The organism is Actinoplanes sp. NPDC019969, assembly GCF_055562375.1.
This window is the reverse complement of record NZ_JBVHFK010000022.1, coordinates 1-56,004: the sequence shown is the minus strand read 5'-3', so window position 1 is coordinate 56,004 and position 56,004 is coordinate 1. Positions and strand designations below refer to the sequence as shown.

Here is a 56,004-nt window from a genome sequence, read left to right as displayed (position 1 = left end):
GCCGCCGTTGGCGGTGGCGATCGCCTGCAGCTTGTCGAGGTGTTTCTTGGCGTGCGCGCCGGTGACCTGCTTGACCAGGATCTTGGCGAACACGTCGTCGGGCGCGACGGTGTGGGCGCCGGCCGGCGCCGGCTGGGCGGCGACGACGGCGAGCGCCGCCGCGGCCGCGACGATGCCGGCGGCCTTTCGATGACGGTTGATGCGCATGGTTCCCCCCGGGCGTGATGAGACAGTGACTCCCGTGAAACGCGGTGCTGGACGAATGTAACCGCGCCGGGAACTCCGGGGATGGCCCGATCGGGTCCGATGAGGACACGTCGGCAGGCGGATGGAGAACAGTCCGACAAACCGCGGCGGCACGGGACGTCCCGTGCCGCCGCGGTTTCTTCAGGGGGCAGATCAGCAGAGGCCGACCTTGGTGTACGCGCTCGAGCACCGCTCGTCGCAGCTGGCGAGCCGCTGGCAGCTGCGGCAGCGGTAGACGTCGTCGGTGTTGCAGTAGCAGAAGCCCCAGAACTGCGTCGGGGTGCAGGCCGCTGCGGCCTCGACCTCGGGTACGAAGCGGGCGAGCAGGCGGTCGGCGAGCGTGCTGATTCGGCGCATGGTTCTCCTCGTGTCGGGTGGCGATCACGCACCGCACTGGTTGCGGCCAGCCGAACCTAGGACGGGCCGCTACAGGCGGCGTACGCACCGGATACATCGCCGCGGCTGTAGGTCCGCTGTATCCGTGGACCCTACGGTCGGACTCCTCGAAGGGAGGCTCGTCGTGGACTGGTCGGTGGCGTGCCGGGCATTGCTGGTGGTGACGTTCGTCGTGGCGGCGGCCGGGAAACTGCGGCCGGCCGGGTTCCGGGAGTTCCGGCTGTCGCTGTCGCGCGGCCTGCCGGTCCCGGAGTCGCTGGCCGGGCCGCTGGCCGTGGCCGTGGTGGGGGCGGAGGTGACGGTGGCGGCGGCGGTCGCGGCGCCGGTCACCGCCCGGTGGGGGTTCGGGCTGGCGGCGCTGCTGCTGGTCGCGTTCACCGGGGCGCTCGTGGTGATGCGGCGCCGCGGCTCGACCGAGCCGTGCCGCTGTTTCGGCGCGACGCCGGCGCCGCCGGGCCGGGCCGCCGTGGTCCGCAACGTGCTGCTGCTCGCGACCGCGCTGCTCGGTCTCGCCGGGACGCCGGTGGACCGGTCCGGCCCGGTGGTCGTGCTGGCCGTCGCGGCGGGCGCGGTGGCCGCGCTGCTGCTCATCAACCTCGACGAGATCGCACACCTGATCACGGCCTGAACAAGGAGAATCATGTCCTATCTGGCAGCCGCCGTCACCCTCACCGGTCTGCTCGGCATCGTCAACCTTCTGCTGACCTTCGGCGTGATCCGGCGGCTGCGCAAGCACTCGGAGCTGCTGGCCCGGCAGGCCGCGGACCAGCACGGCCCGGACGGTCCGCTGATGCTCGCCGCCGGGCAGGTGGCGGCCCCGTTCGAGGCGACCGCGAACGACGGCGGGGCGGTCTCCCTGGCCTCGTTCACCGGGCAGACGCTGGTCGGGTTCTTCTCCCCCGGCTGCCCGGCGTGCGAGGAGCGGATGCCGTCGTTCCTGGCGTACGCGAACGACCTGGCCGACCCGTCCCGGGTCCTGGCCGTGGTGGTCGGGAAACCGGACCGGGCGGGGCCGCTGGTGGCCGAGCTGTCGCCGGTCGCGCGGGTGGTGCAGGAGGCGTCGGACGGCGCGGTGGCGGACGCGTTCGCGATCCGCGGGTTCCCGTCGTTCCTGCTGGTCGACCCGGACGGCACGGTGGCGGCGAGCAGTCTGGTGATGACCGAGCTGCCGGTTCCCGCCGCGGCATGAGGCTGACGCTGCGGGCCCTGCGCTACGTCTGGCGGGTCTCCCCGGCCCGGCTGCTGGCCCGGATCGTGCTGGTGGTGGCGGCCGGGCTGATCCCGGTGGCGCTGGCCTGGCTGACCCGGACGGTGCTGGACCGGATCGCCGACCCGGCGGCGCCGCTGCTGGGCCCGGCGCTCACGCTTGCCTTCGCCGGGGTGGCGGCGGCCATGTTGCCGCAGCTCAACGGGTACGTCGACGCCCAGATCGGCCGGTCCGTCACGCTGTCGGCCAAGGACCGGCTGTTCGGGGCGATCGGCCGGCTGGCGGGGCTGGCGAAGTTCGAGGACGCCGTCTTCCACGACCGGCTGCGGATGGCGGCCCACGGCACCGGCGGTCCGGCCGATCTGGTGAGCAGTGGTCTCGGCGCCGGGCAGGGCGTGCTGACGATCGCCGGTTTCCTGGGCACCCTGGCGATGCTCAATCCGTGGATGGCGCTGGTGGTGGTCGCCGGGTCCGCGCCGACCCTGTGGGCGGAGCTGAACCTGAGCCGCGACCGGGCCCGGGTGAGCTGGGATCTCAGCGCGGCGGGCCGCCGGGAGATCTTCTACGCGGGCCTGCTGACGAGCGTACGGGCTGTCAAGGAGGTGCGGCTCTTCGGTCTGGGCGGCCTGTTCCGGGGCCGGATGCTGACCGAGTTGCGGGCGATCGACGCCGGGCAGCGCGGCGCGGACCGGCGGGAGCTGCGGGCGCAGGCGCTGCTGGCGGTGACCGGCGCGGCGATCGCCGGCGGCGGCCTGGTCTGGGCGGTGATGGCCGCGCGGCAGGGCCGGCTCAGTGTCGGCGACGTGGCGGTGTTCGTGGCGGCGGTCGCCGGGGTGCAGGGCGCGCTGGCGTCGGTGTTCGGCGCGGCCGGGACGGGTCATCACGCGCTGCTGATGTTCGGCCACTACTGCGCGGTGCTGGACACCGGCCCGGACCTGCAGCCGTCACCGACCGGCCGGATCGCCGAGGTGCCGGAGCTGCGGCACGGCATCGAGTTCCGGAACGTCTGGTTCCGTTATCGCGAGGATCTGCCGTGGGTGCTGGCCGGCGTCGACGTGACGATCGCGGCGGGCCGGTCGACGGCGCTGGCGGGGCTGAACGGGGCCGGCAAGAGCACCCTGGTGAAGCTGCTGTGCCGGTTCTACGACCCGACCCGCGGCACGATCACCTGGGACGGCGTGGATCTGCGGGAGTTCGACCCGGCCGCGTTGCGGCAGCGGCTGTCCGTGGTCTTTCAGGACTTCATGGAGTACGAGCTGAGCGCCGCCGAGAACATCGGGGTCGGTGACCTCGCGGCCCTGGAGGACCGCGAGCGGATCACGGCGGCCGCCCGCCGGGCCGGTTGCGACCCGTTCCTCGCCGACCTGCCGCACGGGTACGACACCCTGCTGACCCGGATCTTCCTGGACGCCGCCGACCGGGACGACCCGCGGACCGGGGTGGTGCTGTCCGGCGGCCAGTGGCAGCGGGTGGCGCTGGCCCGGGCGCTCGTGCGCGACCACGGTGACCTGCTGATCCTGGATGAGCCGAGCGCCGGCCTGGACGCGGCGGCCGAATCCGAGGTGCACGAGCGGCTGCGCGAGCACCGGCGGGGCCGGACCAGCCTGCTGATCTCGCACCGGATGAGCACGATCCGCCAGGCCGACACCATCGTGGTGCTCGGCGACGGCACGGTCACCGAGCGGGGCGATCATGACGCGCTGGTGGCGGCCGGTGGCGCGTACGCGCGGCTGTTCGCGCTGCAGGCCGCCGGTTACCGCGAGGAGGTGGAGGTCGCATGACGTACTGGTGGTGGCTCACCGTCCCGGCCGTGGTGGCGGTCGCCGCGCTGGTGTGGACGCGGCGCCGGCACGCCGTGGTGCGGGTGACCGGCTCGTCGATGGCGCCGGCGTTCCGGTCCGGGGACCGGGTCCTGGTCCGGCGGGCGACGACGTCCATCAGGACGGGGGACGTCGTCGCCGTCGAGGCGCCGGAGCAGGGCACGTGGACCACCACCCCGCTCTCCGCCGGGATCACCGGCCGGCGCTGGCTGATCAAACGGGTCGCCGCGGTCGCCGGGGAGCCGGTGCCGGCGGCCGGGCTGCCCGCGCTGGCCGGGGAACGGGTCGTTCCGGACGGCTCGCTGGTGCTGCTCGGTGACGCCGGGGAGATCAGCTACGACTCGAAGCAGGTCGGCTACTTCCCGGCGGACCGGGTGCTGGGCATCGCGGTCCGGCTGGTGGACGGCCCGCCGGACGCCTCCCGGACCAGGGCGCGCACCAGGCCGTGAACGCGGTACCGCAGCGGGCCGGTCTCGGTCAGGAAACCGGCGTCCACCAGGGCGTCCAGGCGGTCGGCGCCGCCCGGGGGCGGCTCCGGCCGGGCCTGCCCGCTCAACGCCCGCAGCAGCCGCTGGTCGTCCGGCGGCAGCGCCCGGTAGGCGCTGCCGAGCCGGGCCCGGACGTCCAGGTCCCCGGCCCGCAGCGTGTCCAGGCGGGTCGACTCGTCGGCCAGCAGTCCGGCCAGCCGGGCCAGCGGCCGCCAGGGACGGCTCGCGGCCCGGACCGCGGCGATCCGGACGGCCAGCGGCAGCCGGTCGCACCATCGGACGATCTCCCGGACCGCTGCCCCCTCCGGGCCGGCCGGGCGGCCCAGGACCTCGATGAACAGGGCCGTCGCGTCCGGTTCGGGCAGGCCGGCCAGGGCCACGAACCGGGCGCCGTCCAGGGCGCAGAGCCGGTTCCGGCCGGTCACCAGGACCCCGCAGTCGGCGGCGCCGGGCAGCAGCGGGCGCACCTGGGCGGCGTCGGCGGCGTTGTCCAGCACGATCAGCATCCGGCGGCCGGCGAGCGCGCTGCGCAGCATCCCGGTACGGCTGGGCAGCGCGGCGGGGATCCGGGCGGCGGGCACGCCCAGGGCGATCAGGAACTGGGCGAGCACCTCACCGGGCGGAGCCGGGTCGGGTCCGTCGCCGTGCAGGTCGGCGTACAACTGGCCGTCGGGGTAGGCGGCCCGGACCCGGTGCGCCACGGTCACCGCGAGGGCGGTCTTGCCGGTGCCGGCCAGCCCGGACACCGCCACGATCGGGAGGGCGTCGCGCGGGGTGGTGGTGAGCGCGCCTACGGCGTACCCCGCCTCGGTCTCCCGGCCGGTGAAACCGGCCACCGCAGGCGGCGTGAGAAACGGTGTGACCAGCGCATCCGTGGCCGTGATCCGGTCCGCCGGGGCGGGTTCGGCGTCCAGCAGCGGGCTGCGCTCCAGGACGGCCCGATGCAGGCCGGTCAGGGTCCGGCCGGGTTCGATCCCGAGGTGCGTGCTCAGCTGGGCACGGGCCGTGGCGAAGGCGGCCAGCGCCCCGGACACGTCCCCGGCGTGGTAGAGCGCCGTCATGAGCTGGGCGTACGCGTGCTCCCGCAGCGGATTCTCCTCGAGGTGCCGGCGCAGCATCGGCACCGCCTCGGCGAACCGGCCGCCGCGCAGCCGGGCGTCCACGGCCTCCTCGACCGCCTGGACGCGTTCCTCCTCCAGCACCGCGGCGAACGTGCTCAGCACCGGCCCGTCGCGCAGCCCCTCCAGGGCTGAGCCGCGCCAGATCGCCAGCGCCCGGTCCAGGTGCCGGACCGCGGTGTGCGGCTGCCCGCCCGCGGCGTCGGCGCGGGCCCGGCCGACCAGCGCCCGGAAATCGTCCAGGTCGAGCCGGCAGTCCTCGGCGAGCTGCAGCCGGTAGCCGTGCGGGCGGGCCGCGATCGCGGCGCCGAGCGACCGGCGCAGCCCGGCGACGTAGGTGCGGATGTTGGCGACGGCGGACGGCGGCGGGGAGCCCGCCCACAGTTCGGTGGCCAGTTCGTCGACGGTGACGGTACGGCCGGCGTGGGTGATCAGGTAGGCCAGCACGATCCGCGGTTTGCCCGACGGCATCCGGACCGCCGCGCTCCCCCGCCGTACGTCCAAAGGTCCCAGTAGGCCGATCGACACCATCACGTCGCAGTCCCCCGCCCGTCGCTGTGTGATCGACATGGTCGGGGCGGCCGCTTACCGCACGCTTACCCGAAGATCCGTTCCCGCAGGCTGGGACAGTCCTCAGTGGATGTTGACAATGTGAAAGATGTAAAGTGATCAACTATGGCTGTCGATTTCCGCCTGCTCGGCCCGGTGCGGGTCACCGTCGACGGCGCCCCGGTCCCGATCGGCGGCCATCAGCGCACGGCCCTCCTCGCCACCCTGCTGCTGCACGCCAACCGGGTGGTCGGCACGGACCGGCTGGCCGCAGTGCTGTGGGCGGCCCGGCAGCCCCGCAACGCCCGGTCCACCCTGCAGGTGCGGGTCTCCCAGCTGCGCCGGGTGCTGGCCGAGGCGGGCGCCGGCGACGACCGCCTGGCGTACCGGACACCGGGTTATCTCCTGCGGGTCGGCCCCGGCGAGCTGGACCTGCTGCGGTTCACCGGCCTCGCCGACCGGGGCCGGGACCTGCTCGCCGCCGGCGACCACCGGCAGGCCGCCGCCCTGCTGCACGAGGCGGTCACGCTGTTCCCCGGGCGGGCGTTCGAGGACGTGACGGCCACGGCCCTGGACGCCGACCGGGACCGGCTGCACCGGCGGCGGATCGCCGTCCTCGCCGACCGCATCGACGCCGACATCCGGATCGGCCGGCACACCGCGGTCCTGGACGAGCTGGCCGCGCTGATCGAGGCGCACCCGTTCGACGAGCGGCTGCGCGGCCTCTACATGCTGGCCCTGCACCGGGCCGGCCGGCGCTCCGACGCGCTCGCCCATTTCCGGCAGGCCCGGCGGCTGTTCGCCGAGCAGGACGGCCTGGAACCGTCCGAGGAGCTGCGCCGCCTGGAGAAGGCGATCCTCACCGACGACCCCGCGCTGCACGGCCCGGCCGCCGCCACCCCCGAACCGGCCACGCCGGCGGTCGTCCCGGCGCAACTGCCGGCGCCACTGCCGCATCTCGCCGCGCGCGCCGGCGCCCTGCGACAGCTCGACGAGCTGGCGCCGGCCGGGGACGCGCCCGCCGTACCCGTGGTGGTCTCCGCGATCGGCGGCATCGCCGGAGTCGGCAAGACCGCCCTCGCCGTGCACTGGGCGCACCGGGCCCGGACCCGGTTCCCGGACGGCCAGCTCTACGTCAACCTCAAAGGCTTCGACCCGGCCGCGGCGCCGATGACCTCCTCGGACGCGCTGCGGACCCTGCTGGACGGGCTCGGTGTGCCCGCACAGCGGGTGCCGTTCACCGTCGACGCCCAGGCCAGCCTCTACCGCAGCATCCTCGCCGGGCAGCGGGTCCTCGTCCTGCTCGACAACGCCCGCGACGCCGACCAGGTGCGCCCGCTGCTGCCCGGATCGCCCGGCAGCATGGCCCTGGTGACCAGCCGCAACCAGCTGACCGGCCTGGCCGCCACCGACGGCGCCCGGCTGCTGGCGCTCGCCCCGTTCAGCCCCGCCGCATCCCGTGAGCTGCTGGCCGCACGGCTCGGGCCCGCGCGGGTCGACGCCGAACCGGCGGCGATCGACCGGATCGTGCGGCGGTGCGCCGGGCTGCCGCTGGCCCTGTCGATCGTCGCTGCCCGGGCCGCCGCCGACCCCGACCGGGACCTGACCGCCCTGGCCGCCGACCTGGCCAGCGGCGACCTGGACTCGCTGACCGCCGGGGACCTGGCCAGCGACGTCCGGGCGGTGTTCTCGGCGTCCTACCGGGTGCTGTCCGGCGACACGAAACGCCTGCTCCGGCTGCTCGGCCTGCACCCGGGGCCGGACATCACCGCCGCGGCCGCCGCCAGCCTCGCCGCGATCGAACCCGCCGCCGCCCGCGCCGGCCTGGCCGAACTGGTCCGCGCCGGATTCGCCGACGAGCACCTGCCGGGCCGGTTCAGCATGCACGACCTGCTGTGCGCCTACGCCGCCGAGATCGCCCGGCAGCACGAGCCCGAGCCGTCCCGCCGGGCCGCCGTCGCCCGCGTCACCGACCACTACCTGCATACCGCCTGCGCCGCCGCCCAGGCACTGGTCCCGCACGGCGATCCGCTGACCCCCGATCAACACCTTGCGGGGGTACGCCCGGAGCACATCCCCGACCGGAACACCGCCGTCGCGTGGTTCACCGCCGAACTCCCCGTGCTGCTGGAGATCTTCCACACCGCCGTGGCCGCCGGGCTGGACCGCCGGGTCGTCGACCTGGCGTGGGCGCTCGCCCGGTTCCTCGACCTGCGCCGCCGCTACCACGACATGGCCACCACCCAGACGCTGGCGCTCGCCGCGGCGGCCCGTCTCGGTGACGACGCCGCCCGGGCCCGCGCGCACCGCCTGATCGGCCTGGCCGCCGCCCGGGAGGCCCGGCCCGCCGACGCCCTGGAACACCTGACCGCGGCCCTCGAACTGAACCGGAGCATCGGCGACCACATCGCGCTGGGGCACACCGGCATGACCCTCGCCCAGTTGACCGCCCAGACCGGGGATCATCGCGCGGCCCTGGGGCACGCCCGGACGGCGTACGCCGCCTTCGAGACCGGCGATCATCGGTACGGGCAGGCGAACGCCCTCAACTCGATCGGCTGGTACCACGCGAAACTCGGCGCGTACGACCTGACGCTGGAGTTCTGCGCCCGGGCCGCCGACCTGGCCACGGCACTCGGCGACGCCCGGGCGATGGCGTCGGCCGCCGACAGCCTGGGGTACGCCCACCACCATCTCGGCGACCACGAACAGGCCGCACGGTGTTACCGGCAGGCGGTGGAGATCTACGCCGGAGCCGACGACCGGTACTTCGAAGCCGACACCCTGCTCCACCTGACCGACACCCTGCAGGCGATGGGCGACCTCTCCGCCGCCGTCGAGGCGGCCACCCGCGCCCGGGACCTGCTCGACGCGCTGGACCATCCCGACGCGGCCCGCGCCCGCGAGAAGCTCCTTCTCCTCGGCTGAGTCCCAGAAGCTGTCTTCGCACCCAGCGTCGCAGCTCACGGGCCCACTAAGTGATCAAGGTGCCAAGGAACCGTCCGTGTGGGCGTCATGGTGATGGTAAGGCGAACGGCTCTTGTGGAGGTGAGGACCCGGCCATCGAGAACCGACGTGCTGCCGCGCGCGGGCAGCCGATCGATTGTCCGGTGTCGTGGCAACAGGCCCGGCCCGCCCCACTCACCCGATGCCACGGTGAGCAGCAGTGTCATCGCGGCGCCGCAGGCAGCGCAGTCCATCGGGTGCGGGTCGGTCAACGCCCAGGATGCGAAGCCACCCACCTTCCATCCCGGAGCGACTGACAGATCGTCGAAGTAACTGTGACCGGTCCGTTCCTCCCACGCCTCAATCCGAGCAACCAGGTCGCCGGGGAGCAGATCGTGGTACTGGTACTCCAGGACCTGCTCCGGGTGCACGACGCACGGCGTGGGGAGGTAGTTGTCGCGGACCACCGCCGGTTGCGGCGCGGTCCCGATATACGAACGGCAGAGACAGAGCTCAGCCGACCAGAAGACGTTCTATCGGCGGAAACGGGCTGCGAGACAGCCACTCAGCCCGTTCTTCAACCCTCAAGCGGCGCTACTGCGCCGCTCGAAGTCGGTAGGGGCGGGCACGTCGAACCGATGAGGCGCCTGGTTGGCTACGAGCCATGATCGGTCGCCTCCCCGTGGACGAACAACTCGTGGCGTTGAAGTCGGCGCTGTCTCGCAACGACGTGCTGTTGGAGGTGATGAGCCGTGCGGCGTCGCTGGAGTTGCCGAGCTGGTACGTGACGGCGGGCTGCCTCTTCCAGACCGTGTGGAATGTCGTCACGAACAGGAGTCCTACCAGCGGTATCAAGGACTACGACATCTTCTATTTCGACAGCAGCGACCTGTCCTGGGATGCCGAGGACAAGGTGATCAAGACCGCGCAGCGCGCCTTCACCGGGTTGGCCGCCGACGTCGAGATCCGCAACGAAGCGCGGGTGCATCTGTGGTACGAGCAGAAGTTCGGCTCCCTTGCCCTGCATACGAGTCCACTGAGGCGGCGATCGACTCGTTCGCCGCCACGACGTGCTGTCTCGGGGTGCGTCTGGAAACGGACGGACGGTGGCGCATTTATGCGCCACACGGTCTATCCGACGTCTTCGGTATGGTCCTGCGGCCGAATCCCGTTCTAGCTCCGCGCCAGGTCTACGAGGCCAAAGCAGAACGCTGGCTTCAGCAGTGGCCTGAGCTCACCGTGCTGCCCTGGCCGTGATCCAGCGTCAGCTGCCGGCGCCCTCCGATCGATGATGTGTGCGCGATCGCATCCTGCGCCTATTGATAGTCGTTGTGGCAGTCAGTGCTGATCGAGGTTTCAGTATCGTTGACGTTGCCGAGACTCTCGGCGCTCTTTCTGCCGCTGAACGCCAGATCGCCATGACAACGTATGCGGACGGATTATTTTTAGAGAGAGCTCTCCGAATGGCACGCCGGCTCACAGTGCGCCGCAGTCGAGATCGAAATCCGAACCGCGCCTTGCCGGCACCGTCCGCGCACCACCGGGCGGCCATGGCCACGGCCCACTGTGGCCCGGGCCCGAGGGCCGGTCCAGTAGGCAGCCTGCGGATCCCCGTACAGAAGCAGCAGATCTTCGACGTCGTCAGGTCCGACCGGTGACAGCATGAGCCACCCACTTTTCACAGTGCAGTCGTATTGTGGTTAGCGGTGCAAGCCATGTGGAGGAGGAGTGAGCACGATGACAGTGTCCACAGCGGTGGTACGCGCGGCCTTCGAACATCTGCGGCAGGGCGACCTCGACGCCTGCGCCGAACACCTCACCGAGGACTTCGTCGTCAACCTGCCCGGGCTGCCCGGGCCCCTGCACGGCCGGGAGATCTGGCGGGCCGGCGTCCAGGCGATGCGCGACGGCTTCCCCGACCTGACGTTCACCATCGAGGACATCGTCGCCGACGGCGACCGGGTCGCGGTGCGCCTGCACTTCACCGGCACCCACACCGGCCCGTTCCAGAACGTGCCACCGACCCACCGCAAGGTCACCTTCACCAGCATCGACATCTACCGCGTCGCCGGCGGCAGGATCGCCGAGGAATGGGTCTCCCCGGACATGGCCGGCCTCATGCGCCAGATCTCGTGACCTACTGTCGACCACATGCCGAACACCCTCGCCGCCGGCCTCCGCGAGTTCCCGCCGGGGCCGGCATGTCACTGGAGGAACTGAGGGCAGCGACGCGGCACATGCTGTCGCTGCATCGCGGCGAGAATCCTCGCGGGAAACTGGAGGCGACCGAGTCGTGTCGCCTCGCCTTCTCGCCGTCGTGAACGCCCTCCCCCTCCAGCCGTCCTCCCGGGTGTTGGAGATCGGCTGCGGTCCCGGCGCGGCGGCCCGCCCGGTGGCGGCCCGCCTCACCACCGGTCACATCCTGGCCGTCGACCGGTCCGCGGCCGCGATCGCCCAGGCCGCGGCCCTCGCCGCCGCCACCACACCGGGCGCCCGCCTCTTCATCGACGGCGGCGACCCGCTGCGGGAGATCACCATCCCCCGCTCATGAGCCCCCGGATCTGTTCGAGCCATTCCGCGGCGAGCCGGCGCCCGTCCGGCAGCCGGTCGTCGCGGTCCCAGCGCCACGCGGTGGCGATCGCCAGGGTGAGCGTGCGGCAGTCGCGCAGCAGGCCGGGGTCGGCGCCCGGATAGTGGTCGCCGACCTCGCCGGGGGCGTGCGCGAGGTCGAACTCGATCGGTCCCCGGCAGCACGTCTCCAGGTCGATGAACAGCGGTCCGCCGCTGGTCGCCAGCACGTTGCCCGGATGCGGTTCCCCGTGCAGGAGCTGCCCGTCCCGCCCTTCGACCACCGCACGCAGGCGCCGCAACGTGCCGGCGAGGAATTCCCGGTCGCCGTCGGCGAGATCCGGCGTACGGCCACGGTCCGCCACCAGCCGCCGCGCCCGTTCCACCCGCTCCGTGACGTGCGGCGCCGGAATGTCGAGGGTCCGCATGCCGGCATGCAACCGCTGGAGCGCCCCGGCATAGTCGGCCGGCGGAATCACCCCGGGCAGTGGCTGGTGGTAGGCCCACAGCGTGACCGTCCACCCGTCCTGCTCGTGGACACCCGGCGGCACCCGGGGCTCGGGCGCCGCCACCGGACTCCCCGCCGCGGCCAGCCGCCGCGCGACCTCCACCTCGAACCGGGCGTCGTCCCGTCCCGCGGCAGCCACCCGCGCCAGCACATCACACGGCAGCAGCCGCACGGTGACCCGATTCGACTCCTGCAGAACGGTCGCCTCGCCGGCCACCAGCCCGAACGACGACGCCACCACCTTCGCCGCCTCGATGGCCTGAAGGGTCGCCGACTCCCGCACACGCTGATCCTAGGGCCTCGCCTTCGACCGCGAGATCTGCAAACGCCGGATGGCGAGGTGCGGGGCGGTCCCGCCCGGGATCGCCCCGCACCGTGGTGAGCCGCACGGACGCTTGTCAGCTTGCCGGCCCCATCGCGATCGAACGAACCCGGTTGCGGGCCTGCTCCGCCGCACCGGAGTCGGAGCTGACGCCGACTACCTCGATGAAGGTTCTTGCACCCATGGACAGGCAGGTGACCAGTACGGCAACACCCGAGCCGTTGAGCGTGCCGGCGCCGGCGACGTGCGGCCCCGAGGTGAAGCTGATGTCGAGGCCTGTCTCGCGGATGGCGAACTCCGCGTCCTTCAGGGCTTCTTCCTGCGATTTGGCCCTGGTGTCTGAACCCACGTGGATCACCGGAGCATCTTGAGCCATGATCGTCCCCTCCTGATTGGTGTACCGGATGTGGTACGGCCCGTTCCTGGGGGATGTGGTGAGCGCTGACATCCTGATTGGATCATGGGTGATGTCGGCGGCATCGCATCCGACAAGTACCCGCGGGCGAGAACGGTGCAGGGCTACGGACCGTACGCCGCGGTGTCTCCAGCGCATTGTCTGCCAGCCCGGCTCCGGACATCAATGGCTGCTGGTGCCGGGTGGCCGACAGGTGGCTCCGATGACGCACCGAACACTCCCTCGGTGACCGCGTGCCTCCCGCCGCATCGTGACCCCGATCGACACCGCCAACGCAACACCGACTTCACGATGGACCATCCGGAGCGCCGGCTCGCGGCGGCGTACGACGGGGACCCGCACCATCACCTCGCGTTCACCGGGATCGGCCTCGACCCGGTGGACCTGTCAGGAGGGTTCGATCAGGGAGCGGTAGTCGGCGGCGCTCAGCGGATCACCGGTCAGGGTGCCGTCGCCGCGCGGGACCCTCAGCGGGCTGCCGTCGCGCTGGAACGTGACGGCCGCGATGTCGGGGCGGGCGGTCAGGGTGCAGACGATCTGCCCGTACGCGAGCACCTCGTCACTGCGCCCCGTCCCCTCGCCGGCCTCACTGATCGCGACGGTGGCCGTGGCCCCGCCGCGGGGCCGGGTCACGGTCAGCGCGGTGGCGGCCAGCGCCGTCGACAGGCCCCGCACCTGCTCGGCCGGGAGCGGCCCGGCGACCAGCAGGTCGAGCTGGCGTTGCGGGTCGAGGGCGGCGCCGGCGCGGCGTACGGTCCGCACGATCCGGGTGTCGCGGATCAGGCACAGCACCTGGGCGACCGCGCCGCCGGGTTCGGTGACGGAGGCCGACGGGGCGCTGTTCAGCGCCCGGCGCGGCAGCGTCACCGGGTGCGGCTCGTCCTGCGCGGGCACCCCGCAGGCGGCCAGCGGCAGCAGGAGGGCGAGAAGGGCGGCGAGGCGGCGTACGACACTCATGTCTGACTTCCCGGAAGGGTGAAGCGGAACCGCGCGCCGCCGCCGGGCCGCTCCCCGACGGTCGCGCCACCACCGTGTGCGGCGGCGTGCCCGGCGACGATGGCCAGTCCGAGGCCGGTGCCGTCGCCGTCGCCGCGGGCATGGGCGGCCGGGCCGCGGACGAACCGGTCGAAGATGGTCGCCCGGTTCTTCTCCGCCACACCCGGACCACCGTCGTCGACCTCCAGGAAGCCGGGGCCGACCCGGACGGCGACCGGCCCGCCGCCGTACCGGATCGCGTTGTCGATCAGGTTGCCGAGCGCCTGCTCGACCCGCCGCCGGTCCACCGACCAGGTCTCCGGCGTGCCCGGAACCACCTCGACGAGATCCGCGGGCAGGTCACGGGAACGGCAGACCCGCTGCGCGAGCTTCGGTACGTCCACCGCCTCCCGATGCGCCGGCTGGTCGGTGCGGGCCAGTTCCAGGAGATCGTTGACCAGCGCCTGGAAGCGGGCGATCTCGGCCGTGACCAGGCTGACCGCGGCGCCGGACCGGTCGTCGAGGCGGTCCCGGCGGCGGTCGAGCACGCTGGCCGCGGCCTCCAGGGTCTGCAACGGCGACCGCAGTTCGTGACTGACGTCGGCGGCGAACCGGCGGTCCCGTTCCAGACGGCGTACGAGCTGGTCGGCCATGTCGTTGAACGCGGCGGACAGTGGCGCCAGGTCGGGTTCGGTGTCCGGGTCGAGGCGGGTGGTCAGGTCGCCGCCGGCGATGCCGCGGGCCGCCTCGGCGACCGTGGTAAGCGGGCGCAGCGCGTGGCGGGTGACGTACCAGCCGACGGCGGCGCCGGCGGCGGCGACCATGATGGCGACGGCGGTCAGGACCAGGGCCAAAGTCTGCAGGGTACGTTCCAGCTCGCTCAGCGAGATGATCTCGTAGAAGACCGCCGACCCGCTCAACGGCACGCCCACGATCAGCGCCGGCTGCCCGTCCCGGCGGATGCGCTGGGCTCCCGCCGCCCCGGCGGTGGTCATCGCGTGCAGGCCGGCCGGCACGGCGGTGTCGGCGGCCGGGCCGGCGCTGCGCGAGTGCCACCGGCCCGCCAGGTACAGCAGCACGTAACGGTCCGAACCGGTGTCGAGGGACCGCAGCACGTCGAGGACGTCCGGGACGGTCCGGGCGATGCCGGCGTCGACCACCGCGGCGTCGTAGTAGGTGGCCCGCACGGCGGTCCGTTCCCGCTCGGCGAGCAGGGTGTTGCGGGTCGACTCGTACGACACCAGGCTCACGCACGCGGACAGGATCAGCGCGCCGAGGGCGAACGCGGCACTGACCCGGGCCCGCAGGCCGATCGGTCTCACGGCTGCAGCTTGTAACCCAGGCCGCGGACCGTCACCAGGTGCCGCGGGCTGCCGGTGTCCTCCTCGATCTTCTGCCGCAGCCGGCCGACGTGCACGTCCACCACCCGCTCGTCGCCGAACTCGTGGCCCCACACCCGCTGCAGCAGCTGCTGGCGCGACAGCACGAGGCCCGGATGGTCGGCGAGTTCGCACAACAGCCGGAATTCGGTACGGGTGACAGCCACCGGTTCGCCGCGCAGCCGTACCTCCCCCGCCTCCGGGCGCACCTCCAGATCCCCGAAGGCCAGCACCGACGTGGTGGGGGTCGCCGGTTGCGCCGCCGCCCGGGCCCGGCGTCGCAACGCCCGCAGCCGGGCCGCCAGCTCCTTCACCTTCACCGGCTTGATCACGTAGTCGTCGGCGCCCGCCTCCAGCGCGGCCACCACGTCATGGGTGTCGTCGCGGGCGCTGACCACCACGATCGGCACGTCGTCGTCGCGCCGCAGCCGCCGGATGCACTCGTAGCCGTCCATGCCGGGCAGCATCAGGTCGACGAGCACCGTGTCGGCCCGGTGCCGGCGCTGCGCGGCCAGGCCCTCCTCGGCGGTGGCCACCGCGTACGCCGTGTAGCCCTCGTCCTCCAGGGCCATGGTCAGCGACAGGCGGATCCGGTCGTCGTCCTCGATCAGCAGTACGGCACTCATGTCCCCATGATTCTCCGGCGCTCCCGGCAGCGATCGGGCGCGAGCGGCTCCTGAGCCGTTTGTCACGCGATTGTCACAGGTACGCCGGACATCCGCAGACCGCACCGGGCAGTCTGACCAGCGTCCCGCACGCCGAGGAGGTCGCCATGACCGGGCAGAGCCTGATCACCGCCGTGACCCTCGGCGCCGTCATCGGCCTCGCCGGCCGGATGGTGGCCTGCCGCGGGCGGGCCGTGCCGTGGTGGCTGCCGCCGGCGGCCGGGGTCGCCGCCGCCCTGCTGGCCACCGTCGTGGTCCGGATGGCGAACAGCGACCGCCCCGGCCCCACGTCCCTGGAACTGGTGCTGCAGGTCCTGTTCGCGGCCGCCGGCGTCACGATCGTGGCGATGACCGCCGACCGTCGTCCGGTCACCCCGGGCCGGGAGCGGGGCCGGAGCGGCCCGTGACGCCGCAACGGGGACAGCGGTGCGGCCCGATCGGCGACGGCGCCCCGGTCCAGCCGGCCCGGCTGACCACCGCCCAGAGGACCGCCCAGGAGTCGGGCGGGCAGTCGATGTCGGTGATCGCCGTACCGCAGGAGTCGCAGACCAGGGACAGCGTCTGACCTCCCGGGCCGGGTACTGCTGTCACTCGTCGCCTCCGGGCCGGTTGTCCTGGCCCCTACCGTGCCCACCGGGCATGGCAGACGTTCTGCGGATTCATGTCGTTCTCGTGACAGACCGCCGGGCACAGGTCAACCCCCGGCTGGTTCTCAGGGCTGTCTCACCCGTGCCGAGACAGCCCGGAGAACCAGCCGGATCCGATCAAGCCGCCCGCGGGCTCAACGCCCGGGTGATCGCCTGCGGCACCGTGTCGAACGTGGTGAACACCGCGCCGAGACGGCTCGCGTGCAGCACCGACACGAAGAACGGCGACGCCTCCGCCAGCAGCAGGTCACCGCCCTGACGGCGGGCCGCCTGCCGGGCCGCGATCAGGACCCCCAGCCCCACCGAGTCGACCGCGCCCACCTGCCGCAGGTCGACGATGACCCACGGGCACCCCGCGAGCGCCGTGTCGAGCGACTCCCGCAGCCCGGCCGCCACCGCCAGGTCGACATCGCCGATCACCCGGACCACCGAGGCCCCGGTCATGGCGTGCACCATGATCCGGGTGTGGCCCGTACCGTCCCTCTCGCTCCTGCCGCCGTCGTGCTCGCCGATGTCCGGAACGACCCGCATGATCACTCCTCACCATGTTTTGCGCCGACCCTGTGGATCAGGCTTAACATGACCGGACTACGGTCTTCCTACACGTCCATGACGAATGTGTGACGAGCCTTGGACGCGCGCCGTCGTCAGCGGGAGGCCCACCAGGTGGCGGGGGTCGCGGCGGTGAAGCCGAGAGACTCGTAGAGCGGCCGCCCCAGCCGGGACGCGGTGAGGGTGACGGGCAGGCCGGCCAGCGGGGCGAGGGAGCCCAGCATGACGGCACGGCCCACGCCACGGGAACGGAACGCCGCCGTCGTGGCGACCCAGTAGTGACTGCCGAACCCGTCGTGCACGACGCTGACACACGCGCCGGCCGGCACACCGCCGATCCGGGCCACGAACACGTCCACGCCCGGCTCGTCCAGCAGCGCCGGCGGGAACAGCTCACCGGGCCGGTGCGGCTCGAACCGGGTCAGCCCGAACGCCTCGATCACCGCCCGTTCGGCCGCCCACAGATCGTCCTCGTCACGGACCCGGACCACGTCGGCCGCCGGTTCGGCGACCGTGCCGGGCGGACGCAGCATCACCGGCATCTGCCAGGACCGCAGCCCCAGGTGATCCAGGTCGGTGGCGCTGAACGGGTCCTCGGCGTCGACCGGCCCCACGGCCTGCCGAACCAGATCGGTGATCTCGGCGATCTCCCCGGCGCCGAGATCGGGTTCCTGGATCAGGACGCGCAGCCCGGCCCGCTCGTCACCGGCGACGGCGAGATAGCCACGGCGGCTGACGACCCGGTGCCCACGGGCCCGGCCGGTCGCGGCCCAGAACGCGGCGGAATTGCGCGCCTGCCGCCGGGGCGCGTCATCGAAGGACGTGATCACGGCGCTGATCATCGCACCCGTCCGCGAGGTGCTGACCGTCGACATCTCGAGGCAGCTGCCCGGCGACCAGACCGGCCGTCTCCCGTTCCTCGCCGGACGCTTCGGGGTTCCGGTGGATCTCCCGGCGCAGCGCGATCAGGTCGTCGTCACGAGGGGTCACCGCTGGAGTCTGCGCACAACCGTCGACCCGTCGCACCCGCATTTCCACTGCCGGGAGGCAGCCGCGGGCGCGTTCGTCCACCGAGCCCTACCGGGCGGCGGCCGGTTCCCCGGACCGGCGGCCGCTGACCCGGCCGAACGCCACCGACATCAGGGCCGCGCAGGCCAGCAGCGCCAGGACGACGATCATCGCGGCACGCAGGCCGTAGTGCTCGCCGAGGAAACCGAGGGCCGGCGGGCCGACCAGGAAGGCGATGTAACCGACCGTCGCCACCAGGGAGACCCGGGCCGTCGGGTCGTCGCCGGAGTCGCCCGCCGCGGACAGCGCGACCGGGAACCCGAGGGCCGCCCCGAGACCCCACAACAGCACCGCCGCTCCGGCGACGATCTGGTTGTCGACGGCGACGACCAGGGCCACGCCGGCCGCGCCGATGACAGCGCTGGCGCCGAGGACGGCGGCCCGCCCGAACCGGTTCAGGAACCAGCCGCCACCGAACCGGCCGATCGTCATGGCGGCGGCGAAGGCCACGTACACCGCGGAACCCATCGCGGGCGCGAAACCGTGACCGTCGACCATGATCAGGGGCAGCCAGTCGTTGGCCGCGCCCTCGGCGAGCGCCATGGCGAGCACGATCACGCCGATGAGCAGCAGCACCGGTTCCCGCCACACCGGCCGGGACGGGGTCTCGGCGCTCACGGACCGGGCGCCGCGCGGTGTCCGGCCCAGGCCGGCCGGCAGGTACCGGGTGGCGGCCACCGCCACCGGGGCGCTGATCAGGCCGACGACGGCCAGGTGCCAGGGCACCGGGAACGCCACAGCGGTCAGGATCATGCCGATCGCCGCGCCGGCGACCGTGCCGAGGCTGAAGAAGCCGTGCATGGTGGGCAGCACGGCACGGCCGATGACCCGTTCGACGTCGGCGCCCTCGATGTTCATCGCCACCTCACCGCCGCCCATGCCCAGGCCGAACAGGAACAGCCCGGCCGCCACCAGCGGACTGCTCGACACCGCGGCGCCGAGCCCGATCAGCGGGGTGCTGAGCGCGGTCGCCAGGATGCCGGTGGCGACGACCGGCCGGGTGCCGAACCGGGTCACCACCGCGCCGGAGCTGAGGATGCCGATCATCGAACCGGCGGACAGGCCGAACAGGACGAGACCCATCTCGGCGGTGGACGCGCCGAGCAGGTCGCGGATGCCGGGGGTGCGCGTCACCCACGACGCGATGCCCAGCCCGGGCAGGAAGAACAGCGCGAAGAGCGCCTGGCGGCGGCGCGCGGTGGCGTGATCCATGGAGGCCTCCCTAAGTGCGTACGAACGTACACACTTTTCGGCTTCCCTAGAATGGGCGCGGACCGGCGGGCGAGGAGGATCACATGGGCGGATCCCGGCGGGTCGCCAACGACCCGCTCCGCAAACAGCGCATCCTCGAGGCCGCCCTCACCGTCATCGCCGAGCAGGGCGTGCACCGCACCACGCACCGCCGCATCGCCGCCGCCGCGGAACTGCCGCTGGGCTCGCTCACCTACCACTTCGACAGCCTCGACACCATCGTCGAGCAGGCGTTCCAGCAGCTCGCCGACTCGATGTCGGAGCGGTACAGCGCGGCCCTGACCGCGGCCGCCGACCAGCAGGCCGCCTGCGCCGCCGTCACCGACCTGATCTGCGGCGACCAGTACGCCACCCCGCGCGAACTGACCCTGCTGCATGAGATGTACGCCTACGCCAACCACAACGAAGCGGTCGCCGAGACGTGCCGGCAGTGGCTGGGCCGCAGCCGGACGACGCTGTCCCGGCACTTCTCCGCCCGCGCCTGCCGCGCCATCGACGCCCTGATCGAGGGCTGGCCGATGCACCAGGCGTGGGAGCACGAGCCCCTGGACCGCACCCTGGTCCACACCACGATCACCGCCGTCGCTCACGCCCTCCCCTGACCCCCGCTCAGCCGTCGCCCAACCCGCTCTCCATCACCCCAAAACCCACCTGAACGACGGCCCCCTCCCCCCAGCCGTCGCCCAACCCCGCTTCCGGCCTCCCAAAACCCGCCCCAACGACGGCCGACGACCCCAGCCGTCGCCCACCCCGGCCTCCGGCCTCCCAAAACCCGCCCCAACGACGGCCCACAACCCCAGCCGTCGCCCACCCCGGCCACCGACCCCCGGAAACCCGCCTGGGCGACGGCCGGCGGCCCGAGCCGTCGCCCAACCCGGCCACTGCCCACCCACCACCCGCCTGGACGACGGCCGGGCAACGGATCTTGGTTAGGGGGTGGTGACAGCGGGGAGAACCGGCCGGCACAGGAGTTCCACAGGCGGCGGCTCTATTGTGTTAGCGATAACACTGGAGGATGGGCGTGGAACAGGCAACGGTGGCCGGTCGCGGGGATCTCTACGGCGGGCAGACCCGCCGGGAGCGGGAGTCCGAGCGACGGGACCGGCTCGTCGCGGCTGCCGTGCGGCTGTTCGCCACGCTGGACTACGAGGACGTCACCGTCGCCGACGTGTGCGCGCGGGCGAAGGTGTCGAAGCGCTACTTCTACGATCACTTCGCCGACCGGGCCGATCTGCTGGCCGCCGTGCAGAAGGAGCAGAACGACTGGCTGCTGCGCCGGCTCGCGGCGGCGGTCCCGGAGCATCCGGCCGACGTCGCGGCGTTCCTGCGGCCGGTGCTGTCCGCGCTGGTCACCACGTTGCTGGAGGATCCGGAGCGGGCCCGGGCGGTCTACCTGAACGCGCCCCGCCGCGGCCTGTCGCGGGAGGAGGCGCGGATGTTCGGCGCGATGGTCCGGCCGCTGCTGGGCCCGCACGACGAGCAGTGGCTGGAGCGGACCACGCTGGCCCTGGTCGCCGGGCTCAGCGAGGTGGTGACCGCGTGGGTGACCGGCGGGATGACCGACCCGCCGGGCCCGTTGGCCGAGCATCTGACGTCGATCGCGACGGGGATGCTTCGCGTGTGTTGAGTCCGGGCGCGTACGCCGGCCGGACTCAACACACGCTGACGGGTCAGGCCCAGGGGGCGGCCAGGTTCCAGGTGCTGTCGGCGGTCAGGGTCTGCGGGCGGCCGAACCCGGAGCCGGCGCTGCCGGAGGCGATGTACGCCTGGGAGTCGAAGTGCCGCAGGAAGCTGCCCGGGATGTTCAGTGATTCCAGGGTCACCCCGGTTCCGGACAGTCCGGGCCGGGCGCAGAACGTGGCGTCGGCCGCGAACAGCGCCGACCCGTCGTTGCCCGCGAGCCGGATCCGGCTGTCGGCGTGCCGCAGGTACTGGCCCGGATAGTTGACCGATTCGAGCGAGTAGCAGGACGACTCGCCGAGCCCACGCCGTACGGTGAACGTCGCGTCCTGTTTGAGCAGCGCGCTGCTGCCACTGTTGACGACTTCGGTGGAGCCGAGGCCGCCGGCGTGCCGCAGGTACCGGTCGGTGTATCCCCACGTGGTCACCTGCAGCGACCGCCGCGCGTCGACGGGCAGTTGCACCGAGCTGCGCCACAGCGCCGGCGCGGACACGTTCCAGGTGGCGTCGGCCGCGAAGCTGCCGCCGGTGTCACCGTCGATGCGGGCGAGGGAGTTGGCGTGCCGCAGATACTTTCCGGGCTGGTTGGCGGCTTCCAGGGAGATGCCGCCGGCGGCGAGGCCCGGCCGGGCGCACCAGGTGGCGTCGGCCGCGAACGTGCCGCCGGTGTCACCGTCGACGCGGACCAGGCTGTCGGCGTGCCGCAGGTAGCGGCCCGGAAGGTTGACCGATTCGAACGAGTAGCAGCGCGGGTTCGACAATCCCGCGACGGTACGGAAGGACGCGTCCTGCCGCGCCCCGTCGCCACTGATCACGTCGGTTCGGCCCACCGAGTTCGCGTGCCGCAGGTGCCGGTCGGTGTAGCCGGGGGTGGTGACCTGGAAGGACCGCACGTGCCCGAGGACGAGCGGCACGGCGGCGTTCTGGTTGCGGGACGCCCGGATCAGATCGGTGTGGGCGGCCCGCACCAGGTTCGTGTCCACTTTCTGGATCCGGCGGTCGTACGTCAGGAGGCCGTTGTACTCCCCTTCGACGTCGGTGATCTCGGTGTACACGTACGCCGAAAGGCCTTTGACCGTCATCAGTTGCCGCACGTCCCGCACCATGCCGGTGTACCGGTCGTTGAGCTGCGCCGAAGAGGCGACCTGCTCGTAGGCGAAGAACTGCCCGTTGGGGCTGTACTCGTGGCCGGGCGTGCGAAGGCCGATGCCGCCGAACTCGCCGAGCACCGACACGCGGGTCGCCGACGGCAGGGGCGCGTCCGGGCCGGTGTAGACGTGCCAGTCGATGATGTCGCCGGTGCCCGGGTCCCCCTTGGAGGCGCAGCAGTTGTAGCCGGAGTGCGCGTCGACCAGGCGCGTCGGGTCGTAGTTCTTCAGGTCCCGGGTGATCCGCTGGGTGTCGGCGAGGTTCCACTCACCCCAGCCCTCGTTGAACGGCACGTACGTGACGACCGACGGGAACGCCCGGTGCTCGTCGATGATCTCCCGCGCCTCGGTCTCGAACTGGGCGATCTGCGCCGGCGTCCGGGAGGAGTCGGAGGCCGTGGTGGACGGGACGTCCTGCCAGACCAGCAGCCCGAGCCGGTCGGCGTGGTGGTACCAGCGGGCGGGTTCGACCTTGATGTGCTTGCGGACCATGTTGAAGCCCAGGTCCTTGTGTTTCTGCAGGTCGAAGGCGAGCGCCGCGTCGGTCGGCGCGGTGTAGACGCCGTCCGGCCAGAAGCCCTGGTCGAGGGTGCCGGCCTGGAAGACGAACTCGCCGTTGAGGGTCGGCCGCAGCACCCCGTTGACCAGTTTGGTGCCGACCTCGCGCATGCCGAAGTAGCTGGTCACCTGATCGACGGTGGCGCCGGCGCCGTTACGCAGCGAAACCCGCAGGTGGTAGAGGTACGGGTCGTCGGGCGACCACAGACGGGCGTTGGGTACGGGGACGGTGAACTCGGTGAAGCCACCGGTCGCGCTGCCCACCACGGTGCTCCCGGCGAGCGATTCGGCGAACACGCTGTGCCCACCCACCCCACCTCGGGTGAACACCCGCACCCTCACCGTCTTGTCCGAAATATTCGGATAAATGTCGACCGAGTAGATCGACGAGACCGGCGTCGGCTCCAACCAGACCGTCTGCCAGATACCCGAGCTGGGCGTATAGAAGATGCCGGACGGATTGTTCGTCTGCTTGCCCACCGGCTGCTTCTCGCCACGGCCGTCGGTCGGGTCGTAAACCCGTACCACGATCTCGTTCGTCCCGCCGTTGAGCTGCGGCGTGACGTCCACCTCGAACCTGTCGTAGCCGCCCCGGTGCGTGGTGACCTGGGTGCCGTTGACCCAGACGGTGGCCTCGTAGTCGACCGCTCCGAAGTGCAGTTGCACCCGCCGCCCGGCCCAGTTCTGCGGGACGGTGAAGGTGCGCCGGTAGAACATCAGGTCCCGGTCGTCGTTGCGCATGATCCCGGAGAGGGCGGACTCCACCGGGTACGGCACGAGGATCCGCTCCGGCAGGGTCTGCCCGAGCGGCGGGGCGGCGTTGCGGTCGGTGACGGACGGGTTGAGGAACTGCCATTCGCCGTTGAGCGACTGCCAGTCCGGCCGGGTCATCTGCGGGCGGGGATATTCGGGCAGCGGGTTGGTGGTGGAGACCTGGCTGGTCCAGGGGGTGGTGAGCGGCGGCGTCTTCGGGGTGACGGCCGCTGCCGGGGCGGCGGTGGCGACGAGCCCACCCGCTGCCAGTGCCAGCACCGACAGCAGGTGCGTGATGCGGTGGCGCATCGTGCTCCTTTCCAAGGGTGAGGGGACGGTCAGTGCACGCGGCGCAAGCGGTTGAGGAGGGTCTGCGCCACGACGACGAGGGCCAGGAACGCGCCGCTGATCACCTGTTGCCAGTTGCTGTTCAGGTCGCCGACCTGGTTGATCATGTTCTGGATGACGCCGAGCAGCAGCACCCCGGCGACGGTGCCGGCGATCGTGCCCGCACCGCCGGTCAGCAGGGTTCCGCCGATGACGACGGCGGCGATCGCGTCCAGTTCCATGCCGGAGCCCAGGACGGTGACGCCGGATCCGAGCTTCGCGGCGTTGACGGCGCCGGCCAGTCCGGCGAGCAACCCCGACAGGACATAGACCCCGATTTTCGTACGGCGGACCGCGATGCCCATGAGCGCCGCGGCGTCCTCGCTGCCGCCGACCGCGTACACCGACTGCCCGAATCGGGTCCGGGCCAGCACCAGCATGCCGAGCAGCACCAGGATCACCGCCGGCCACACCGGGTAGCCGACGCCGAGCAGCGAGCCGGTGCCGAGCCTGCCGAACGTGTCGTCGCGTACCAGGTAGGTGGTCGACCCCTCGTCGCTGATCGCCCGCATCAGGCCGCGTGCGCCGAGCAGCGCGGCCAGCGTGACGATGAACGGGGCCATCCGGGTGTACGCGATCAGCACCCCGTTGAGCACCCCGATCAGCCCGCACACCAGCAGCGGGACACCTACCGCGGCGAGGAAGCCGTACTGCGAGGCCCAGGCGGCGAGGACCCCGCCGAGCACGTACAGCGAGCCGACCGACAGGTCGATGCCACCCGTGATGATCACGAAGGTCATGCCGAGCGCGATCAGCATCGGTGGCGCCGCCGCGACCAGGATCGTCCCGGCATTGTCCAGGCTGCGGAAATCCGGGAACACCGCCAGGGCGACGAGCACGACCATGATCAGTACGGCGGGGGCGCCCTGCCGCTGCACGAGCCCGGCGATCCGGTCGGTGTGGTCCGCGCGGCCGGCACGGTCCACGGCCGGGACGGCGGTGGCCGTCGTCATCGCGTCTTCCTCTCACGGGCGACGTAGACGGCGACGAGGATGATGACGGCCTGCACCATCTCGGCCGTCGACGGGCCCAGGTCGTGTTTGATCATGGTGGCGATGACCAGCTGCATCAGCAGGGCGCCGGCCACCGTGCCGAGCACCTGCACCCGCCCGCCGGTGAGCGGGGTGCCGCCGACGACCACGGCGGTGATCGCGGACAGTTCGATGAGCAGGCCGATCGAGGAGGCGTCACTGGACTGGATCCGGGCCACCGACACCAGGCCGGCGATCGCGGCGAGCACCGCGCACACCACGTACACGGTGATCAGCACCCGGCGCACCGGCAGGCCGGCCAGTTCGGCGGCGGCCCGGTTGCCGCCGATCGCGAGCAGCCGGCGGCCGAGGACGGTCCGCCGCACCAGGAACGCGACGACGCCGGTGGCCAGGGCGGCGATCCAGACCAGCACCGGTACGCCGACCAGGTCGCCGGAGCCCAGGGCGAGGAAGTCCGGGTTGCGGACGTCCTTGAGCTGCCCGTCCGAGATCACCACGGCCAGGCCGCGGCCACCGACGAACACGGCCAGGGTGGCGACGATCGGCTGCAGGCCGACCCGGGCCACCAGGAAGCCGTTGACCAGCCCGACCACGACGCCGGCGGCCAGGCCGGCGGCGACCGCGGCGAGCACCCCGTAGCCGAGGTAGAGCGGGACCAGCGCGGCGGTCAGCGCCATCACCGAGCCGACCGACAGGTCGATGCCCTCGGTGCCGATGACCAGGGCCATGCCGAGCGCGACGATCACGATCGGGGCGACCTGGATGAGCTGGATCCGCAGGTTGCTCATGGTCAGGAAGTACGGGGTGAAGGCGGCGTTGTAGGCGATCAGGGCCACGATCGCGGCGTACACCCCGTACCGGGAAAGGTTTTTGATCCCGGGGGTCGAGGTGGCGGTGAGGGTGGTCATGAGCCGGCCTCCGCGGCGATGCTCGCCATCAGGTCCTCGGTGGTCACCCGGTCGCCGGTGAGGTGGGCGACGACAGTGCCGTCGCGCAGGACCACGACCCGGTCGGAGCCTTCCACCAGCTCCTCCGCGTCGGACGAGACCAGCACGACGCCGAGCCCCTCCCCCGCCAGCTCGTCGATCAGGTTCTGCACCTCGGCCTTGGCGCCGACGTCGATGCCGCGGGTCGGCTCGTCCAGCAGCAGCACCCGCGGGCCGGTGGCGAGCAGCCGGGCGAGGAGCACCTTCTGCTGGTTGCCGCCGGACAGGTCACCGACGCGCTGGTCCGGGCCGGACGCCTTGATCCGTAGCCGCCGCATGTACTCGGCGACCACCGCGTCGATCCGCGCGTCCGAGACCACGCCGAAGCGCGACATCCGCGGCAGGATCGCGAGGGCGATGTTGTCGCGCACCGACAGGCCGGCGACGATGCCCTCGGCCTTGCGGTCCTCCGGCTGTACCGCGATGCCGGCCCGGACGGCGCGGACCGGGTTCGGCCTGGGCAGCGCGGTCCCGTCCACCTCGACGGTGCCGCCGTCCACCGGGTACGCGCCGGCGATCGCCTTGACGGTCTCGCTGCGGCCGGCGCCGAGCAGCCCGCCGAGGCCGACGACCTCGCCGGGACGCACCGCGAAGGTGATGTCGTGCAGCCGGTTGCGGCTGGTCAGGCCGGAGACCTGGAGGACCGGGGCGGTGTCGTCGTCGGTGGCGTGGCTCCCGGCGAAACCGGTGTAGCCCTGCCGGCGCACCCGTGACATCTCCCGGCCGAGCATCATCGCGACCAGCTCGATGCGTTCCAGGTCGGCGAGGCGCCCGGTGTGCACGAGCTTGCCGTCGCGCAGAATGGTGACGGCGTCGCAGATCTCGTAGAGCTCGTCCATCCGGTGCGAGACGTAGACGATGCCGATCCCGCGCTCGTGCAGCTTGCGGATCACCGCGAACAGGGTCCGCACCTCACGCGGTTCCAGCGAGGACGTCGGCTCGTCCATGATGACCACCTTGGCGTCGACCATGACGGCCCGGGCCAGGGCGACCATCTGCTGGGCGCCGAGCGGGAGCGTGCCGAGCGGGCGGCGGACGCCGGCGGTCACCCCGTACTCGGCGAGGATCGTGCGGGCCTCACGTTCCATCCGGCGGCGGTCGATGATGCCGAGGCGGTTGCGCGGCTCACGGCCGAGGAACAGGTTCTGCGCCACGCTCATCAGCGGTACGAGGTTGACCTCCTGGTAGATCGTGGAGATCCCGGCCCGCTGGGCGTCCATCGGGGTGCCGAACGAGACCGGCTCCCCCTGGTACCGCACCTCGCCACCGTCCGGCCGGTACACACCGGTCAGCACTTTGATCAATGTCGACTTGCCGGCGCCGTTCTCCCCGACGAGCGCGTGCACCTCGCCGGCCCGCAGGGAGAACGACACCCCGTCCAGGGCGCGTACGCCCGGGAAGGTCTTGGTCACCTCGGTGACGTCGAGCAGAGCCATCAGTAGGCGCTGCCGATGTCCGATGTGGCGTTGCCGCTGTCGTACGCCCGGTCCGAGATGATGATGTCCTGGCCGACCGGCTTGCCGCCGAAGAAGTCCGTGGCGGTCTGGAAGGCGAGCGGGCCGAACCGCGGGTTCGACTCGATCACCGCGGAGATCCAGCCGTCGACGATCCCCTGGACCGCGCCCTTGGTGCCGTCGATCGACACGATCTTCACGTCGCCGGCCTTCTTGCCGGCGCCCTTGAGCGCGGTCACCGCGCCGAGGGCCATCTCGTCGTTCTCGCCGTAGATCCCGTTGATGTTCGGGTTCGACTGCAGCAGCTGCTCGGTGACCTTCTGGCCCTCCTCGCGGGAGAAGTTGCCGGTCTGCTCGAAGGTCACCTTGATCTCGGGGGCGATCTTCGCGATCTGGTCCTTGAACCCGGAGGTACGCAACGTGGTCACGTTGTTGCCGGGCGCGCCCAGCAGGATCGCCACCTCGCCCTTGTTGCCGAGCGCCTTCGCCATCTCGTCGGCGGCCCGCTTGCCCTGCTCGGCGAAGTCGGAGCCGATGAAGCTCAGGTAGTCCTTGCAGGCCGTCGCGTTGATCTTCCGGTCGATCGTGATGATCGGGATCTTCTTGGCCGACGCCTTGGCGAACACCGAGTCCCAGCCGTCGGAGTTCAACGGCGCGATCACCAGCAGCTGCACCCCGGAGTCGATCATCTGCTCGACGTCGCTGATCTGTTTGTTGAACTGGGAGTTCGCGTTCGCCGTCGTCAACTGGGTGATGCCCAGCCGGGCCGCCTCATCCTTGATCGACTGGGTCTCGGCGATCCGGAACGGGTTCGCCTCCTTCTCCGACTGGGAGAACCCGACCTTCGCCGTCGTGAGATCCACCTCTTCGCCGCCGAACTGCTCGCGGGTGCACGTCGCCGCGCCCGGGGCGGCCGGCTGCACCACCTGCGACGGCGCCGGGCCGGCCGCGGACGTGGTCGCGCCGCCGTCCTCGGACTTGGCGCAGGCGCCCATGCCGGCCAGGACGACGACGGCGCCGAGGAACACGGGCCACCGGTGGGTTCGAACACGCATAAGGGGCACTCCTTGACTGTTCGATGAGGACGAACCGCAGAGGACGCGGTTCACACATTCATCCACTGTCGAACTTTTTCTGTCAAGGACTTGCGAAGAAACCTAACTGAAACGAACATGTTCCTGATCGCCTGAGCTGCGCAAACAGGAATCTGAAGAAAACTGAGCCCCACACCCTGAGCACGTTCACATCCGCGCGGACCCCCACCCGGACGCAACCGAACGCACCCGAACATCGACCTCGGCCGCTCCACCCTGTCTTCCAGCGGCCACCCCCCTGGCGGCAGCCTTCCGCAGGGCTCGCGAAGATTCCTCGTGTGTGGAGTTCGGCCGCTATGCGCGCCCGAACTCCACACGCAAGCGTGACCGGCGCGGCGGTAGCGTTACCGGGGCCTGGAAACAGCCGGAAAGGCCGGCAGGAATTCATGCGCCGGAATCGAATCTCTCGCATCATGGCGATGGCCGGCATAGCGCTGATCAGCATTCCGGGAGTCGCCGTCGCGGCGAGCCCAGCATCCGCCGCCGTGCTGTCACCATGCCCTCCGAAGCCGGGCGACGACGCCTCGGAGCAGGAGAAACAGGACTACGCGGTGGCGCTCCACATGGGTTGTGAGCCGCCGAAACCGAAGCCCTGGTTCAAGAACAACTGCGGCATCGTGTCCTGTTCGAGCTATTACTCACGGCACGCGGTGAAGATCATCAACGAGGCGAATCAGGACATGGCGTTCTGGGATCTGGTCAAGGATGCCGGGGCCAGCATCGCGTGCGACAAAATCGCGAAGAAACTGCGCTGGAAACAGTCGGCCTATTGGTGCGCCGGCGCGGCCTTCAACGTCGCGCTGACCTTCTCCGTCACCTCCCGCACCAACAAGCACTGCCTGGAGTGATCAGCCGCCCGATCCCCGCAGGGTCTCGCCTTCGGTGACGGCCCGGCGTAGTTCGTCGACCAGGTCGTGCAGGGTCTTGTCGAGGCCGGCCTGGTCGGCGGTGGCGGCGTGGATCTCGGCGCGGATGTCGTCGACGAACGGCTGCCAGGCGTCGCGGGCCCGGCCGGTGCACTCGTCGACGAGCTGTTGCCGCTGGTCGGCGGCGGCCCGGCCGGCGCTGCGATGGGCGCTGTCGGCGCGGTGCCGGTCGACGAGCCGGGCCAGGTGGACGGCGACCGGCAGGAAGGCCTCGGCGGTGCCGAGATGCCGTCCCCAGGTCGCGGCGGTCTTCTTCGTGCCGGTCTCGGTGGCGACCTTCAGCGCGCCGATCAGCAGCGCTCCGACCGTGTCGAGGTGGTCGGCGACAGCGCCGGGCTCGGCCGGCTCGGACTCCAGGGTGGTGACCATGGCGGCGAAGCCGGACCAGTCGGGCCGGGCCCGATCCTGTTCCCCGGTCTTGCGGATCGCCTGCCGCAGCCGCTGCAGACGGGCCTCGTGCTTACGGAACCACTCGTCGAGCGCACGCTGGATCTCCGCCGGCGAATCATCGGACCGCCGCATCGCGTCGTCGACGAGACCGTCGAGGCCGGCGCGGGCGGCCCGGTCGAGGGTGTCGAGTTCGGTCTCCCACGAGGCACGGCGGGCGGCGCCGGTGGCGGCGACCGCGGCCCGTTCGGTGTACTCGGCCAGCTGGGCGCGCAGTTCGGTGACGGTCTCGTCGAGGACCGTCGTCCAGTAGCGGTGCGCGGCCGCCTGCCGCCACCCGGGCAGGCCGGACGGGGCGACCGCGGCGAGGGCGCCGGTCAGAGCCTGGATACCGTCCCAGTCACGGAACGGGTCCCAGGTCTCCCGGCCGAGCCCGGTGGCCGGTCCGGCGAGCTGGAACGGGTCCTGGGAGACCACGAAAACCGGGGTACGGTCGTCGAGCCGGAACTGGTCGCGCAGCTCACGGACCTTGTGGGCGGCGAGTTCCGCGTACCCCTCAGGGTCGTCCTCGGGGTTGACCCCGGCCTCGTCGAACCGGGAGACGACGAACCACAGCGCGCCCAGCGGCCAGCCGCGGTCGAGGAGTCTGCGCAGCTCGCCGTGTTCGGCGGTGGCCAGTTGCGGCGGCAGCACGACGACCCCGAGGTCGGTGAGCGCGACCGCCGTCATCGCCCGGGCGGTGTTGTTGCGGGCCCGGATGTCGGTGGCGCCGACGGCGAATCCGGGTGTGTCACGGATCGTGCAGCCGAACAGGTCCACCTCGCCGACCTCGAAGGTCTCGTGGCGGGCGCTGATGGTGAGCCAGCCGGGGACCTCGGCGCCCGCGTCGGCCAGCAGCCGGCGCAGCAGCGAGCTCTTGCCGGTGTCGTAGGAGCCGAACAGGGTCACCACCGGCCGCTCGTGCCGCGCGAACGCGTCCCACGCGGCGGTGTGCCGGCCGGCCAGGGAGCCGCCGGGCAGCCGTCCCAGCCAGTCCCGGACGGCATCGATGTCGACGGTCATTGCTTCCCTTCCGATGTGCCGATCAGGGCGGCCGCCACCTCGGCCCGCGCCGCTGCCACGTCCATCCGCGCCGTGATCGACGCGGCCCGTTCGAGGTGTTCGCCGAGCAGCGCCTCGAGCTCCCGGGTCAGCCGGGCGAGGTATCCGGCGGGCCCGTCGCCCTGCTCGCCCTGCAGGATCTGGGCGGCGATCCCGGCGGCCGCCTCGTCGATCTCCCGCGCCGCCGCCTTCTGCTGGTCCTCGTGCTTGCCGGCCTTGCGGATGTCACCGACCATCGACGCGACGTCCACGGCGGCGGCGACCGCCCCGAGCACGATGCTCGCCCTGGCGACGGTGGCGCCGCCCTTCACCGCGCCCCACGGTTTGAAGTTGTGGCCGAGCTGCTTGCCGATCGCGTAGACCGCGTCCCGGTTGCCGAGGGCCTTCGCCAGCGACGCGGCGGCCCCGGCGACGTTGCCGGCGTTCTGCGTCAGGTTCTCCCGCCAGGTGGCGCCGTGCGCGGTGAACTCGGCGGCGAACGCGGGCGTCACCTGGAAGTCGGCGGCGCGCATCTCCCGGCCGATCGCCGACAGGTGGTCGCCGTGCCAGTCGTCGAGCCGGCGGGCAGCGTCGGCGAGGTAGCGTTCCAGGTCGGCCTCGAACTGCGGGGTCTTCCACCAGGACCCGACCAGGTCCTCGAGTTTCCGGGCGTTCCTGCGGTCGAGTTCGGCGACGGCGGCCTTGGCGGCGACCACGTGCCGGTCCACCAGGCGGTGGGCGTCCTCGCGCAGGATGCCGTCGATCAGCACGGCATCCTTCACCGCGTCCCGAAGGGTATCGATCACCGGTTCGCCGCGGTGCAGTTCCCGCGTACCGTCGCGGTGCTCCTGAACGAGGGCGTCCCGGTGGCGTTCGAGGGCGGTGACCGCCGCGCCGAAGGCGGCCGACGTGGCCGCGTCCGTCAGCTGCTCGCCGGAGAGCCCGGCCAGGGTCCCGGTGAGGGCGGCCACGCCGTCCCACAGCCGGTTCTCGTCGAAACCGGCCGCTCCCGCCGACGTCGCCGCGCCGACCTGGCCGAACGGGTCACCGGCCAGGCAGTGGATCCGGTCGAGGCCGATGTCGGCGGACCGGGTGGCGAGGGCGGCCCGCAGCTCCTCGCGCTTGCGGTGCTGCAGGTTGCGGAAGGCCTCCGGTTCCGTGAACGGGTCCACGCCCAGTTCGTCGCACCGGTTGATCAGGAACAGCGTCGCCGGGCGGCGGGCCAGGTCCTCCAGGGCCGTCGTGTCGCCGACCAGCAGGTTGACGTTGACGACGACGAGGACCAGGGCCGCCTCGGCGATCGCCGCCAGCGCGGCGGCGTCGTGCCCGGCCTCGCCGCTCTGCAGGCCCGGGGTGTCCACGAGGTCGAGGTGAGGCAGCTCGTAGCGGTTCGCGGCGGTGGTCGCGGGCGCCGCCCGGATGTCGAACGCCCACGGTCCCGTGTGGTGATTTCGGCCGTCCATCGCGCCCGAAATCAACACACCCGGGGTTTGCCGGTCGGCGTCCACCAGGATCCGGCGGATCAGCGACGATTTGCCGGAGTTGTAGTCACCGAGCACGGCGAGCGCCGGCCGGGCCCCGGCGACCCGCCGGAAGGTGCCCACGATGTCCCGCAGGGCCGGGTCGTGGCGGGCGGCGTCCTCCAGGCGGGCACGCCAGCCGGGGATGCCTGACGTGTCCCAGGCCCCGGCGAGCACCCGGGCCAGCCGGTCGCGGTCCTGTTGCTGGAAGGCCGCGTACGCCTCCCGCACCGCCGGGTCGACCGGCGCCGGCTGGTGATCGGCGGCGGTCTCCAGCCAGTCCTCGCCCAGCAGCTCTCCGGTCCGGTGCCGGGCCCGGTCCATGACGCCGGTGATCGCGGGCGCGGGGCTGATCGCCGCGGCGGAGGCCCGCACCCCGTCGATCAGCCGCAGGGTCCGCCGGTGAGCCGCCCGGCTGTCGACGGCGGCGCGCAGCGACTCGGCGACCGCGGGCCCGAGCAGCGTCCACGCGGCGGCCCGGCTGTCCCGGATCAGCGCGTCCTCGGCCTCGTCGAAGGTCTGATCGACCGCGCGGTGCCCGTCCGCGATGGCCTGGGCCCGCGCCTTCCGGGCCTGTTCGGACTTCTTGTCGGTGATCTTCTTGCCGAAGTGCTGCTGGATCTGACCGGCGATCCCGACGCCGGCGGCGGTCGCGGCGATCACCCAGCCGATCGGGTTCGACAGCAGCGCCGCCACCGCGGGCACCGCCAGGGCGCCCAGGCCGACCACGATGCCGGAGCCGCGGACCACGTCACCGGCCACACCGGCGCCCTCGCCACCGAGGATGGTCGCGGCGTGCGACACCGCCAGGCTCCCGCCGGCGGCCCCCTGATCCACCGCGATCGCGAGCTCACGCTGCAGGAACGCCCGGCGGTCCGCCCACACCGACGCGACGGCGGCGGCCACGGCGTCCGGATCGAACACGGTCGCGGTGAACGTCTCCTGGTCGATGGTGCGCTGCTCGTCGAACGCCGTCCGGATCAACTCGTCGACGGCGGCTTTCGCCTGCCGGCGGGCTCCGGCGAGATGCGATGCGGCGAGGTGACGGGCGAAGCGGTCCAGGGCGCCTGTGACAGGTGCGGTGTACGGGCGATCCCGCGCCTGCTCCGACACCTCGACCAGTTCGGTACGTTCGTCACCCTCCGGGTACCCGAGCAGCGCGAACAACGACTCCGCCTCGCGTTCCCGCGCCTCCGCGTCCTGTTCCAGCCCGGCCGCCCGCTCCCCCAGCTCCGCGATCCCCCGCCGGCACCGGGAGCGCAGGTCCTCCCGCAGCGCCGCCAGCCGCAGATCCGCGCCCCCTTCGGCGATCGCGTTGACGATCAGCCGTTCCAGGGTCCCGAAGTTCGACCACCGGTCCAGGTACTCGACGCCGAACTGCTCCCGCTGCCGGTGGAACCCCTTCTGCAGCGGGTCCGGCCCGTGGAACGGGGTCGCGGCGCGCGCGAACAGCGCCCGCTGGCTGTGGATCGCGACGACCGGCGTGCCGGGCAGGCCGATCCGGGCGAGCTGCGCGCTGATGTTGCCGGCGTGCTGGCGCACCGGTTCGGCCAGGTTGCGGCGCAGCGCCGGAGCGACCCGGGCCGGGTGCCGCCACATCGGGTTGCGGACGTTGAGCACCGCCACCACCGGTTTCCCGTGCTCCCGGATCCAGGCGGCGATCTTCGCGAACTCCATCTCCTGCTGCGCCTGGGTGTCGAAGCACAGCAGCACCACGTCGGCGATCTCGACCGCCCGGCGGGCCTTGGCCTCCAGGCCGGCACGGCTCTCGGTCCGCCCCCAGCCGTTGATCCCCGGGGTGTCGTAGAGCCGGCAGTCACGCCACTCGATCGGGCGCACCTCGGTGGTCCAGTCGTTGTCGCCGGGCGATACGTACTCCCCGTCGAGGCGGCCGAACGTGGACAGCAGGGTGCTCTTGCCGACCCCGGTCCGCCCGAAGAACGCGATGTTGAACCGGCCGAGCGACTCCCGCTCCCGCTCGAGGTGCCGCCGCAGATCGCCGGGGAACCGCCGGACGGCCTCGTCCGGCTCGTCCTCGAAGACGCCGGCCAGCTCGGCCGTGATCGCGTCCAGAAGGGTCAGTTCCGCCCGTCCGTGCTCGACTGCCGCGCGCACGGCCTCCTCGAGCGACACCGCATCTGTCGTCACGTCTCACAGCCTCCGGATGGCATCGCCGGGGGCGATCGTACCTCCCATGATCACGCGGGCGTTGAGGCCGCGCAGCCGCAGCTCCTTCGCCTCGTCGGTCCAGACCAGCTTGTGGGCGTCCCGGCCGAACCGGGTGGCGAACTTGGCGCAGCCGGTGTGCGGTTGCTCGGTCACCTCGATCACCGCGTGGTCGCCGATGGCCAGTCGGGAACCGGCCGGCAGCGCGTCGAAGCTGATGTCGAGGTCGACGTAGAGCTGGTCACCGGCGAGCGCCCAGGCGTCCCGGTCCGGTCCGGCGATCAGCTCGGTGAACCGCGCGTTGATCACGTTGAGCTGCATGTCCGGGTGCGGGCTCCGGTCCGGCGTCCGGGAGCTGGGCCGGGTGCTCCAGCTGTCGCCGACCAGGCCGGCCTCCCGGTCCAGGACGGCTTCGGCCAGCACCTCCCGGGTGCCGGGGGTGGGCCGGCGCACGGCCAGCTCCAGGGTGCCGGCCCCCTTCGGGGCCTGCCGCACGACGTGCAGCCCGTCCATGATCTCGTCCAGCGAGCGATGCCTGACGGCGATGGTGTCATCCACGAACGTGATCGTGCTGGACGCACGCAAGCACTGTCTATTCGCAGGGCTCGAAGGCGTTGGTGATGTACGTGACCCGGCCGGAGCCGTCCTGGTGGTCGCCGGCCCACCGCATCGACGGCTCGGCCGCCGTGGTGATCCAGTACTTCTGGAACACCGCGTCCCAGTCCACCGTGGCCCTGGGGATCGCCCGCCGCGCCGCGACGACGGTGGTCGCCGTGGTGACGCCGTGCGGCAGGCGCACGCGCGGCGGGATCCGGCCCTCGCCGACGGTCCAGCCGACGAGCCGTCCCGCGCCGGCGGCCGGTTCCAGGCTCACGGTGAGGGAACCCCAGGTGAGGGTACGGCGTGGCCCCGCCGCCGGGTCGAACTCGCAGCCCTTGCCGGCCCACACCCGGTTCGGCGCGCCCAGCGTCCGGCGCAGCATGCGTTCCGCGGCGCGGGCCGAACCGCCGACGGGGATGCCGCCGACCGCCGCCGGGGTGAGCCACAACGCGGCGGGCCGGCTGGGCGCCGGGACGGTCATCAGGCCGGCGACCAGTGAGGCCAGGCTCAGGCCGAGGGAGAACACCGGATCAGTACTCCTTCTTGATCACGACGTAGGGCATCGGATCACCGTAGCCGCGGCGGCGCAGCGAGGCAGGCGTCTGACCGAACGCCCCCCGAAAGGTGCGACCGGATCACGGGCAGGGGCCGCCACCGCAGACGTCGATCACCCGGCCGGTGAGCAGGAACGCCGCCTTCTGCTGCTGGGCGCCGGGCTGGGCGCGCGGGAACTCGTGCGGGTCCGGCCCGTACTCCGGTCCGCTGGGAGCCAGGTTGACCGGCGGTGGCGCGTACGCCTCGCCGCTGTTCCACACCACGATCGCGGAGCCGCGGTACGGGTGGGACCGGATCCGTTCGATGCCCCAGAACGGGACCACCTCGTCGGACCAGCCCGGAGCCAGCGCCGGCCGGTGCAGGCGCGCGCCGATGGTCCGGGCCTGCACCTGCGCGGCCGCCGGGGACACCTGATGGTCCCCGAACGCCACGTGCATCAGCACCTGGTGCGCGGGCGTGCCGGGCAGCGGGCGCGCGGTCAGGTGCTGGGCGTACCCGTTGGCCTCCCCGCGGTCCCACAGCATCTGCAGCAGCCCGAAGATGATCTGCTGATCGGCCTTGTCCGGGTAGGACCGGTCCAGGAGCTGCTGGAACGGCGCGAACGCGGTGCTGCGCTGCAGCAGGGTGCTGTAGTTCATCGCCGGCACCCCGAGCACCGACCGGGTCCAGTCCTGCGCGATCGCGGTCAGCGCACCCCCGTTGATGCCGCCCTGGCTGTTGCCGTCGTAATACAGGCCACCCCGGCGGTCGAGCAGGCTGCGCCCCTGCCCGTCCTGGAACGCCGGATGATCCCCGAACCCGCCGGTCGCCAGCATCACGCGGCCGAGGAAGAGGAAATTCAGAAAGCTCTGCTGCAACCGATCGGGTACGGCGGGGAAGCTGCTCAGATCACTCCAGGTGCCGGTCACGTACGGGATGTCCGCCGCCGACAGCCCGATCCAGCTGGTCGCGCAGAACAGGAACCGGTGGTCGTACGCCATCTGTTTGACGTTCCCGGCGTTGATCTCGGTCGGTGCGCCGAGCAGCCCGTGCCCGTAGAGCGACAGGTGCGCCGGACGGTCCGCGGCCGTGCCGCGCGGGATGTTGCAGACGAAATCGGCGGCGTACGTCGTCCCGGACGCCACCGGCAGGTCCCCGCCCGCCCCGTAGTGCAGCCGCGAGCCGGGCCCGCCCGTGCCGGTCAGATAGCTCGGCACCGTGACCGTGCCGCGCACCTGACGGGCGATCCGGGCGTCCTGCTCCACGGTGTAGTCGGTGACCTGCCCGACGGTGAACGCCGGCGCGGCCCGCCCGAGCCCGGCGAACGCGTCGTCGCGCATCCGCAGCACCCGCCCGGTGAGCCCGTCCCGGCTCGCGACGGTGAAGGCCCACGCCTTCGGCGCGGGGATCCTCTGCCCGGTACGGTCCCGCAGCCCGCGCAGCACGACGGCGTACCGGGTGGCCTCGCTCAACGCCACCGCCGGCCGGATGATGAGCAGCTGCCGCTCCGGTGTGGCGGCGGCGTGCGCGTCGAGTTCCGCCCAGTACGGTGTCCGCTGCCCGGTCCGCGTGTTCAGCAACAGGATCGGCGCGTCCGGTCGCAGCGACCGGCCGATGTCGGTGACCGGCGCGATCCCGCTGGCCACCGGGTCGAGACCGGGCACGTGCGCCAGGATCGGCGTGCCCGGGCTGAACCCGTCCTGCCGGTTCCACTCCGCCGGATCGATCGGCGCCCCGGCCACGTTCGCGGGCAGCGCGCCGGGCGGGAAGTGCACCCGGCGCCCGGTCGGGCTGCCGGGGTCCGCGACCGTGAACCGGTCACTGGGAAACGGCAGCAGCCCGTCGGCCGCCTGTTCACCGGAGGCGACGGCGGCGCTGGACGGCACCGCCCCGGCCAGCACGGCGAGAACCACGAGCAGAATCCGGCGCCACATGGGAGACCCCCTGACGGCCATCGAGGACAGTCTCTGTCTACGCCTCCGGAGGGCGCTTCTCAAGGCCGGAGGGCCCGGAGCGATCACCGATCGGATACCGTCCCGGACATGACGCAACTGCTCCACATCACCGAACGCGCGAGCTGGGAGGCCGCCCTCGAGTCGGGCTCGTACCGCACGTCGACCCGCGGCGTCTCCCTGGAGGAGCAGGGTTTCATCCACTGTTCCCTGCCGCACCAGCTGCGCGCCGTCGCCGAGTCCTTCTACGCCGACGCGGACGACCTGGTGGTCCTGGTCATCGACAGCGACCTGCTCGGCGTACCGCTCAAATACGAGGCCCCCGAGCCGGGCGCCGACGAGTTCCCGCACATCTACGGCCCCCTCCCGACCACCGCCGTCCGCGAGATCATCCCCGTCGACCACGACCCCGACGGCCGGATGCTGCTTCCCGAATAGCGCTTGCGGGAGCGGCCGGGGCGGCGGGCTTTCACAGCCCTCTGCACCACTCGACACGACCGGGGCGGCAGATCCGCCTCCAGCGGGTGACTTCGGTGACCAGCGGCCCGGCCAGTGGGTATGGCGGCGGCATGGGCATGATGACTGGCAGTCGGTGGCGTCGCGGTGTGGTCGGTCTCCTTCTGGCGCTACCGATGACGGTGACGGCAGGCTGCAACGAGCGGACCTTGGTCGCCGCCCACAGCCCGGACGAAACCACGAGCGGCCTGGACTCGCACGCCCGCGAGGCGTGTGCGGAGCTTCGTAACGGCTGGCGGCATGCCACTGACGCGCCAGGACGGCTCCTTCTCGCCGACGCGGTCGGACGGCCGGCGCGACGCAGCGACAACACGCCGATCGCGGAGAGCTCGGCAGCGATGGGACGCAGCGCCAAGGACGGCAACCCGGCCTGGCGTGCCGCAGTGGCCGACATGCGACAAGCTTGCGGCCAGGCGCCGCCGTCGAGCAGCGAACGACCGGTACTGCCGGTCACCGGGTGAGCCTCGGCTGTACGGGCCGGCTCACCGCCCGTGTGCGGCTACCGCGAGCAGCCGCACACTGACAGGACCACCAGCTCGCCGGCTACAGAGGCTGGTCCTCAGTGACCTCGGGCGTAGACGACCGGCTACCGGCCATCCGCCTGTTCACGGCGTTCCCCGCTGATCTTCCATACTCTGCCGCTTAACGCCTGACCCCCGCGTGTGTCATGAACGACACCGGCGCCCGGACGGCAGACACTTCAGCCCCACGCCGGTACCAGTCCTCGCCAGGAGAACCGATCATGTCTGCACCCGAGACCACCCCCGCCCCCGCCTCCAGGAAGAGGCTGACCCGCGCCACACGGGCCGCCTTGATCGGCGGCGGTATCTCCGCCGGGCTGATCCTGATCGCCGTCATCACCGGGTACGACGACGCGGCACCCGCCGCAAGCCCCACCACGGCTGCCACCACCGCGACAACGACAACTGCGGCGCCGGCCACCGCCCCCGCCGGCATGTCGAACCAGGACGCGATCAACCAGCTGCAGATCTGCATCGACGTGACCAGCGGCAAGCGCGCCTACGACCCGGCACTCTGGAACACCGCCCTATGCGGCGAATACTCCGGCAGCCTCAACGGTGCCGGGAAACCCGCGATCGAACCAGCCACCGAACCCGCCACCACCGAACCCGCAGCTGAGCCGACCCCCAGCCGACCGAACAGTTGACCGTCGCCCAGGAGAACGCCGTTGAAAAGGCCGCCGATTACCTGTCGTTCTCCGCCTTTTCCCGCAAAGGGCTGATCGAACAACTCAAGTACGAGGGATTCTCCGCCAAAGACGCCACCTACGGCGTGGACGCACAGAAAGCCAATTGGAACGAGCAGGCTGCCAAGAAGGCTGCAGACTACCTGGACTTCAGCTCCTTCTCCCGGTCCGGGCTGATCGACCAGTTGAAGTACGAAGGCTTCACCGCCAAGCAGGCCGCCTACGGTGCCAAGAAGGCCGGACTGTAGAGCAACGCCGACCGGAAGTGAATGTTCAACATTCAACATCCACAGCTGGTGCCGCAATCGGCTACTACCCGGCTGAAGCGACAGAGCACTGCCTTAAGGAGACCGGCCGAACCGAAGCCCCGCATTGTCCGGGAGTCCGGTCAGCGGACGCCACTCATCAGGCGGCTGATCGGTTTCGCGGCGGCGGCCAGGGCCAGGCCCAGCACGATCGCGATGGCGCCGAGGATGCCGAAGTACGGGGTCTCGGAGTCGGGGTCGTAGTAGCCGGCGAGGGTTCCGGAGGCTGCGGTGCCCAGGGCGACCGACAGGAAGAACAGCGCCACCATCTGGGTGTGGAAGACGCGCGGCGCGAGCTTCGTGGACAGCGACAACCCGACCGGGGAGAGCAGCAGCTCGGCGATCGTGAAGACGAGCAGGATGCCGGCGAGGGCGAGCAGCGGCGCGCTGTTCGGGCCGCCGCCGGCCAGCGGCAGGAAGAGCAGGAAGGCGACGCCCATGATGACGGTTCCGGCGGCGAACTTGATCGGTGTGGTGGGCTGGCGGTCGCCGAGCCTGGTCCAGAGAGCGGCGAACACACCGGACAGCACGATGATGAAGATCGGGTTGATCGACTGCACCCAGGACACCGGCATCTCCCAGCCGAACAGGGTCCGGTCCAGGCGCTGGTCGGAGTAGATCGTGACCACCGTGAACTGTTGCTGGTAGAGCGACCAGAAGGCGGCGCTGGCCAGGAACATCGGGATGAACGCGAACACCCGGCGCCGTTCCACGCCGGTGATCCGGCGGCTGCTCAGGATGACCACGAAGTAGCAGACCGCGGCGGCCGCGCTGACCACGACCACGATGGTGGCGAGCCGGTCGGCGGCGAGCACCCCGGTGACCGCGAGCAGCGCCAGCGCCGCCACCAGCGCGACAGCGGCCACGGCGACCAGCGGGCGGGACCGGGCCGGAAGCGGGTTCGGAACCTCCCGGGCCTCGGGCGGCAGCCGGCGGCGGCCGACGGTGTACTGCGCCAGGCCGATGGCCATGCCGACCGCGGCGAGCGCGAAGCCGTAGTGGAAGCCGGCGTTCTTCTGCAGCAGGCCGGTCAGCAGCGGCCCGGCCAGAGCGCCCAGGTTGATGCCCAGGTAGAACAGGGAGAAGCCGGCGTCGCGGCGTTCGTCGTCAGCGGCGTACAGGGTGCCGACCAGGGAGGTGGCGTTGGCTTTGACGCCGCCGCTGCCGATCGCGATCAGGATGAGCCCGGCGGTCACCCCGGCCAGGCCGGGCAGCGCCGCCAGGGCGATGTGGCCGCCCATCACCAGGACGGCGCTGAGGAACAGCACGCGTTCCGGGCCGAGCAGCCGGTCGGCGGTCCAGGCCCCGAGGATCGTGGACAGGTAGACCGCGCCCCCGTAGGCGCCGACGATGCTGGTGGCGGTGCTCTCGCTGATGCCGAGGCCGCCGTCGGCAGCCGAGTAGTAGAGGTAGATCAGCAGGATGCCCTGCATGCCGTAGAACGAGAACCGCTCCCACAGCTCCACGCCGAACAGGCTGGCCAGCGGGCGCGGCTGACCGAAGAACGACCGGTCCCGCTGCGGGGAGGAAGCGCTGACGTCCATGAATGGGCGTGTTCCCGCGACCCGGTGTGCTAAACGGATGCCCGTACCCCGCCCGCATCACGCTTTTCCGCGTTGCGAAAGATGAGCCGCCGGCACCACCGGATCGGCCCCGGTGTACGTGCAGGCCAGGGAGTTCTACGGCAAGAACCTGACGTTCCGCAACGACTACGACGAGGCCGCCAACGGGTCGTCGCAGGCGCTCGCGCTGGCGTTGTACGGGGACCGGGCGCGACTGGGCAACGTACGCGTCCACGCCTGCACGATCCACGAGAAGCGCAGCACCGGCGGCTATCTCACCGCGGCGAACACCCCTGCGACCCAGGCGTACGGGTTCCTCGTCTACAAGTCGACGATCACCGGTGTGACCGACAACGTCACCTACCTCGGCCGGCCGTGGGCCGCCGCCGGGCAGGTGACCGTCCGTGAGTCCCACCTGAGCGCCACGATCAAGGTCGCCCAGCAGTGGACCGACATGTCCGGCAACTCGGGGAGGAACGCCCGCTTCTACGAGTACCGGAACACCGGCCCGGGCGCGACGGTGAACAGCAACCGGGCACAGCTGACCGACGCGCAGGCGGTGAACTACACGCCGCAGAAGTACCTGGCGGGCTCGGACGGCTGGAACCCGGTGGGCCGACCCCGGATCACGGTCACGGCACCGGGGGCAGCCGGTTGTCGTGACCGTCGTACGCGTAGTCGTCGTAGGCACGCGGATCCTCCAGCGGCTCCAGGTGCGTGAAGACGGTGCTGTCCGGCAGCGCCTCGCGGATCGCCGCCTCCACCTGTTCGGCGAGATCGTGGCCGCGCTGCACGGTCCACCGGCCGGGCACCAGGACGTGCATCGAGACGAACCGGTGCTGCCCGGACTGCCGGGTCTGCAGGCCGTGGAACCGCACGTCCGGGCCCCGGAACCCGTCCAGCGCCGCGATGACCCGCGCCAGGTCCGCCGGGTCCAGCGCCTCGTCCAGCAGCGCCCGGACCGACTGCGCCACCATCCGGCCCCCGGTGACCAGGATGTTGAGGCCGACGAGCGCGGCCACCACCGGGTCCAGCCGCTGCCAGCCGGTCAGACCCACCAGGAGTACGCCCACCAGCACCCCGGCGGATGTCCACACGTCGGTCAGCAGATGCTTCCCGTCGGCGCTCAGGGTCACCGACCGGTGCCGGCGGCCCGCCCGGATCAGCAGCAGGCCGACCGCGAGGTTCAGCACGGTCGCCGCCGTCGAGACGGCCAGGCCGACCCCGACCCGCTCCAGAGGAACCGGGGTGATGAACCGCTGCACCGCGCTGACCATGATGAACGCCGCCGCCACGAAGATCATCAGACCTTCGGCGCCGGCCGAGAAGTACTCCGCCTTGCCGTGCCCGTAGTGGTGGTTCGCGTCGGCCGGGCGGGCCGCCACGGTCAGCGCGATCAGGGCGATGATCGCGGCGACCAGGTTCACCACCGACTCGGCGGCGTCCGACAGCAGCCCCACCGAGCCGGTCACCAGGTACGCGACCGCCTTCAACGCGATCGTCGCGACCGCCGTGCCGATGGACAGCCAGGCGTACCGGGTCAGATCGACCGGGCCCGCCGGCTCCTGCAACGCCGCACCGTCCGTACCCGTCACCGCTCGCCGCCTCCCGTCATCGCCGAGGTTAAGCGTGCGCCCGGCCGCCCGGAAAGGCAGGAAGACCTCAATCCGCCGGAGTTGCCGACCTAGCATCGGGTGTGGTGGTGCGGAAGATGGTGCCCGGCCCTGCGGTGTGGGCGATGCTGTTCCTGCTGGCGGTGCCGGTGGCGATCCTCGCCGACGCCACGATCGTCGAGGTGCCGCCGGAGGGCGGCGAGGTCTTCCGCTGGACGTGGCTGACCCTGCCGGTGGCCGGGGCTGCCGCTGCGGCCCGGTGGACGGCGGAAACGGGTCGCCGGCGGAGCGCGGCCGGGTTCGGGTCGGCGGTGCTGGCAGCCACGGTGACCGGGGTGTTGTACCTGGCGTCGGCGCTGCTCATCTACCGGTGGGCCGTCCCGTTGCCCGATCCGGTGGGCGCGGAGCGGTTCGCCATGCTGCCGGTGGCGGCGGTGGGCGGAGTCGCCGGATATGCGGTGGGGCTGTCCGGGTGGGATCGACGCCCCGGCCCCTACCGGTATGTCGCCGGGGCTCTGCTGGCCGCTCTCGGTGGCGTCCTGATCCTGCCCGCCACCGACGTCGCCGTGCTGCACGGGGTTCCGGACCATCGCGGATACGCGCCGGCCGGGCGTCCCGTGCAGGCGCCGGCAGCCGGCCGGTACGGCATCATCCGCCGCGACTTCATCAAGGAGACGCCCGGCTGCCGGATCAGCGGGCCGGGCCTCGACGGCGAACCGGCTACACCCCTGACGGTCCCGGTCAACGGCAACCACGACGGCACGTCCGAGATCTGGGTGGCGGTGTTCGCGGTCCCGGCGGCCGGTTCCTACCTGGTCGGTTGCGACATCACCGGGTACGGCGTGCAGCCTCTCGCGGGCGGTGTGGCGCCGTACATCCGTACCTGGCCCAAGCCGTTGATCCTGCTCCTCGGCACCCTGCCCGGCCTGATCGTCCTCGCCGGCACCATCCGCCGCCGCACCGCGACCCCTGGCTGAAGCCGCCTGCCACGGTGCCACCGGCCGCAGATCGATGCGGTGCGGCTCGGCCGCCGCCGGCTCGTGGCCCTAGGCTGCACTGCGATGAAGATCCTCGCGTCACAGGCAGACGAACTGACCGGCAACTCCTGGTTCTCCGGGCACACCGACGAGGTCGAGTTGTACGAAGCGCCGGTCACCGTCGGCGAGTTCGACGCGGAGGCCCGCTGCGAGGAACGCGACGAACTCGAGACAGTCGTGTTCGGTGGCGGCCTGACCGTCGCCGGCACCCTCGACCTCGGCACCTACGTGCACGCCATCTACGTGGTACGCGGCACGCTCCGGGCCCGCCGGCTGGTCCTCGGCGACGCCGTGCTGGTCGTCGACGGGGTGGTGGAGGTCGGCGAGTGGCTGTTCGGCGGGGTGACCGAAGGGCTGTTCGAGGTGGCCGGCCACCAGGCCGAGTCACCGGCCGGCCCGGACGCCCTGCTGGCGCACGTACGCGGGCCGGTGGTCGCGCTGTACGACCGGGCCCGGCGGGAGTTCGTGCTGCGGGAGGACGGCTCGCCACGTACGGTCGCCGACCTGGCGCCCCAGGTACGCGACGGCCTCGACCCCGGCCTGCGGGAAGAGATCTCGATCGCCGCCAACCTCCGGGCCCGCCTGTTCGCCGGCGACCCGATCTTCTGACGCGACGGTGGAGCCGGTGGACCGCCCAGGACGCTGATGAGGACCCCGAGGCTGCGGTGACTACGGAGATCGGCCTGCAGCAGCGCCATCTAGACGTAGCGACGGTCAGCCGTGTGGCGGCGAAACATACACAGTCAAGCATGTCGACTCCTACGCCTCACTGGGACGTCCCCAAAGCCCGCAAGGTTCTCGACGCAGAAAGACCTTGCGGTCGGAGTCAGCGTGCCTTGATCGCGTATCCTGCTGCCCCGGAGATCGAGCGGCCCAAGGAACGGGCGGCGGCAACTACGTGCGTGTCACCGCTCGGGCTTCGGAGCACCAGGCAGCGACCGCTGTGGAGAGCCTGCCGACGGCTGCGGAGTGAGGGCCGTCGCCTATCTCGGCGTAGGTGACGACGCAAGCCCCGCCAGAGAGCGGGAGTTCGGCAATGGCTTGCGGTTGACCTCGTCAAGGCTTCGCGGTGGCAGAGGTCCCGAGCGACGGCCTCTTCTTCCTCGGTCTGCGAGCCGGCGAACTCGCAGGCGTACGAGGTGAGCGGCTCCATCGCGGTACGGGCAAGGACGCCCACACCGATCAGAACCAGCGCGGTGATCACCAATCCGATGTTGCCCGCGTCGTGAGGCGGGAGGCAGATCGGCTACATCGGCGATTGCGAGACCGGGCGCAGGCATGGCGCAAGGTAGAGGCACCGTCAGGCCGAATACCGGTATGGCAAGAGAAAGCGGACGCTGTCAGGCAACCGATGCGCGTAGCGGATCCGTGGGATCGATCCCGGCATCATCGAACCGTTGCTCGAGGGCCTCGGTGTCGTGCCGCTGCCGGAACGCCTTCTCGTCCGCGGTTATCGGTAACAGCCACAACAGGCGGGCATGCCCTTGCGGCAGCACACATCGCTCGAGGTCAGGCCCGTGCAGGTACGGAAGACTCACCAGCAGGTGGTCACATGCCGAGCCCGGGAGCCAGGGGCCGCCGATCGGCATCGTGTGCCAATGATCCAGATGGTGCCGGGGGTGGTAATAGGCGGCCATGGCGATCAGATCGATGACGGCGGTCTCACGCTTTCTCGATGTCATCACGAATTCGAGCCCGTGACCGTCGACATGGAAAGCCGACCAGCAACCAACGGTGACGTACGCCCAGCTGTTGCTCCGAGGTCCTGGCGCGACCACCAGGACTCGGAAGCCGGGAACCCGTCTCCGGCGGCCGAATCCCAGGTCGTATTCGATGACTTCGACGTCATGCCCCGCGAAGAAACGCCGGATGTGAGCTTCGATTGTCTCCGCAGCCGCCAACCGGCGCCGGCGAGTCGGTGTCACGGCAGCAACTCCTCGCCCGAGGCGCCCGCGCATTTCGGCGCCGGCCCATGATGATCTCGACCATCATGCAGGACCCACGTCGACAGCCGCCTCCGGGGCACCCGAGACAGCCGTGAGAACCGGCCGGGGGTGACCGTGGCGGCGGGACACCAGTTCCGCGGCCGCGGGCCGCCAGTCCGGGTGGTCGAAGGTGAAGCCGGCGTCGAGGAGACGGCCGGGGACGACGCGGCGGCTCTTCAGCAGCAGCTCGGTGTCGGTGCGGAGGGCGAACGCGCCGATCTCCGCCATCCACCGGGTGGCCGGCAGGCCGATCGGCATCCGCCAGCCCGCCCGCAGGTCGCGCATGAAGTCCCGCTGCGGCAGCGGGCCGGGCGCGGCCAGGTTGACCGGCCCGGACAGGTCGTCGCGGTCGATCAGGAACTCGACGGCGCGGGCGAAGTCGTGTTCGTGGATCCAGGAGACGTACTGCCGGCCGCCGCCCACCGGCCCGCCCAGCCCGAGCCGCGCCAGCCGGCTGAGCACGTCGAACACGCCGCCCCGGTCCGGGCTCATCACCATCGCGGACCGCAGCGCGACCTTGCGGGTGTGCGGAGTGACCGCCTGTTCCTGGGCGGCCTCCCAGTTGCGGGCGATCCGGATGCTGTACTCCCAGTACCCGGGGACGCCCGGTTCGTCGCCGCCGATCACGCCGTCGCGCTCGTCGTTGGCGGCGTCGAACCGGTGCGCGTAGATCGTCGCGGTGCTCATCTGCAGCCACACCCGGGGTGGCCGGGCCGCGGCCGTGATGGCCTCGCCGACGATCCGGGCCGACTCCACCCGGGAGGTCATCATGGCGTTCAGGTTCTCCGGGGTGTACCGGCAGGAGACGCTGCGCCCGGCCAGGTTGATCACGACGTCGCTGCCGTCGATCTCCTCGACCCAGTCACCGCGGGTGACACCGTCCCAGTGGACCTGCCGTTCCCCTCGGGGTGAGCGGGTCAGGATCACGACGTCGTGGCCCCGGGCGGTCAGCGCCCGGTCCAGGACGGCGCCGACCTGTCCGGTTCCACCGGGAATGACGATCTTCATTGCGGCTCCTCTGTTGAGCGGTCGCTCAAACGCAGGATAGAGCGCTTTGAGCGATCGCTCAACACCGGGCCGGCTCGTCCAGCCACCCCCGGATCAGCGCGAGGCCCTGCCGGAACTGCTCGGTCGCCGGCTTGTTGAGGAAGCCGTGCGCGCTGCCGGGCACGAAACTCGCCGACACCGGGACGCCTTCGGTACGCAGCCGCCGCGCGTACCGTTCGCTGGACGCCCGCAGCGTGTCGGCCTCCGCGTCGACGAACAGGGTCGGCGGGATCGGCTCGACCGGCGCTGTGGCGGGAGCCAGCGCCGGATCCTCGAGCAGCGACTCCACACCGACGAAGTTGAGGGTGATCCGCCGGTACACCTCCGCGGTGAACTGTCGTTTGATCGCCGACGCGTCGATGCTCGCCCGCAGCTCGCCGGAGATCGGCGGCAGCTCAGCGTGGAAGGCGCCGTACGCCAGGATCAGCCCCTCCGGCCGATGCTCCGCGGCGCGCAGCGTGGCGGAGGCGGCCAGGTTCGCCCCGGCGCTGGCCCCGCCCAGCACGTGCCGGCGCCCCGGATAACGGCGGACGGTGTCGAGATAGGCGTCGAGGACGTCGTCGACCGGCACCGGGAAGTTGTTGCGGTGCGGCCGGATCCGGCGTTTCGGCAGCAGGAGCGGCAGCATCGACACCTTGCGGTAGTCGACGGCGACCACCGGACGCCCGGTCCGCGCGATGTCCAGGGCGACGGCGTGCGACTCGGCCATCCGCAGATTGCCGCCGACGTACGCCCCGCCGTGCGCCCAGACGACCACCTCGGCGTCCGGCCGCGGCACCGCCGGCAGATACTCCCGGGTGCGCACCGTCCCGTGCCGACCGGCCACCGTCCGGGCACGCCACGTCACCTTGTTCTCGATCATGCCTTCTTCTGTCACCCTTCTAGAGGCAGCAGGCCGGACCGGTACGCCCAGACCACCGTCTGCACCCGGTCCCGCGCGCCGATCTTGGTCATCGCCCGGCTCAGATGGCTCTTCACCGTGCTCACCTCGACCACCAGCTCGGCGGCGATCTCCGCATTGGACCTGCCGTCGGCCAGCAGCCGGACGATCTCCGCCTCGCGGGCCGTGAGCAGGTCCGGCCCGGGACCGGCCGGGGTGGCGGAGCGGCGCCGGGCGAACTCGGTGATCACCCGGCGGGTCACCGTGTGGTCGACCATCGCGTGCCCGGCGGCGAGCCGGCGGACCGCGTCGATCAGGGTGTCCACCTCGGCGTCCTTGAGCAGGAACCCGCTGGCGCCGGCTTCGAGCGCGCCGAACACGTACTCGTCCAGCTCGTAGGTGGTCAGCACCAGCACCGCGGGCGCCGGATCGGGGCCGCCGGCGATGGCCCGGGTCGCGGTCAGGCCGTCGCCGCCGGGCATCCGCACGTCCATGCACACCACGTCGGGCCGCAGCTGCCGGGCCATCCGGACGGCGGTGGGACCGTCGGCGGCCTCCCCCACCACGGTGATGTCCCCGGCGAGTTCGAGCAGCGACCGGAACCCGGCCCGCAACATCGGCTGATCATCCGCGAGCAGCACCCTGATCATGAGCGGCCCCGGGTGGACGGAACGATGAGCGGCACCCTGATCATGAACGGTCACCGGGGTGCGGGACGGTCAGGCGGACCCGCCAGCCACCGTCCGGGGCGGGTCCGGCGTCCAGAGCCGCGCCGATCAGCGAGGCGCGTTCGCGCATGCCGAGCAGGCCGAAGCCGCGGCGCCCGCGCGCGGAGCCGCGGGGCGCGGGCGGGCCGCCGGACCGCGGCCCGTTGTGGATCTCCATCGTGGTCTCCGAGTCCCGGTAGGCGAGCGCGATCGTCACCGGCGCCCCGGGCGCGTGGTCGCGCGCGTTGGTCAGCGCCTCCTGCGCCACCCGGTACAGCGCCAGCTCCACTGCCGGATCCCGGACGCCGGGGACACCGTCGACGCTGAGCACGGCCTCGCCGCCGGACACCAGCCGGTCGATCATCGCAAGGCCGCTGCCGTCCGGCAGGTGCGGGTCGGCGCCGTCGCCGTCCCGTAGCGCGCCGACGATCAGCCGCAGGTTGTGCAGGGTGTTCCGGCCCTCCTCGCGGACCGCTGCCGCATGCCGGCGGGCCGCTTCCGGGTCCCGGTCCAGCAGCCGTTCGACCAGGGTGGCCTGCACGATCAGTGAGGTCAGGTGGTGCGCGGCCACGTCGTGCAGCTCACGGGCGGTGCGGGCGCGTTCGGCGGTCAGCACCGCCTCGGTCCGGGCCCGGTGCGCCTCGGCGTCGGCGGCGGCGCCGGTCGCGACCACCTCGGCGTACCGGCGCCGCATCGTCAGGTGCGCGCCGAGCAGCGCCGCGCCGACGTACAGCAGCAGCGACAGCACCAGGTGCAGGCCGATCCGGGTCAGGTCGGCCGCCGGGTCCCGCAGCGGCGCCAGGCTCAGGACGGCGTACCCGCCGATCTCCACCACGGCGGTGAGCACCGCGAGAAGCACGGCGGCACGCGTGGCCAGCAGCGCGCCGCAGGTGTAGACGGCGACGGCGAGGCCGGTCCCGCGCACCCCGGTGCCGTGCGGCGCCGCGGCCGCGATCGCGACCTGCAGCGCCAGCATCAGCGTCAGGCACCACACCGGGACGGTCCGGCGCAGACCGATCAGCAACGTCTGTACGGCCACCAGCACCAGCAGGAGCGTGCCGGGCAGGCCGGCGGGGCCGGAGATCCAGAGCAGCGCCGCGGTGAACGGCACGGCGGCCACGGCCAGGCCGCCGTCCGCAACGAGCGTGGTACGCATCCGGCCCCTTCGACACGGTTCAGCGGTGCGCGGTCAGCCAGGCGCTGAGGTCGCGCAGCACCATCGGGTCCGGGTTGCCGGGCGCCGGCTGGTACTTCGGCGTCACGTTCATCAGGTGACCGACACCGGGATAGGTGATCAGGGTATGGTCCCGGTTTCCGGCGGCGGCGAGCGCGGCGTCGGTGAGGGCCGCCCCGCGAACAACGGTCTGGGTGTCGGTCCGGCCGTGGAGCAGGAGCACCGGTCCCCCGTACCGGGGAAGCTCCTGATCCGGGGTCTTGAAGCGGCCGATGTCGGTCACATATCTGGCGAAGCGCGGGGGCATGCCCGGCAGGTTCGGGAAGTCGTCGAAGCCCACGGCGGCGCGGACGACGGGTTCGATCTCGGTGTCGATGGCCAGTTCGCCGTCGCCGTTCGCGTCGGTGGCCGGGTCGGTCAGCACGGCCCGGAACTGCTCGGCCCCGTGCGCCGTCTCCGCCGCGGTCAGCCTGCCGTCGCCGTCGAAGTCGAACTCCTCGTGCAGTTGTCCCAGCGTGCGGCCCACGGCCTGGTAGTAGAGGACCTGCCGCGGGGCGCCGGCGACCACCCCCATCGCGACGACCCCGGCCGGCCGGGTGATGCCGTGACCGCGCGGGTCGGCGGCCAGGTTCCCGGCGACCTGGGTGCCCTCGCTGTGCCCGAGCAGGAAGATCTTGGCCGGGTCGGCCCGCTTCGACGCGGCGGCGAACCGGACGGCGGCGGCCGCGTCCCGTACCGTCTGCTGGTAGGGCTTCTCCGGGTCCAGCAGCGCCGGATCGTCGCTGAGCCGCGGGCCCACCCCGATCACGCCGCGCTTGTTGAAGCGCAGCACCGCGAAACCGCCCCGGTTCACCGACCGGGCGACCGACCGCAGCGTGGCAGCGTTCGGGGCGAGCGTCTGATCCATGTCGTGGTAACCGCTGCCGTGCAGCAGCACCACGACCGGCAGGCGGCCCTTGGCGCCCTTCGGGTAGGTGAACTCCCCGTGCGCCGCCCAGCCGCCGTCCATCGGGATCGTCACCGGCTCCCGGACGATCCCCGCCCACTCGCCTGCCGGCTTCCCCGTCGCCTGGGCGTGGGCCAGCGGCGCCACGCCGATGGTGACCGCGGCAGCGGCCAGCACGGCGACTCTCTTCAACGTCACGTTGTTCTCCCAGTTCGGCGTCGTTCTCGACACCGCAGAGCCTGCCGCCCGGCCCCGGCCGGCCACATCCGTCGCAGGCAGCAAGTCCCGCTTCCCACCTCCGGCGGAGGAGAACGTCAGCGCTTCGTCCTGCCGGTGACCGCCACCGCGCCCCGGCGACCTCGCGGACGATCGTCTCGCACCGCATCGTGCCCTCGAAACGGGAGCCGAGCAGTGTCTCCGTCAACGGCACGAGCAGCTGGAGAAGCTCGTCCTCGCTGGTCACCCGCTGGACGTTAGGGGACGGCGGGGTGACGCGAATCATCCGGCGCGGACGACGCCGGTCCTCAGCGGACTCTCAGTACGGACGTACCACGATCCTGGCCGTGACCGACATGATCCCTGGCCTCCACCTGTCCGTACGGGAACTCGTCGTGGTGCTCGCCTCGACGGTCCTCATCATGAGCCGGTGGCTGCCGCCGCCACTCCGCCGCCGGACCGCGCTCACCGCGGCCGGCGTCATCGCCGTCGGCGCTCTCCTGGCCCTGCCCGGCATGCGCTGGCAGCTGCTGCCGGTGCTGGCCGCCGACGTGCTGTTCGTGATGGCGTTCGCCGCGGGCTGGCTGTCCCGCCGGTGGGTCGCCGTGACCGGATCGGTGCTGTGCCTGGGTCTCGTCGCTGCCGGGGCGGGCGCGGGCTGGGCGCTGCCGATCCCGGAGTTCCCGCAGCCGTCGGGGCCGTCCGCGGTCGGCACCACCGTGCTGGAGTGGACCGATCCCGGCCGTGGCGAGCCGGCCACCCCGGACACCGCCGACCGGCGCACCGTGGTCGTCCAGCTCTGGTACCCGTCCGGCACGCGCGGCAAGCCCGCGCAGTACCTGGGCCGGAACCGGCAGGAGGCGGACACCGTCGCGGGGGCGGTGGCCGGCTATCTGGGCGCGCCGGCGTTCCTGCTGGACGGGCCGGCCCGCGCGCACAGTCACGCGACGTTCGACGCGGTCCCGTCGGCCGGCCGGTTCCCGGTCCTGCTGTTCTCGCCCGGGCTCGGCGGGCCGCGTACACAGAACACGGCGTGGGCCGAAGACCTGGCCAGCCGGGGGTACGTGGTCGCGGGCGTGGACCACCCGTACGACTCCGCGGCGGTCGTGCTCGGTGACGGCCGTACGGTGCAGACCCGGGTCGCCTCCGCCGGGAACCGCGAGGAGGACGCCCGGCGCCGGGCCGGCTGGGTCGCGGTACGCGCCGCCGACCTGCGGTTCGTCCTCACCCAGCTCGAACGGCTCGACTCCGGCGCGCTCGCCGGGCCGTTCACCGGTCGCCTCGACACCACCCGCGCAGCCGCGACCGGCCACTCCGTCGGCGGGGCCGCCGCCCTGCGCGCCGCCGAACAGGACAGCCGGTTCACCGCCGTGATCAACCTCGACGGCGGGCCCGAACCGGACCAGGGCCCGCTGCGGCAGCCGGTGCTGGCCCTCACCCACGAGATCACCGACCAGGCCGACACCGCGTATCTGTCGCTGCTGTCGTCGGTGCTGGAGCGGAGCACGGCCCCCGGGTACCTCCTCACCGTGCCCGGCAGCGCCCATCTCACCTTCACCGACGCGCCGCTCTACCTGCCGCCGGCGCCCGCCCTGACCGGTTCCCTCGGCCGTGCCGGAAGCGTCCGGATGACCACGGAGACGTGCGCCGCGTTCCTCGACGCCACCCTGCGCGGCCGGTCCACCGACCTGGCCGCGACCCTGTCCGGCCACGGCGAGCTGAGGCGATACGGTGGTGGGCGATGAGCACCGCGGACTTCTTCTACGAGGCCGGCGCCCTCAAGCGGACCACGCGCAGGACTCGGCGGAGGCGCTGATCGCCCGCGACGCCGACGTGCTGGAGTCGGTGCTGCACGTCAAGGAGAGCCTGCCGGAACGGCCGGAACTACGGGACCGCTGGTTCGACTTTCTCGCGGCGTCGATCCGGACCGACGTGGGCCGCGCGCTCCTCGAGGAGATCCGCGCCACCGATCCGGACGACTGGTGGCCGAGTGCCGTTGATCCATCGGGGTAAGGTCCCCCCGACCGAGCGCACGATCCGAGGAGCCGCCGTGACGTCCCCGACCCGGCGGCCTGCCCTGATCGCCCTGATCCTGGTGATGGGCGTCGGCCCTTTCGCCACCGACACGTACATCGCCGGGCTGCCGGAACTGCAGCGATCCCTGCACACCAGCGCGACGGTCGCCCAGCTCACGCTGACCGCGTTCATCGTGGGCATGGCGGCCGGTCAGTTCCTGCTCGGGCCGCTGAGTGACGCGTACGGGCGCCGCCGCCTGCTGATCGCCTGCAGTGTGGCGTTCGCCGTGCTGTCGGTGGTGTGCGGGCTCAGCCCCGACGGCACGCTGCTGGTCGCCGCCCGGCTGGTGCAGGGCGCCGTCGCCGGTGGCGGGGTGGCGCTGGGCCGCGCCGTCGTCACCGACACCCACCACGGTGACCGGGCCGCCGCCACGTTCGGCCTGATCTCGTCGTTCACCTTCCTCGGCCCGATCATCGCCCCGGCCGCCGGCGGGCTGATCCTGGCGCACGGCACCTGGCGTACCGTCTTCGCCGCGCTCACCGCCCTCGGCGTGCTGATGGCCGTCGCCGTCGTCCTCGGCGTGCCGGAGACCCTCCCGCCGGACGCCCGGCACCCGGCCGGGCTGCGCGCGCTGGGCGGCCGGATGTCCGGGCTGCTGCGGGACTGGAACTTCATGCGGCACGTGCTGCTGCAGTGCCTGGCCAGCGCCGGGTTCTTCACCTACATCGGCGGGTCGGCGTTCGTGCTGCGCTCGGTGTACGACATCAGCGCCACCCGCTACACCGTCGTCTTCGCCACCAACGCCGCCGCGATGGCCCTGTTCAGCCTGCTGTTCCGGCTGCTCGTGGTGCGCGCCGGCGCGGTCCGGCTGCGGGCGATCGGCATCACCGTGTCCACGATCGGCGCGGCCGGGCTGCCGGTGGCGGCGCTCGCCGGGCCGGAACACGCGCCGCTGGCCGTGCCGTGGGTGCTGCTCAGCCTCGTGGTCGGCGGGATGGGTTTCGCGATCCCGGCCGCGACCGCCCTGGGCCAGGAGGCCGGGCGCCACTCCGCCGGGACCGCCTCGGCGCTGCAGGGCGGCCTGGTCTTCGTCACCGCGGCCGCGGTCACCCCGCTGACGGGCCTGTTCGGGTACGACACGCTGCTCCCGATGGCAGTGGCGATGAGCGTGTTCTTCGCCGCCGCTTTCGTCCTGATGTGTGCCATCACCATCCGGTCATCGGCCCCACGGGACACGCATCGACGCGTATTGTCGTAAATCGGTTACCCGTGCGGCCCGGAGGTTGCTGATGATCGATTTCACCGACCCGGCATTCCAGGACAACCCCCATCCGGTGTACGCGGACCTGCGCCGCACCGGCCCGATCCGGCGGGTGCGGCTGCCGAACGGGATACCGGTCTGGCTCGTCACCCGCTACGACGACGCCCGCCGCCTGCTCAGCGACCCGCGCCTGTCCAAGAGCATCCCGGCCGGTGCTACCAACCAGGCCGACGTCCGGGCCGCGATCACCCGGCACATGCTCGCCACCGACCCACCCGACCACACCCGGCTGCGCCGTCTCGTGTCGGCCGCCTTCACCGCCCGCCGCATCGAGGCGCTCCGCCCCCGGATCGAGGAGATCACCACCGGGCTGCTGGACGCGCTCGACGGCCGGGAACGGGCCGACCTGATCGACACGTTCGCCTTCCCGCTGCCGATCCAGGTGATCTGCGAGCTGCTCGGCGTGCCCGCCGCCGACCGCGACTCGTTCCGCGCCTGGTCCAACGACATCGTCGCCGGCGCGCTCGCCGGCGACCGCCTGCTGCCCTCGGTCGACGCGATGATCGCCTACATCGGCGAGCTGCTCACCGACCGCCGCAAGAATCCCGGCGACGACCTGCTCAGCGGCCTCATCCAGGTCCGCGACGCCGAGGACCGGCTCACCGAGGACGAGCTGTCCTCGATGGTGTTCCTGCTGCTCATCGCCGGTCACGAGACCACCGTGAACCTGATCGGCAACGGCGCCTGGCTGCTCCTGCGCGACCGCGAGCAGTGGGAGCGGTTGCGGTCCCAGCGCGACCTGCTGCCCAGCGCCATCGAGGAATTCCTACGGTACGAGGGCCCGGTCGAAACCTCCACGTTCCGCATCGCCACCGACACCATCCCGATCGGCGACGTCACCATCGGCCACGGCGACCCCGTCATCATCTCCCTGCTGTCGGCCAACCGTGACGAGGACCGTTTCCCCGACGCCGCTTCACTGCAGCTGGACCGCGCCCAGAACGCGCACCTGGCCTTCGGCCACGGCATCCACTACTGCCTCGGCGCGCCGCTGGCCAGGCTGGAGGCGCAGATCGCTTTCACCGGCCTGCTCGACCGCTTCCCGAACATGCGGTTGGCCACCGACCCGGACACGCTGCGCTGGCGTCCGGGCCTCCTGATCCGCGGCCTGTCCGAGCTGCCCGTCACCCTCTGACATCTCGCCGGTCCCCGCCACCCACCCTGCACAGCAGATCCGACGGCTCACCATCAGCGTCCTCGATCCCGAACCAGGAACCCCCACCACCGCTCCTGCCCAAGATCGGCAAGTCTCGCGATCTCGGGCAGGAGCACCGTGCCTGCACCCGGCTTATGGACAATTCGCCTCACCCGAGCACCCTGATCTGCCGCTCAACTGAGTCGATCGCGAGCGCAACACCACTCAGTTGATCATGAAAACCGCCATTCGGCTGACCGGCAATCCAGCGAACAGCGATCCGCCGATCCGCCGATCCGCCGGGCATGCGATCCGGCGAACCGGCGGACAAGCGAACCGGCGGACAGACTGACAGCGATCCAGCGATTCAACGGACCGGCGAACCAGCAATCCGGCAGACCGACGGATCGGCGATCTGACCTGCCCCAGATCGGTAGTCCGGCACGCTGGCGATCGCCGCAAACGGTCGCCTGCCGCGATCTTGTGCGATCCGCACCGGCATTTGCTGACCAAGAACAACAAGTCCCACGATCTTGGGCAAGACATGCCGCGATCCCGGAACGGAAAGCACAAGAAGGAGCGGCATTTCAATCTTGTGCGTCCTGCCGTGGTGCCACCTCCCCAAGATCGCGGACCTTGCCGGCCCTGAACTTGAGGCATCGGCACAAAAGGCACAAGATCGCGAGCAACGGTCGGCTCGATGGCCGGGCATACCCGATCGCACGCATGCGCCTCGCCTCACTCGGCACGCTTGGCTGTTTCGGGCAAGCCGGTGCCTGGATCGCCGCAGGCGCTCGCCTCGATGGGAAAGCGCGCTCACCTCAAGCGGCGCCGGCGCTTGCCCCGATCGGAGTGGGGGCTTACCTCACCCGACGCAGGCACTCGCCTGGATCGCGGAGGGTGGGGGGACTGTGCCACGAACGGTGTTTCTGGCCCGATTCGCCGGACTTCGATCCGGCGGGATGGGCACTGTGAGTGATGACCGCAGAGATCGTGGACC

The 56,004-nt window shown here is 71.9% G+C and carries 55 protein-coding genes and 1 pseudogene (1 of these 56 only partly in view); 25 read left to right on the top strand and 31 right to left on the bottom strand.

From position 1 onward, the window contains the following. Both ACZ3II_RS41080 and ACZ3II_RS41075 read right to left on the bottom strand, forming a co-directional pair. Nucleotides 1-207, bottom strand: partial view of a M28 family metallopeptidase gene (locus tag ACZ3II_RS41080; RefSeq protein WP_465525837.1) — the beginning only. Its footprint begins 1,272 nt before the window's first position; 207 of the gene's 1,479 nt are visible here — the first part of the coding sequence; the start codon lies at nt 205-207; its stop codon lies beyond the left edge, outside the window. A 192-nt stretch (nt 208-399) separates the two neighbouring features. Further along, the gene (locus ACZ3II_RS41075; RefSeq protein ID WP_465525835.1) at nt 400-603 is read right to left on the bottom strand and encodes a hypothetical protein; all 204 of its coding nucleotides are present in this window, start codon (nt 601-603) and stop codon (nt 400-402) included. Between the two features lie 163 nt (nt 604-766). Here ACZ3II_RS41075 and ACZ3II_RS41070 point away from each other — a divergent pair, with 163 nt between their 5' ends. Genes ACZ3II_RS41070 through ACZ3II_RS41055 form a run of 4 tightly spaced genes read left to right on the top strand, consistent with a single transcriptional unit; the run spans nt 767 to nt 4,118 of the window. After that, nucleotides 767-1,270 (top strand): MauE/DoxX family redox-associated membrane protein, encoded by a 504-nt coding sequence (locus tag ACZ3II_RS41070; protein WP_465525833.1) that lies wholly within the window; start codon nt 767-769, stop codon nt 1,268-1,270. 12 nt (nt 1,271-1,282) lie between these two features. Beyond that, nucleotides 1,283-1,831, top strand: coding sequence for a TlpA family protein disulfide reductase (locus ACZ3II_RS41065; protein WP_465525831.1), 549 nt, complete (start codon nt 1,283-1,285; stop codon nt 1,829-1,831). Beyond that, nucleotides 1,828-3,630 (top strand): ABC transporter ATP-binding protein, encoded by a 1,803-nt coding sequence (locus ACZ3II_RS41060; protein ID WP_465525829.1) that lies wholly within the window; start codon nt 1,828-1,830, stop codon nt 3,628-3,630. The genes ACZ3II_RS41065 and ACZ3II_RS41060 overlap by 4 nt, the downstream gene beginning before the upstream one ends. Continuing rightward, the gene (locus ACZ3II_RS41055) at nt 3,627-4,118 is read left to right on the top strand and encodes a S26 family signal peptidase (RefSeq protein ID WP_465525827.1); all 492 of its coding nucleotides are present in this window, start codon (nt 3,627-3,629) and stop codon (nt 4,116-4,118) included. Before ACZ3II_RS41060 ends, ACZ3II_RS41055 begins: the two co-directional genes overlap by 4 nt. On the opposite strand, the gene ACZ3II_RS41050 is transcribed toward ACZ3II_RS41055, so the two are convergent. After that, complete coding sequence (locus tag ACZ3II_RS41050) at nt 4,025-5,779, bottom strand: AfsR/SARP family transcriptional regulator (protein ID WP_465525825.1); 1,755 nt, start codon at nt 5,777-5,779, stop codon at nt 4,025-4,027. The genes ACZ3II_RS41055 and ACZ3II_RS41050 overlap by 94 nt on opposite strands. Nucleotides 5,780-5,950: 171 nt before the next feature. Between ACZ3II_RS41050 and ACZ3II_RS41045 the strand changes: the two genes are divergently transcribed. Continuing rightward, nucleotides 5,951-8,752 carry an AfsR/SARP family transcriptional regulator gene (locus ACZ3II_RS41045; RefSeq protein ID WP_465525823.1) on the top strand — a complete coding sequence of 934 codons (2,802 nt, stop codon included), beginning with the start codon at nt 5,951-5,953 and terminating at the stop codon, nt 8,750-8,752. A 35-nt stretch (nt 8,753-8,787) separates the two neighbouring features. Here ACZ3II_RS41045 and ACZ3II_RS41040 read toward each other — a convergent pair whose 3' ends face one another. Beyond that, the gene (locus ACZ3II_RS41040; protein ID WP_465525821.1) at nt 8,788-9,237 is read right to left on the bottom strand and encodes a hypothetical protein; all 450 of its coding nucleotides are present in this window, start codon (nt 9,235-9,237) and stop codon (nt 8,788-8,790) included. A gap of 197 nt (nt 9,238-9,434) precedes the next feature. Here ACZ3II_RS41040 and ACZ3II_RS41035 point away from each other — a divergent pair. The 4 genes and pseudogenes from ACZ3II_RS41035 to ACZ3II_RS41020 all read left to right on the top strand — a co-directional run. Continuing rightward, nucleotides 9,435-9,713, top strand: a pseudogene (locus ACZ3II_RS41035) (nucleotidyltransferase family protein); the annotation flags it as partial. 47 nt (nt 9,714-9,760) lie between these two features. After that, a complete protein-coding gene (locus ACZ3II_RS41030) occupies nt 9,761-10,027 on the top strand; it encodes a nucleotidyltransferase family protein (RefSeq protein WP_465525819.1) in 267 nt (88 codons plus the stop codon). Nucleotides 10,028-10,507: 480 nt separating this feature from the next. Further along, a complete protein-coding gene (locus ACZ3II_RS41025; RefSeq protein WP_465525817.1) occupies nt 10,508-10,906 on the top strand; it encodes an ester cyclase in 399 nt (132 codons plus the stop codon). A 181-nt stretch (nt 10,907-11,087) separates the two neighbouring features. After that, on the top strand, nt 11,088-11,321 hold the full coding sequence (locus ACZ3II_RS41020) for a methyltransferase domain-containing protein (protein WP_465525816.1): 234 nt from the start codon (nt 11,088-11,090) through the stop codon (nt 11,319-11,321). Here ACZ3II_RS41020 and ACZ3II_RS41015 read toward each other — a convergent pair. From ACZ3II_RS41015 to ACZ3II_RS40995, 5 genes are all read right to left on the bottom strand, one after another. Continuing rightward, a complete protein-coding gene (locus ACZ3II_RS41015; RefSeq protein WP_465525814.1) occupies nt 11,302-12,129 on the bottom strand; it encodes a phosphotransferase enzyme family protein in 828 nt (275 codons plus the stop codon). The genes ACZ3II_RS41020 and ACZ3II_RS41015 overlap by 20 nt on opposite strands. A 115-nt stretch (nt 12,130-12,244) precedes the next feature. Beyond that, the gene (locus ACZ3II_RS41010; protein ID WP_465525812.1) at nt 12,245-12,526 is read right to left on the bottom strand and encodes a hypothetical protein; all 282 of its coding nucleotides are present in this window, start codon (nt 12,524-12,526) and stop codon (nt 12,245-12,247) included. A gap of 444 nt (nt 12,527-12,970) precedes the next feature. Beyond that, entirely contained in the window at nt 12,971-13,540 is a 570-nt protein-coding gene (locus tag ACZ3II_RS41005; protein WP_465525810.1) for a GerMN domain-containing protein, read from the bottom strand. Then, nucleotides 13,537-14,880, bottom strand: coding sequence for a sensor histidine kinase (locus ACZ3II_RS41000; protein ID WP_465525808.1), 1,344 nt, complete (start codon nt 14,878-14,880; stop codon nt 13,537-13,539). The genes ACZ3II_RS41005 and ACZ3II_RS41000 overlap by 4 nt, the downstream gene beginning before the upstream one ends. Then, nucleotides 14,877-15,563, bottom strand: coding sequence for a response regulator transcription factor (locus ACZ3II_RS40995; RefSeq protein ID WP_465525806.1), 687 nt, complete (start codon nt 15,561-15,563; stop codon nt 14,877-14,879). Before ACZ3II_RS40995 ends, ACZ3II_RS41000 begins: the two co-directional genes overlap by 4 nt. A 146-nt stretch (nt 15,564-15,709) precedes the next feature. On the opposite strand from ACZ3II_RS40995, the gene ACZ3II_RS40990 reads away from it, so the two are divergent. Both ACZ3II_RS40990 and ACZ3II_RS40985 read left to right on the top strand, forming a co-directional pair. Then, nucleotides 15,710-16,009, top strand: a complete 300-nt coding sequence (locus ACZ3II_RS40990) for a hypothetical protein (RefSeq protein ID WP_465525804.1) — start codon at nt 15,710-15,712, stop codon at nt 16,007-16,009. After that, on the top strand, nt 16,006-16,167 hold the full coding sequence (locus tag ACZ3II_RS40985; protein WP_465525802.1) for a hypothetical protein: 162 nt from the start codon (nt 16,006-16,008) through the stop codon (nt 16,165-16,167). The genes ACZ3II_RS40990 and ACZ3II_RS40985 overlap by 4 nt, the downstream gene beginning before the upstream one ends. A gap of 199 nt (nt 16,168-16,366) precedes the next feature. Here ACZ3II_RS40985 and ACZ3II_RS40980 read toward each other — a convergent pair whose 3' ends face one another. The 4 genes from ACZ3II_RS40980 to ACZ3II_RS40965 form a co-directional block, all read right to left on the bottom strand. After that, the gene (locus ACZ3II_RS40980; protein WP_465525800.1) at nt 16,367-16,780 is read right to left on the bottom strand and encodes an STAS domain-containing protein; all 414 of its coding nucleotides are present in this window, start codon (nt 16,778-16,780) and stop codon (nt 16,367-16,369) included. Nucleotides 16,781-16,896: 116 nt separating this feature from the next. Beyond that, entirely contained in the window at nt 16,897-17,631 is a 735-nt protein-coding gene (locus ACZ3II_RS40975; RefSeq protein ID WP_465525798.1) for a GNAT family N-acetyltransferase, read from the bottom strand. Further along, a complete protein-coding gene (locus tag ACZ3II_RS40970) occupies nt 17,612-17,791 on the bottom strand; it encodes a hypothetical protein (RefSeq protein WP_465525797.1) in 180 nt (59 codons plus the stop codon). Before ACZ3II_RS40970 ends, ACZ3II_RS40975 begins: the two co-directional genes overlap by 20 nt. An 87-nt stretch (nt 17,792-17,878) precedes the next feature. Then, nucleotides 17,879-19,081, bottom strand: a complete 1,203-nt coding sequence (locus ACZ3II_RS40965) for an MFS transporter (protein WP_465525795.1) — start codon at nt 19,079-19,081, stop codon at nt 17,879-17,881. Between the two features lie 83 nt (nt 19,082-19,164). On the opposite strand from ACZ3II_RS40965, the gene ACZ3II_RS40960 reads away from it, so the two are divergent. Both ACZ3II_RS40960 and ACZ3II_RS40955 read left to right on the top strand, forming a co-directional pair. Next, nucleotides 19,165-19,722: a TetR/AcrR family transcriptional regulator gene (locus ACZ3II_RS40960; RefSeq protein ID WP_465525793.1), complete on the top strand. Its 558-nt coding sequence runs from the start codon at nt 19,165-19,167 to the stop codon at nt 19,720-19,722. A gap of 419 nt (nt 19,723-20,141) precedes the next feature. Then, the gene (locus ACZ3II_RS40955; RefSeq protein ID WP_465525791.1) at nt 20,142-20,747 is read left to right on the top strand and encodes a TetR/AcrR family transcriptional regulator; all 606 of its coding nucleotides are present in this window, start codon (nt 20,142-20,144) and stop codon (nt 20,745-20,747) included. A gap of 43 nt (nt 20,748-20,790) precedes the next feature. Here ACZ3II_RS40955 and ACZ3II_RS40950 read toward each other — a convergent pair whose 3' ends face one another. The 5 genes from ACZ3II_RS40950 to ACZ3II_RS40930 are packed head-to-tail and all read right to left on the bottom strand — an operon-like array spanning nt 20,791 to nt 28,133. Further along, nucleotides 20,791-23,568: an AbfB domain-containing protein gene (locus ACZ3II_RS40950; RefSeq protein WP_465525789.1), complete on the bottom strand. Its 2,778-nt coding sequence runs from the start codon at nt 23,566-23,568 to the stop codon at nt 20,791-20,793. 29 nt (nt 23,569-23,597) lie between these two features. After that, nucleotides 23,598-24,599 (bottom strand): ABC transporter permease, encoded by a 1,002-nt coding sequence (locus tag ACZ3II_RS40945; protein ID WP_465525787.1) that lies wholly within the window; start codon nt 24,597-24,599, stop codon nt 23,598-23,600. After that, nucleotides 24,596-25,546 carry an ABC transporter permease gene (locus ACZ3II_RS40940; protein ID WP_465525785.1) on the bottom strand — a complete coding sequence of 317 codons (951 nt, stop codon included), beginning with the start codon at nt 25,544-25,546 and terminating at the stop codon, nt 24,596-24,598. Before ACZ3II_RS40940 ends, ACZ3II_RS40945 begins: the two co-directional genes overlap by 4 nt. Beyond that, nucleotides 25,543-27,060: a sugar ABC transporter ATP-binding protein gene (locus tag ACZ3II_RS40935; protein WP_465525783.1), complete on the bottom strand. Its 1,518-nt coding sequence runs from the start codon at nt 27,058-27,060 to the stop codon at nt 25,543-25,545. The genes ACZ3II_RS40940 and ACZ3II_RS40935 overlap by 4 nt, the downstream gene beginning before the upstream one ends. Next, nucleotides 27,060-28,133, bottom strand: coding sequence for an ABC transporter substrate-binding protein (locus ACZ3II_RS40930; RefSeq protein ID WP_465525781.1), 1,074 nt, complete (start codon nt 28,131-28,133; stop codon nt 27,060-27,062). Before ACZ3II_RS40930 ends, ACZ3II_RS40935 begins: the two co-directional genes overlap by 1 nt. Nucleotides 28,134-28,495: 362 nt before the next feature. Between ACZ3II_RS40930 and ACZ3II_RS40925 the strand changes: the two genes are divergently transcribed. Next, nucleotides 28,496-29,020 carry a hypothetical protein gene (locus ACZ3II_RS40925; protein ID WP_465525779.1) on the top strand — a complete coding sequence of 175 codons (525 nt, stop codon included), beginning with the start codon at nt 28,496-28,498 and terminating at the stop codon, nt 29,018-29,020. Here the strand turns inward: ACZ3II_RS40925 and ACZ3II_RS40920 are convergent, their stop codons facing one another. The 5 genes from ACZ3II_RS40920 to ACZ3II_RS40900 form a co-directional block, all read right to left on the bottom strand. After that, nucleotides 29,021-30,547, bottom strand: coding sequence for a GTPase domain-containing protein (locus tag ACZ3II_RS40920; RefSeq protein ID WP_465525777.1), 1,527 nt, complete (start codon nt 30,545-30,547; stop codon nt 29,021-29,023). It abuts the gene before it with no gap. Beyond that, entirely contained in the window at nt 30,544-34,233 is a 3,690-nt protein-coding gene (locus ACZ3II_RS40915; protein WP_465525775.1) for a GTPase, read from the bottom strand. The genes ACZ3II_RS40920 and ACZ3II_RS40915 overlap by 4 nt, the downstream gene beginning before the upstream one ends. 3 nt (nt 34,234-34,236) lie before the next feature. After that, on the bottom strand, nt 34,237-34,809 hold the full coding sequence (locus tag ACZ3II_RS40910; RefSeq protein ID WP_465525773.1) for an MOSC domain-containing protein: 573 nt from the start codon (nt 34,807-34,809) through the stop codon (nt 34,237-34,239). 34 nt (nt 34,810-34,843) lie between these two features. Further along, a complete protein-coding gene (locus ACZ3II_RS40905; RefSeq protein ID WP_465525771.1) occupies nt 34,844-35,377 on the bottom strand; it encodes a hypothetical protein in 534 nt (177 codons plus the stop codon). A gap of 109 nt (nt 35,378-35,486) precedes the next feature. Then, on the bottom strand, nt 35,487-37,319 hold the full coding sequence (locus ACZ3II_RS40900) for an Ig-like domain-containing domain (protein WP_465525769.1): 1,833 nt from the start codon (nt 37,317-37,319) through the stop codon (nt 35,487-35,489). A 108-nt stretch (nt 37,320-37,427) separates the two neighbouring features. Here ACZ3II_RS40900 and ACZ3II_RS40895 point away from each other — a divergent pair, with 108 nt between their 5' ends. The 4 genes from ACZ3II_RS40895 (at nt 37,428) to ACZ3II_RS40880 (ending at nt 39,308) form a co-directional block, all read left to right on the top strand. Beyond that, nucleotides 37,428-37,775 carry a DUF952 domain-containing protein gene (locus ACZ3II_RS40895; protein ID WP_465525767.1) on the top strand — a complete coding sequence of 116 codons (348 nt, stop codon included), beginning with the start codon at nt 37,428-37,430 and terminating at the stop codon, nt 37,773-37,775. Nucleotides 37,776-37,870: 95 nt separating this feature from the next. Next, nucleotides 37,871-38,314 (top strand): hypothetical protein, encoded by a 444-nt coding sequence (locus ACZ3II_RS40890; RefSeq protein ID WP_465525765.1) that lies wholly within the window; start codon nt 37,871-37,873, stop codon nt 38,312-38,314. Nucleotides 38,315-38,595: 281 nt separating this feature from the next. Next, entirely contained in the window at nt 38,596-39,021 is a 426-nt protein-coding gene (locus ACZ3II_RS40885; protein ID WP_465525763.1) for a hypothetical protein, read from the top strand. After that, nucleotides 39,018-39,308, top strand: a complete 291-nt coding sequence (locus ACZ3II_RS40880; RefSeq protein ID WP_465525761.1) for an Ltp family lipoprotein — start codon at nt 39,018-39,020, stop codon at nt 39,306-39,308. The genes ACZ3II_RS40885 and ACZ3II_RS40880 overlap by 4 nt, the downstream gene beginning before the upstream one ends. A 140-nt stretch (nt 39,309-39,448) precedes the next feature. Here the strand turns inward: ACZ3II_RS40880 and ACZ3II_RS40875 are convergent, their stop codons facing one another. Then, on the bottom strand, nt 39,449-40,909 hold the full coding sequence (locus tag ACZ3II_RS40875) for a peptide MFS transporter (protein ID WP_465525759.1): 1,461 nt from the start codon (nt 40,907-40,909) through the stop codon (nt 39,449-39,451). Nucleotides 40,910-41,021: 112 nt separating this feature from the next. Between ACZ3II_RS40875 and ACZ3II_RS40870 the strand changes: the two genes are divergently transcribed. After that, nucleotides 41,022-41,648, top strand: coding sequence for a pectinesterase family protein (locus tag ACZ3II_RS40870; RefSeq protein ID WP_465525757.1), 627 nt, complete (start codon nt 41,022-41,024; stop codon nt 41,646-41,648). On the opposite strand, the gene ACZ3II_RS40865 is transcribed toward ACZ3II_RS40870, so the two are convergent. Further along, complete coding sequence (locus tag ACZ3II_RS40865) at nt 41,560-42,522, bottom strand: cation diffusion facilitator family transporter (RefSeq protein ID WP_465525755.1); 963 nt, start codon at nt 42,520-42,522, stop codon at nt 41,560-41,562. The two genes, ACZ3II_RS40870 and ACZ3II_RS40865, sit on opposite strands and share 89 nt — an antisense overlap. Nucleotides 42,523-42,626: 104 nt before the next feature. Between ACZ3II_RS40865 and ACZ3II_RS40860 the strand changes: the two genes are divergently transcribed. Together ACZ3II_RS40860 and ACZ3II_RS40855 are read left to right on the top strand one after the other, a co-directional pair. Next, nucleotides 42,627-43,517 carry a hypothetical protein gene (locus tag ACZ3II_RS40860; protein WP_465525753.1) on the top strand — a complete coding sequence of 297 codons (891 nt, stop codon included), beginning with the start codon at nt 42,627-42,629 and terminating at the stop codon, nt 43,515-43,517. A gap of 84 nt (nt 43,518-43,601) precedes the next feature. Beyond that, on the top strand, nt 43,602-44,186 hold the full coding sequence (locus tag ACZ3II_RS40855) for a hypothetical protein (RefSeq protein ID WP_465525751.1): 585 nt from the start codon (nt 43,602-43,604) through the stop codon (nt 44,184-44,186). Nucleotides 44,187-44,917: 731 nt separating this feature from the next. On the opposite strand, the gene ACZ3II_RS40850 is transcribed toward ACZ3II_RS40855, so the two are convergent. The 6 genes from ACZ3II_RS40850 to ACZ3II_RS40825 form a co-directional block, all read right to left on the bottom strand. Beyond that, complete coding sequence (locus ACZ3II_RS40850) at nt 44,918-45,502, bottom strand: suppressor of fused domain protein (RefSeq protein ID WP_465525749.1); 585 nt, start codon at nt 45,500-45,502, stop codon at nt 44,918-44,920. 63 nt (nt 45,503-45,565) lie between these two features. Then, a complete protein-coding gene (locus tag ACZ3II_RS40845; RefSeq protein WP_465525747.1) occupies nt 45,566-46,570 on the bottom strand; it encodes a TIGR01777 family oxidoreductase in 1,005 nt (334 codons plus the stop codon). Nucleotides 46,571-46,628: 58 nt separating this feature from the next. Next, nucleotides 46,629-47,471, bottom strand: a complete 843-nt coding sequence (locus tag ACZ3II_RS40840) for an alpha/beta hydrolase (protein ID WP_465525745.1) — start codon at nt 47,469-47,471, stop codon at nt 46,629-46,631. Nucleotides 47,472-47,482: 11 nt separating this feature from the next. Further along, entirely contained in the window at nt 47,483-48,139 is a 657-nt protein-coding gene (locus ACZ3II_RS40835; protein ID WP_465525743.1) for a response regulator, read from the bottom strand. 40 nt (nt 48,140-48,179) lie between these two features. Next, nucleotides 48,180-49,352 carry a sensor histidine kinase gene (locus ACZ3II_RS40830; protein ID WP_465525742.1) on the bottom strand — a complete coding sequence of 391 codons (1,173 nt, stop codon included), beginning with the start codon at nt 49,350-49,352 and terminating at the stop codon, nt 48,180-48,182. Nucleotides 49,353-49,371: 19 nt separating this feature from the next. Further along, nucleotides 49,372-50,514, bottom strand: coding sequence for an alpha/beta hydrolase family protein (locus ACZ3II_RS40825; RefSeq protein ID WP_465525740.1), 1,143 nt, complete (start codon nt 50,512-50,514; stop codon nt 49,372-49,374). 374 nt (nt 50,515-50,888) lie between these two features. On the opposite strand from ACZ3II_RS40825, the gene ACZ3II_RS40820 reads away from it, so the two are divergent. The 4 genes from ACZ3II_RS40820 to ACZ3II_RS40805 are packed head-to-tail and all read left to right on the top strand — an operon-like array spanning nt 50,889 to nt 55,004. Further along, nucleotides 50,889-52,277, top strand: coding sequence for an alpha/beta hydrolase family protein (locus ACZ3II_RS40820; RefSeq protein WP_465525872.1), 1,389 nt, complete (start codon nt 50,889-50,891; stop codon nt 52,275-52,277). Further along, nucleotides 52,267-52,545: a hypothetical protein gene (locus tag ACZ3II_RS40815; protein WP_465525738.1), complete on the top strand. Its 279-nt coding sequence runs from the start codon at nt 52,267-52,269 to the stop codon at nt 52,543-52,545. Before ACZ3II_RS40820 ends, ACZ3II_RS40815 begins: the two co-directional genes overlap by 11 nt. Nucleotides 52,546-52,582: 37 nt before the next feature. Beyond that, a complete protein-coding gene (locus tag ACZ3II_RS40810; RefSeq protein ID WP_465525736.1) occupies nt 52,583-53,806 on the top strand; it encodes a multidrug effflux MFS transporter in 1,224 nt (407 codons plus the stop codon). Between the two features lie 31 nt (nt 53,807-53,837). After that, a complete protein-coding gene (locus ACZ3II_RS40805) occupies nt 53,838-55,004 on the top strand; it encodes a cytochrome P450 family protein (RefSeq protein ID WP_465525734.1) in 1,167 nt (388 codons plus the stop codon). The last annotated feature ends 1,000 nt before the right edge of the window (nt 55,005-56,004 follow it).

Bases quoted from the DNA above. Each gene is read 5' to 3' on its own strand.
- ACZ3II_RS41075 (WP_465525835.1), bottom strand. From the start codon at position 603: ATGCGCCGAATCAGCACGCTCGCCGACCGCCTGCTCGCCCGCTTCGTA.
- ACZ3II_RS41065 (WP_465525831.1), top strand. From the start codon at position 1,283: ATGTCCTATCTGGCAGCCGCCGTCACCCTCACCGGTCTGCTCGGCATC.
- ACZ3II_RS41060 (WP_465525829.1), top strand. From the start codon at position 1,828: ATGAGGCTGACGCTGCGGGCCCTGCGCTACGTCTGGCGGGTCTCCCCG.
- ACZ3II_RS41055 (WP_465525827.1), top strand. From the start codon at position 3,627: ATGACGTACTGGTGGTGGCTCACCGTCCCGGCCGTGGTGGCGGTCGCC.
- ACZ3II_RS41045 (WP_465525823.1), top strand. From the start codon at position 5,951: ATGGCTGTCGATTTCCGCCTGCTCGGCCCGGTGCGGGTCACCGTCGAC.
- ACZ3II_RS41025 (WP_465525817.1), top strand. From the start codon at position 10,508: ATGACAGTGTCCACAGCGGTGGTACGCGCGGCCTTCGAACATCTGCGG.
- ACZ3II_RS41005 (WP_465525810.1), bottom strand. From the start codon at position 13,540: ATGAGTGTCGTACGCCGCCTCGCCGCCCTTCTCGCCCTCCTGCTGCCG.
- ACZ3II_RS40995 (WP_465525806.1), bottom strand. From the start codon at position 15,563: ATGAGTGCCGTACTGCTGATCGAGGACGACGACCGGATCCGCCTGTCG.
- ACZ3II_RS40990 (WP_465525804.1), top strand. From the start codon at position 15,710: ATGACCGGGCAGAGCCTGATCACCGCCGTGACCCTCGGCGCCGTCATC.
- ACZ3II_RS40980 (WP_465525800.1), bottom strand. From the start codon at position 16,780: ATGCGGGTCGTTCCGGACATCGGCGAGCACGACGGCGGCAGGAGCGAG.
- ACZ3II_RS40965 (WP_465525795.1), bottom strand. From the start codon at position 19,081: ATGGATCACGCCACCGCGCGCCGCCGCCAGGCGCTCTTCGCGCTGTTC.
- ACZ3II_RS40960 (WP_465525793.1), top strand. From the start codon at position 19,165: ATGGGCGGATCCCGGCGGGTCGCCAACGACCCGCTCCGCAAACAGCGC.
- ACZ3II_RS40950 (WP_465525789.1), bottom strand. From the start codon at position 23,568: ATGCGCCACCGCATCACGCACCTGCTGTCGGTGCTGGCACTGGCAGCG.
- ACZ3II_RS40945 (WP_465525787.1), bottom strand. From the start codon at position 24,599: ATGACGACGGCCACCGCCGTCCCGGCCGTGGACCGTGCCGGCCGCGCG.
- ACZ3II_RS40940 (WP_465525785.1), bottom strand. From the start codon at position 25,546: ATGACCACCCTCACCGCCACCTCGACCCCCGGGATCAAAAACCTTTCC.
- ACZ3II_RS40935 (WP_465525783.1), bottom strand. From the start codon at position 27,060: ATGGCTCTGCTCGACGTCACCGAGGTGACCAAGACCTTCCCGGGCGTA.
- ACZ3II_RS40930 (WP_465525781.1), bottom strand. From the start codon at position 28,133: ATGCGTGTTCGAACCCACCGGTGGCCCGTGTTCCTCGGCGCCGTCGTC.
- ACZ3II_RS40920 (WP_465525777.1), bottom strand. From the start codon at position 30,547: ATGACCGTCGACATCGATGCCGTCCGGGACTGGCTGGGACGGCTGCCC.
- ACZ3II_RS40900 (WP_465525769.1), bottom strand. From the start codon at position 37,319: ATGTGGCGCCGGATTCTGCTCGTGGTTCTCGCCGTGCTGGCCGGGGCG.
- ACZ3II_RS40895 (WP_465525767.1), top strand. From the start codon at position 37,428: ATGACGCAACTGCTCCACATCACCGAACGCGCGAGCTGGGAGGCCGCC.
- ACZ3II_RS40885 (WP_465525763.1), top strand. From the start codon at position 38,596: ATGTCTGCACCCGAGACCACCCCCGCCCCCGCCTCCAGGAAGAGGCTG.
- ACZ3II_RS40875 (WP_465525759.1), bottom strand. From the start codon at position 40,909: ATGGACGTCAGCGCTTCCTCCCCGCAGCGGGACCGGTCGTTCTTCGGT.
- ACZ3II_RS40855 (WP_465525751.1), top strand. From the start codon at position 43,602: ATGAAGATCCTCGCGTCACAGGCAGACGAACTGACCGGCAACTCCTGG.
- ACZ3II_RS40845 (WP_465525747.1), bottom strand. From the start codon at position 46,570: ATGAAGATCGTCATTCCCGGTGGAACCGGACAGGTCGGCGCCGTCCTG.
- ACZ3II_RS40840 (WP_465525745.1), bottom strand. From the start codon at position 47,471: ATGATCGAGAACAAGGTGACGTGGCGTGCCCGGACGGTGGCCGGTCGG.
- ACZ3II_RS40835 (WP_465525743.1), bottom strand. From the start codon at position 48,139: ATGATCAGGGTGCTGCTCGCGGATGATCAGCCGATGTTGCGGGCCGGG.
- ACZ3II_RS40830 (WP_465525742.1), bottom strand. From the start codon at position 49,352: ATGCGTACCACGCTCGTTGCGGACGGCGGCCTGGCCGTGGCCGCCGTG.
- ACZ3II_RS40820 (WP_465525872.1), top strand. From the start codon at position 50,889: ATGATCCCTGGCCTCCACCTGTCCGTACGGGAACTCGTCGTGGTGCTC.
- ACZ3II_RS40805 (WP_465525734.1), top strand. From the start codon at position 53,838: ATGATCGATTTCACCGACCCGGCATTCCAGGACAACCCCCATCCGGTG.